A 55,951-nucleotide genomic window follows, 5' to 3' on the forward strand; every position below is an offset into this window, starting at 1 on the left:
CTCACCTTCAATAAATCGCTTCATGATCGCCCCCGCTACGATCTCGACGATCAGAAGATTAGACAATTGCAGGTGTTTTCACACAGCCTGGGTCGATAACAGGCTGATTCAAGAGACCACGTTGCTATCACACTTGCGACGGTCATCTTGTAAATACGGCAGTGGCTTCCTGAATTTTTTTCGAAGCTTTCACCGCCTGTAGGAAGCGCGTATCAGCTTTTTCAACAACCCTTGAGCGCGCATGTTTAAACGCCCTCAAGGTTACGTCCTGAAAGCTACAAAACCTTGCGCCGTTGCCTACGGCTGCACCAGAATCCGCCGGCTTGTGCGCTTTTGGGCTGCTCGGTAACTTGATTCCCGTCACTGCCCTTCAGTGATCGGGTTTAGCAGCCCGGGGTTACAAGCAAGCTGCACGAGCTCTTGTCAGTCAGGCATTCCCACGCCTGCACTTGATGGTGGTTGTGCGCAGGGCGCCTTCGGGCGCGCCGGCTTTGCTAGCTTCCCCGGTCTGCTAACCTGCGTACAGCTGCCTCCCTCTCGTTTAGCAGCAAGAAGGTTGGCGCTCAATTTGAGAAGCGAGCTTATGTTCAAAATTACACCTAACCCACCAGACACCGATCCAGTGTCCCCCTACGAACCCGATTCAAAAAAACTCAACGAAGCAGCCGAACGCGCCCTCGATTTCCACTTCCCATCAAGCGCGGATATCAAAGCCGCCCCGCGTACCTCCAGCAAACTGTTTTCCGTAGACCCGGAGGCCACAGCCGAAACCCTGGCGGTTTTTTTGGTCGAGACGTTGGCGTCGGTCGACGTGATGGTCCATCAGTTGGTGGATCATCTGGAGGGGGAGTCGCGCTATGCCTTGCTGGGCATTTCAAACAGCATCATGGTGGCGGAGATTACGGCGAACCGGGTGTTGGATAGGGTTGAGCCGTCTAAGTAGTTGCTGACCTGTGGTGAGGGGGATTGCTTGCACTGGGTGGCGAGGCGGCCTTAACAGATGGGCCTGCTGCGCAGGCCAGCGGGAGCAAGCTCCCTCGCCACAGGTTGTTTGTTCTATTTGTGTTTGTAAAAACGGGACGCTTGGCGTCCCGTTTTTTAGGGGGGTGGTATCAGCCTCCGGCGCGTTTATTTAACGCCTCTGCCGCTGCAGCGATTCCAGCCTGGCGCCTGCGCGAGCCAGCAGTCAAGCAGCGGCAAGCCCGCCATCAATCAGGTAGATCGCAAAGGAGAACGTCACGATCGACAGCACGGTGCTGACCAGAATGGAGGTCGCGGCTTCGCTTTGATAGGCGCCGGTCTGGTTCGCAAACATCGCCGGGATCGTCGCCGATGGAAGGGCGCAAAGCAGGATCATCTGTTGTGCGTACAGGCCATGAGTGCCGAGCAGTACCGTGGCGCCGAACATTAACACCGGGTGAATGAGCAGCTTGAGCCCAAGGTTGCCCCAGACTTCACCGGACATTTTCAGTTTCTCCGACGACATGATCAGTCCCAGGCACAGCAGGGATACACCGGGCGTGGCCTTGCCGAGAAGGGTGAAAGACTCCGCCGCAAGCGCAGGCAACTCGACCTGCAGCACGGACAGTAGAATCCCCAGGGCCGGCGCCCACATCAGCGGACGACGTACCGCCCCTGAAAGGCTCGACAAAAACGCCTGGCCGCCACTGGCCTTTCCATCGGCGATGGTGAGCAACATGGTCGTCAGCGGGATCATCACCAGGCTCGCGACCAGGTTGAGTACCAGCACCGAGTAGATGCTGCCCGCGCCGAACATTGCACCCAGGATAGGGATGCCCATGAAGGCGGCGTCTGGATAACCGTTCACGAAGCCCTTGAGCGTTGCCACCTTGAGATCGCGAGTGCTGAACCAGCCGATTGCCAGCGCTATCGTGTACATGCCCATGATGCCGATGAACGTCGCCACGATGAACTTGAAGTCGAAGAGCTGTTCACGGGGCGTGCTTGCCATCCCGACAAAAAGCAGCGCCGGGAATATCCAGCCCAGCACCAGGCGGCTGATCAGCAGGCTGTCCGAATGGGTCAGCCGTCCGCGCTTGCCGGCGATATAGCCCAGCGCGATCACAAAGGCGACGGGCAAGATGGGTCCTACGATCCTGTCTAACATGTCATCAATCCTCGTATTTATTTTTATCAAGAATGTCGTCATGGCTGATCGAGGCCGACACGTCGGCGTCGATCAACGTTGCAATGAGCCAGCGGCTTATGGGGTCAAGGTTTGAAGCGGTAATCCCGGATGACGTCCTGGTCAGGCTCGATGCCGAGTCCCGGCCCTTGCGGTACGTCGATGCGTCCGTTACGCGGGATGATGGCGTCGCCATAGAGTTGCGCTTCGAGGTCGAAGTAACGCCATTCGACCAGTGACTTGGCGCCGCCCAGGGCTGCGCTTCCATGCACCGCCGCCAGCAGGCCGGGGCCGTCATAAAAGGCGTGGACCATCACGGTGACGCCATGGGCGTTGGCCAGTGCATAGACTTTTTGCAGTTCGGTGATGCCGCCCATTTTGGCGGGGCTTGGCTGCACGAAATCCACCGCGCCGGCCTCAAGCAGGTGCTGGAAGTCCATGAGCGTCGAGGCATTTTCGCCAGCCGCAACCGGGATGCCGCCGTGCGCGCGCACCCTTGCCAACCCCGAGTAGTCTTCCGGCGGCCACACCGGTTCTTCGAGCCAGCGCAGGTTCAGCGGGCGAAGTTTTTCGGTCATGTCCAGCGCTTCGCGCACCGTCCACGGAGCGTTGACGTCGAGGGTGATTTCCACGCCGGGGCCAGCGGCTTCGCACGCAGCGCGGATGACGTCGATATCCACTTCGTGCAGCTTGAGGTGGCGGAAACCGCTGTTGACTGCGCGCTGCACATTGACGCGGATGAGTTCGGGGTCTGCATACCGGATCAGGCTTGCGTACGCCGCAAGAGACGTGGCCTCACTGCCGCCCAGCAACTGGTAAATCGGTTTTTCGGCGGCTTTGCCCGCGATATCCCACAGCGCGATGTCAATCGCCGAGAGGCCATAGATGAACGCGCCGCTGCGACCGAAAACGTGAAACTTCCTCTGCAGATCGCCCTGTAATTTCTCCCGTCGAGTGACATCGCTGCCAATCAGTTCAGGCGCAAGGATGGTGTCGATCACCACTTTTACCGCCGGGATTGCGGTGAAGCCGAAGGTTTCGCCCCAGCCAACGATCCCGTCGTCGGTGGTGATCTTGACCAAGAGAGAGTCGACCATTTGCAGGTCTTTCGGCCCCCAGACCCCGCCGGCCGACGGGCCGCCCGTGGTGAAGGGAATACGAAGCGGAATGGTTTCAATGCTGGCAATTTTCATAGGATTGCGCCTCAAGCGGGTTGCGAAGCTGACACGGCAATTTTTTATTCGTCCGTATCAGGTTGAGGGCAACGTACATCACATCCTGTTGTCCTTCAACAGAACAACTGCGGCATTTCAGCAGGATTTAACCTATTTATTAGATAAGTCATTGTTTTAATTGGATTAAGTGTTTGATGTGTTTTGCGAATTTCAGTTTCAACTGTCAGGAACAAGTCTTCTGATGTAGATTAAGTAGACAAGTGAGGGGAGAAAAAAGAATGAGTGAAATGAATGTGCAACCCGTAACCCGCCGACCTCATCTGGCCGAGCACATCGCCCGCTCGCTGAGCGATGAGATTGCTTCCGGGCGGCTGCGACCGGGAGACCGTTTGCCCACTGAACAGTTTCTCTCGCAGAACTTCGGCGTCAGCCGCAACGTGGTGCGCGAGGGCATCGCCACGCTGCGGGCGCAGGGGCTGATTCAGTCTCGCCAGGGCGTAGGCGTCTTCGTCTCCGCCGCCTCCCAAGCGTCAGAGCCTTTGGCACCGCAGGCGAGTGCGCCGATGCTGGACGGTGACAACACCATCCGAAACATGTTTGAAGTGCGGGCCGTCCTGGAAAGCCAGGCCGCCGCGCTCACCGCCTCGCACATGACCCCGGCCAAGTTGAAAGTCATTCAGGCCGCGGTCTTGCGCATGCAATACGAAGGCGAACCGACCCTGGAAACAGTCAACGCCGACCTCGATTTTCACAGGGCCGTTGCGGCAGCGTCGGGCAACGACTATCTCGAGACGATGATTCGCACAGTGCTCGAGCCAATGCGCGCACTGATCACCATGAACTTCGCGCGGCGCGGCCCGGTGTTCAGCAACATTCCTCACGCGGCGCGCGGGGAGCATGAAGAACTCGTGCAGGCTTTTATCGATCGAAATGCGACGGCCGCACGCCAGATCATGGGGGAACATATCGTCAACGCAGCCTCGCGATTCGGCTACGAGATCACATTTTTCTGATGGTTTGAGCCGAGCGGATCTTGTTTCGTTGTTCTACAACCTAGGCAGGTTGTTCCTTTGGCCTTCCGAGCATCTCGAACACGTCTGTTCCACCAGGAGAGAAGGCGAGGGAATAGGGATGACTTGTCTCTTGGTCAGGCACTCGGCACTCCCGTATCAGACGCAAACATCGGCAAGCGCTGCAACATCCAGTTCAGTAGCTCTTGAGCAGGGGCGGCCAACGGTCGGCCGGATTTCACCAACAGTTTTGCTTCAACCCCAAGAAACAACGGATGGTCGATCGATACCGCCGCCAGGCTGCCGTTGGCGATTTCCCGATAGGCCGCGAATTCGCCGAGCAACGAAGCAAAACCGCCGTCCTCCACCATGCGCTTGAGCGCCGCGAGGGAGTTGCTGACGAGTACCGGGCGGATCTCGATTTTCTCGGCATACTCGAGCATCTTGATCGCATGACCGATACCGAACGTCGTGGGTGTCAGGACCAGTTGGCAGGCGAGGATATCCTCGACGGTTGCCGCCGCGCCCCGCGATGCCAACGGATGATCCGGGCGAACCAGCAGCATCACCGGTTGCGAAAACGTCGCGCGGTAGTCGATGTGCGGATGCGGCGGCGGATTGTACGCAAGGCCGATGTGCGCACGGTTTTCGGCGACTTCGTTGAGAACATCGTCGACGGGCAGAATGTCCAGCCGCACATCAAGCTTGGGGTACTGCTTGCAGAACGGCGCGAGCACGTTGTCGACCAACGCATCGACATAGCCCTCGCTGATGACGACGCGCACATGGCCTTGCTGCAGGCCCTTGATCGCTTGCAACTGATCTTCGAGTTTCTCCTGGTGCGATCGATAGCCGCGCCAGAACTCCAGCAAGTGCGCCGCGGCCTCGGTGGGCTGAACACCGCGTGCCTGGCGCTCGAATAGTTTGGCGCCGATTTCCTCTTCCAGCAGCTTGATCTGGCGCGTGATCACTGAGGGCGACGTATTGATGTTGTCGGCCGCGCCACGAATCGATCCGTGAGTCAGCACCTCATGAAAATACCGAAGCCGTTGTTGATTGATTTCGCGCATGCCGGGAACTCCCTCCAGAGATGTTGCGTTGCTTGTAGAGCAACACTACACGAACTTAGTTGCTCTTGCTGGTCATGAGGTGCCGGTGCAACATTCTCTGACACGAACTCGGACCAACAAGAATAACGGGAGATTCGCATGTCAATTCTTCAGGCGCCGGCACGAAGTGATGCCATTTCAGCCCTTTACCGCAAGCTCAACTGGCGGCTGCTGCCGCTGCTGTTCATCTGTTACGTATTTGCGTATCTGGACCGGATCAACGTCGGCTTTGCCAAACTGCAGATGCAAAATGACCTTGGGCTTTCCGATGCGGCCTATGGCGCGGGCGCCGGTATTTTCTTTCTGGGGTACGTATTGTTCGAGTTGCCGAGCAACCTGATGCTGCCGAAGGTCGGCGCGAGGAAAACCTTCAGCCGTATTCTGGTGTGTTGGGGCATCACCTCGGCCTGCATGTTGTTCGTGCGCAACGTGCCGATGTTTTACGCCATGCGCTTTCTGCTGGGTGTGTTCGAAGCCGGTTTTGCACCGGGCATGATTTATTACCTGTCCTGCTGGTACGGTCCCAAGCGTATGGCGCGGGCCATTGCGATCGTGTTTATCGCCGGCCCCATTGGCGGCATTGTGGGCGGCCCACTGTCTGCGTGGTTGATCACCACGTTCGAAGGCGTTGGTGGTCTGGCCGGCTGGCAGTGGATGTTTTTGATTGAAGGCTTGCCGTGCGTTTTCCTCGGTGTGCTTACTTTTTTCATCCTTTCCAATCGACCCGCTGAGGCGCGCTGGCTGAGCCAGGAAGAAAAGGCCTTGCTGGCCAGTGAGCTGGGTGAATCGACCGGGCGCGTCCATTCGTTCCGTGCAGTGTTGCGCGACCCGAAAATCTACATTCTCGCCAGCGCCTATTTCTGCATCATCTTCTCGATCTACGCCATGAGTTTCTGGCTGCCGGCAATCCTCAAGGCCCAGGGCGTCAACGACACCATGCAACTGGGTTGGTACGCCGCGATTCCCTATGTCGCCGCCGCTTGCGGCATGTACTGGATAGGGCGCCGGTCGGACCGTGTCGGTGAAAGACGCTATCACTGCGCAGTGCCGGCGGGGATCGGCGCGATCCTGCTGCTTATGTACCCTTTTGCCGACGGCAACCTGATGGCCGCGCTGGCACTGCTGACCGTGGCAACCGCCATGATGTTCATGGCCTACACCGTGTTGTGGGCGATGCCCTCCGAACACATCAAGGGCGAGGCGGCGGCAGGGGGCATTGCCTTGATTAATACCATCGGTCTTTCCGGCGGCTTCTGGGGGCCGGCCATAATCGGCTGGGCAAAAACCGCAACCGGCAGCGCGAATCTTGGCATCGTTATCGTGGGTTGCGTATTTCTGTGCGCAGCATTGGTGATCCTGTCGACCAAGCCGAAAACGCGTGACGGCGCGATTCCGGAATACAGTGCGGGTTGATCTGTTGCCACCCGCGTCCTTTGTCATGTTCCGCAAGGAACCCTTTAAAAGAGAGAACTCAAATGCTTTTACACCTGTCGACCTGGGCCGAGATCGGCCAATTTCTTCAACGCAGCCGCACCATCGTGATCCCGATCGGTTCGAACGAACAACACGGTCCTACCGGTCTTCTGGGGACCGACTGGATGTGCCCGGAAATCATTGCCGGTGAAGCGCAAAAAAACGCAGACATCCTGATTGCACCGACCTTCAATATTGGCATGGCCCAGCACCATCTTGGGTTCCCTGGAACCATCTCGCTGCGTCCGTCGACCTTCATTGCGGCGATTGGCGATTGGGTGCGCTCGCTGGCCGCTCACGGGTTTGAAAAAATCCTCTTCCTCAATGGCCACGGTGGCAACGTTGCATCGATTGAGGCGGCGTTCTCTGAGCTCTACGCCGAAGCCAGCTTCGCTCGACGCCCAGCAGGGTTCGCGCTGAAGTTGTGCAATTGGTGGGACCTTGAGGGGGTAGGGGAGCTTGCGCGCGAGCAGTTTCCTACGGGGCACGGCGTTCATGCCACGCCGTCCGAGATTGCGGTCACACAATGGGCCTACCCGGATTCGATCAAATCGGCTGAATACTCGCCGCAGATCGCCCCTTGGGGCCCGATCCGCGAAGCGATGGACTTTCGCGCACGCCATCCCGATGGCCGCATGGGCTCGGACCCGGCGCTGGCGACGCCAGACAAAGGTCGTGAACTGGTCATGCTGGCAGCACAGAGCCTGGTGCGGGAGCTGGATGCTTTCAGCCGCGAATCAATGCCCGGCTGAACAATCACATCAAGTCTTTTCAATTGGCCAACGCCCGGTATTTCCAGGCGTTGGCACGTCCTGTTTAGGAAATCACTACGATCGTTGATACAGAGGGTTATCCATGCCCCGGAGTTTTCACCGAGAAAATTTCAACCACAGGCCTGGCACTTCAGCGACAGCAAGCCCCAACTATTGATTACCTAGTGTAATAAGTGAAATTCAATTCAGGGGCTCTATCACTCTCTGCTCTAGTAATAAGATGGCGCCAACAAACCATTGCTACTGGAGAATCGCGTGAAAAAAACCATTATTGCCGCCCTGCTAACCGCTGCCGCTAACTATGCCAACGCCGGTACGGTATTGGTTGTACTGTCGGATCAGGCTCAACTGGACCTGAAAGACGGCAAGGTCATGCAAACAGGCTTCTTCCTGAACGAATTAATGCAACCGGTGCAGACCTTCATCGAGGCGGGTCAAACCGTCGTATTTGCCACCCCTAGCGGCAAGGCGCCAACCGCAGACCAGAAATCCAATGATGTGAGCTTCTGGGGCGGCGATGAAAAGGCCCGTCAGGAAAGTCTTGCGCTGCTGGACACGCTGAAGCTGACCTCGAAGAGCGGCTCGCCGGCAATCAGCTTCGCGCAGGTTCAGAAAATCGGCTACGACAAGTTCGATGCCGTATTCGTGCCTGGCGGTCATATCCCGATGCAGGATCTGCTGAAGGACAAGCAACTGGGCCAACTGCTGACCAACTTCCACGAAAAAGGCAAGATCACCGGCTTCACCTGCCATGGCACCATAGCCATGTTGTCGGCGATCCCGGATGCGCACGGTTTTGTCTCCGCACTGGAATCGGGCAAACAGCCGGCAGCGCCAGCCAATTGGATTTACAAGGGCTACAAAGTCACCGCCTTCACCGACGCGGAAGAGGAGCAGGCCAAAGGTTTCCTCGGCGGCGGCCATATGAAACTGTTCCCGCAGGATGGCCTGACGGCAGCCGGTGCTAACTTCTTTGAAGCCAAGCCATGGAGCGAGAACGTGATCGAAGATCGCGAAGTCATTTCCGGCCAGAACCCACAGTCGGCCAAGGCAGTCGCCGTGGCCATGCTGGCGAAACTGAAGTAATCCTGGGCGGCCGTTCCGGGCAAACCGGGCCTTAGGTGCTGGGGTCGATCTGCATTGGCTCCAGCGCCACCGTCTATCCCGACACGCTGCACGCTAATGTGTCGGAAGACGACACCCGCACATTTCGTCCAAGCCCAAGGGCCGCTCGTAATGCCTCGTTTAGAGATGTACTGCCCGATAGTTGTTGTTCCCGTCTTCCAATGCCCGGCTTCAAATTCTTGTGCCAACGACGTTATCGCTTGGTAGAGGGCCTCGTACAAAGTACCGGATTGGTCCGAACTGAAGTCAAGATGTGATCGATAATCTGCTAAGTCGCATCTCACCTGGCTACTTATATGCGTTCGACCTGACCCATTATGTGCATTGCACCTGACTAACCAGATACCAAAGTTGTAAGCGGCGGGAATCGACCCGGTGAGGCTGGCGACAAACAGCAATCGGCTGTGGCAGGCTGATTCAAGAGACCACGTTGCAGACACATTTGCGATGCTCACCCTCGTAATCACGGCGGTCGCTTCCTGAGTTTTTTTCGATGCTTTCACCGCCTGTAGGAAGTGCGTATCAGCTTTTCAACAACTCTTGAAAACGTATGTTTAAGTACCCTTAAGGTTACGTCCTGAAAGCTGCAAAACCTTGCGCCCTTGCCTTCGACTGCACCAGAGTTCGCCGGCTTGTACGCTTTTGGGCTGCTCGGTAACTGATTCCCGTCACTGCCCGTCACTGCCCTTCAGTGATCGGGTTTAGCAGCCCGTCGTGACGAAGCGTATCTGCATCCAGACAGGCAGGTCATTTCATGCCTGCACTTTATGGTAGCTGTGCGCAGGGAGCCCTCGGGCACGCCGGATTTCGTCTCCGCGTTTTCGACGGCCCCAGCACGTCATGGGTTGATTTAAAACTGGAGACGGCCAATGGAGCTAGTCGCCCACTCTGGCCCAGAACTCTTCAGCAGATGGACTGAGTGGCGCTGTTGGGCGGGTCAGGTGAATCTCCAGCGGGATATCCCAGCTTTCATCGAGTGCCCTGACTAAGCGTCCATCCATTATTTCCTGCTCGGTGAGGCTCTTGGGCAACCACGCCACGCCTTTGCTTTCCATGGCCATGGACATCAGCACTGCCGCGAGGTGGCTGCTGAAAAGGGGTTTGAGGTGAAGGTAATCTTCCTTGCCATGCAGCCGGTGAGCAACGATGCGCCCCAGTCCGGACTCATGTGTGTAAGCGAGGTAAGGCAATGCCGCTGGGGAGGTGCCGAAGTGGGCGGAAGCACTGGCCAGTGGAACGAGAACGTCCTCACCAACTTTCTTGCCGATGAACTGGTCAGGGGCCAGCAAGGGTGGAACGTCGGGGTGGCGGTGGCAGAGCAGAAACTGAACCTGGCCATGTATCAGCATCTGCTCACAGACAGCCATGCTGTCTGAGTGCAGTTGCACAGCCTCGATTGGGGCACCGTTTTCCGCGCTACGAAGCCACCTTGGAAAAAAAGTAAACGAGAGGGAGTGAGTTGCGGCGAAGTGCAGGGATTTAGCGGCCATTCCCGCCACTTCTTGAGCTTCGTTGCGCATTCGGTACAAGCGCCTGGCAGCCTCCTGAGCACTCGGCAATATTTGCCTCCCCGCTTCGGTCAGGGTCGCCCCTTGAGGGGTGCGAACGAACAGTTGTACGCCCATCCAATTCTCTAGGGAGCGGACTCTACGACTGAATGCCGGCTGAGTAACGTGCCGCGCTTCAGCCGCGCGAACGAAGCTGCCGTATTCCGCAAGGGCTGAAAAATCTTCGAGCCAGACGAGTTCCAAAGGCCATGCCTCCTGTGCATAGGGTGCGGCATTAATAGCATTGGGCGGGGGGCATCGCAAAGCATAACGTGGGGCCATCAACAACAAGAGGAACCCGTCATGCGTATCGTAGACATCCGTGAAAAAACCGTCTCCATCGCTTCTCCAATCGCCAATGCCTATATCGATTTTTCGAAAATGACCTGCTCGGTTGTCGCTGTCGTCACGGATGTGATTCGCGATGGTAAACCTGTCATCGGCTACGGTTTCAACTCCAATGGTCGCTACGGTCAAGGCGCACTGATGCGCGATCGTTTCCTGGCGCGGATCACTGAAGCTCATCCAGATACTCTCGTCGATCATGAGAACAACAACCTGGATCCGTTCGCCATCTGGAAAGCCCTGATGACCAACGAAAAGCCAGGAGGCCACGGCGAACGTTCAGTTGCAGTCGGCACGATTGACATGGCTGTGTGGGATGCCGTTGCCAAGATCGAAGGCAAGCCGCTGTACCGCCTTCTGGCTGACCGCTATCGCGGTGGTGTCGCCGACGACAAGGTCTGGGTCTACGCAGCAGGTGGTTACTACTACCCTGGCAAAGACCAGACCAAGCTCAAAGCAGAAATGCAGAGCTATCTGGATCGCGGCTATGACGTCGTGAAAATGAAAATCGGTGCTGTACCTCTGGATGAAGACATTCGTCGTATTGAGGCTGTGCTGGAGGTTGTCGGCGATGGCCGCCGCCTGGCAGTCGACGCTAACGGTCGCTTTGACCTTCAAACCGGTATCGCTTACGCCGAGGCGATCAAAAAGTACAACCTGTTCTGGTACGAAGAAATCGGCGATCCGCTGGACTACGCGCTGCAAGCTGAACTTGCCAATCACTACGAGCTGCCAATGGCTACAGGTGAGAACCTCTTCTCGCACCAGGATGCTCGTAACCTGCTGCGCCACGGTGGCATGCGCCCTGATCGCGACTACCTCCAGTTTGACTGTGCACTGTCCTACGGGCTTGTGGAGTACATGCGCACCTTGAAAGTGATGGAAGACATGGGCTGGTCTTCGCGTCGTGTGGTTCCGCACGGTGGCCATCAAATGTCTCTGAACATCGCCGCAGGCCTGCACCTTGGCGGCAACGAATCCTATCCAGACGTGTTCCAGCCTTTTGGCGGGTTCGCTGACGGGATTCGCGTAGAAAACGGCTACGTGGGTCTGCCGGATATTCCGGGTGTCGGCTTCGAAGCCAAGTCCGCCTTGTACGCCGTCATGCGCGAGCTGGGCGAGGGCTGATAGCGCCCGAACCGTGGCTTCTTCGCTGGAGGCCACGGTTATCCGGCGTCTTCCCCTGACGTCACGCCACACGCCCATCACAACAATAAAATGAGGTGCTTCCGTGGAAATCTCCAAGTCCCGCTGGTACAGCCAGCTGTATGTGCAGGTGCTGATCGGTATCGTCATTGGTGCCGCAATCGGTCACTTTGAACCGCAATTCGGAGCCAAGCTGCAACCTTTTGCAGACGGCTTTATCAGGCTCATCAAAATGCTGTTGGCCCCTATTATTTTTGGCACCGTGGTTGTCGGTATCGCCAAGATGGGCAGCATCAAAGAGGTCGGGAGAATTGGCGTTAAATCGCTGCTCTACTTCGAAGTTCTTTCAACCATCGCACTGGTCATCGGCCTTATTGTGGTCAACGTCGTAAAGCCAGGCGTTGGGATGAACATCAATGTCGACACGCTGGATGGCAGTTCAATCGCCAAGTACAGCCAGGCTGCCAGTGAGCAGGGTGGCACCGTCGATTTTTTCATGAACATCATCCCGCATACGTTTGTCGGCGCGTTCTCCAATGGCGTCATGCTCCAGGTCATCCTGCTGTCGGTGCTGATGGGGGTTGCCCTGGTTCAAATGGGTGAAACCAGCAAGCCGCTGATCAATACCATTGATCTGTTCCTGCAAGGCCTGTTCAAGATCGTGGCAATGGTCATGCGTCTGGCTCCAATTGGTGCTGGTGCCGGTATGGCTTTCACAATCGGCAAGTACGGAATCGGTACGTTGTTGTCACTTGGCCAGTTGTTGATAGCACTCTACGCTACCACCCTGATCTTCATCGTGGTCGTGCTGGGCACGGTTGCTCGATGGTCGGGAATGCCCTTGTTTCAGTTTCTCCGTTACTTCAAGGACGAGATTCTGATCACGCTCGGAACCTGCTCGACTGAGGCTGTGCTGCCACGAATGATGGTCAAGCTTGAAAAGCTGGGCTGCAGAAAGTCGGTCGTGGGTATGGTGCTGCCGACTGGCTACACCTTCAATGCGGATGGCACCTGCATTTACCTCACCATGGCGGCGATTTTCATCGCGCAGGCAACCAATACACCGCTGACGTTTATGGATCAGATGATTCTGTTGGGCGTCTTCCTGCTGACCTCGAAAGGCTCGGCTGGCGTGGCGGGGGCCGGGTTCATCACCCTGGCGGCAACGCTCACAACCATCCACTCCATTCCGTTGGTAGGCCTTGTCCTGCTCTTGGGCATCGACCGGTTCCTGAACGAAGCGCGAGCCGTGACCAACCTGATCGGCAACGGTATCGGCACCATCGCCATTGCCAAGTGGGACAACTCGTTTGATGTCGAGGCCTGCGAGCGTGAAATGGCCGCAATGAAAAACGAAAAGGCAGAGCGTAAAGCCTTGTTAGCGCAAAAGTAATCAGCCTCGCTTACCGGCCATTGCGCTTCGAACTGGGTGTAATGACCGGTAGCTAATGCATGTTTCGTACTCGCAAGACGATTCAAGCGATGTACTCAGTGGAAGGTGATGGAGCCGAAAAAATGATTGAGCGATCTCATCATGAACTACGTAAGGCGTTCGGTGATTTGCTTCATGGAACAGTCTGTAAATTTGCCGCATCCGTGTTCGATCCGATCTCCGTTCGAATGGCCTCTGACCTTGGCTTTGAGGTCGCGATTCAGGGGGGATCCATCGCCTCGCTTCAAGTGCTTGGTGCCCCAGACATCTCGTTGCTCACGCTCGATGAATATTCAGAGCAAGTTTCCAGGGTTGGTCGCGCCAGCCAAATCCCGATCATTGGGGATGCTGACCATGGATTCGGAAACGCGCTCAATGTGATGCGAACAGTCACAGAGTTACAAAAGGCGGGTGTTGCTGCGCTGACACTCGAAGATACGCACCTACCCGCCAGGTACGACGAGCAGTCGAGCGTGCTCATCAATATGGAGGAGGCGGCGAGCAAGATCTACGCTGCACGATTTGCCCGGTCAGACGATGCATTGAGCATCATCGCCAGGACGAATGTGGCCCTCACTACTTTGGACGATTCGATTGCTCGGACTACGGCCTATGAGAAGGCTGGGGCAGACGCTGTTTGCCTTGTTGGCGTCAAGGACTTCCAGCACTTGGAAGCACTCACAGCGCATCTTTGCGTCCCGATCATGCTCATCAACTACGGTAATCCCGCACTGAGCGATGTTGAGAAACTGAGTGCGGCTAATGTACGGATTGTGGTCAATGGACATGCCTCCTATTTGTCCGCGATCAAAGCGACTTACGAGGCGTTACGCGAACAAAGCGGCACAGCGGGGCGCGAGCTTTCGGTCTCTGAGTTGCTTTCAAAATACACACACTCGGACAAATACCGCGAATGGGCAACGACCTATTTGAAGTCAGATAACGTCTCCGTTTGAGCTTGAGACGGTCACCTTGTAAACCCGATTCAAAAAACTCGACGAGGAATACCTCGGCTTCCACTTCCCGTCGAACGCCGATATCAAAGCCACCCCGCAGCCGAAAAAAAAGGGGACGGATTTATTTTTCCATCGAACGCCCGGTAGATCCGGGCGTTGGCACATCTGCTTGAAGGCATCCCATCACTGAACGCTTTTCCCGTCGCTGCATTGATTTTTGTCAGAAATGCCAATGCCATCTGGTGTTAGCGTTTTGATGAACAATGGCTACGGCCTTGCCCTGATATGGCTCATTACAACCGTGGTTGACTCAATGGTGCCCCAGAGAACAAAGGAGCGGACATGTCTCGCAACAAGCAGAGTCCTGTCAAAGGTACGTTGAAGGACGCAAAAGGCATGGAGAACGATGAACCGATATTTCGCTCGCGCAAAGAACGACTGGAAGCAGGTGAGCGTTTATCCGAGAGCGTGCCGCACGCACTTCACGCCGTTTGGAAGCCGAAGCGTAAACACCGCGACCCTATTGAAATCCTGGAAGCGTCTAACCGATATCGCCTGCCCAATCTGATACCGGTTCGCTACGGGCGCATGTTACGCAGCCCGTTTACCTTTTTGCGTGGCTCTGCCGGGGTGATGGCTCATGACTTGGCTAATACGCCGAACACAGGCATTCAAGTCCAAGCCTGCGGGGATTGTCATCTTTTGAACTTCGGACTTTTTGCCACTCCTGAACGCAACCTGATTTTTGACATTAACGATTTCGACGAAACGCTTCCAGCCCCCTGGGAATGGGATGTAAAACGCCTCGCAATCAGTTTCGTCGTGGCTGCCCGTGACAACCGGCTCAGCGACAAAGACGCCCAGGCGATAGCGGTCCAGTGTGTTCGTGCTTACCGCGAGCGCCTGCGCAAACTGTCGAAGATGAGCCCGCTGGACGTCTGGTATGACCGCCTGGACGCTCAAACGATCATCGACATGGCCCCCAACGCCAAAATCAAAAAGAACCGAGTTCAGCTGATTGCCAAGGCCAAAGCACGCATCGGCGAATACCTTTATCCGACAATCAGCAGCGTAGTAGCGGGACGTCGACGCCTGCTCGATCAGCCACCGATACTGTTTCATATCTATGAAAAGGACTTTGCACAACGTGTGCAGGTGGCGCTGCAAGACTATCGATTATCGCTACCGCTTGAACGGCGTGTGCTGTTCGATCGTTACCGTCTCGAAGACTTTGTCGTCAAGGCTGTCGGGATCGGAAGCGTCGGCACCTATTGTTTTGTCGGCCTGTTCTTTTCTGCTGAAAATTACCCGTTGCTCCTTCAATTCAAGGAAGCCTGTCCTTCGGTGTTGGCTCCTTTTGCGGGCAAGAGTGACTTTGAGAATCAAGGTGAGCGCGTGGTCACCGGGCAACGCCTGATGCAGTCCTCCAGCGATATTTTCCTGGGCTGGACGCAGGGGGAAAGTGGCCGGCATTTCTTCGTCCGGCAGTTACGAGACATGAAAATGGCGGCCCCTGTCGAGGGCGCGACGGTCGATCAGATGAAGCTGTATGCCGAGTTGTGCGGTCTCACACTGGCCCGTGCCCACGCCAAATCCGGGGATGCTGCGCTCATCAGCGGCTATTTGGGCAAGTCGGACACCTTCGATCTGGCTATTGGCGAATTTGCCCAGAGCTACGCCAAGCAAAACGCGAAAGACCATGCCTCGTTGGTGGCCGCTGAAAAATCAGGGCGCATCAAAGTGTTGATAGAAGAAGACTTATGAAACCGATCCAGTGCGCAGTCATTACCTCGCGTGCTGAACCCGATTGCCCAGTGCAACAGAACAATACGTTGTGAGGCAAGGTCATGGATCACGATCTTTCAACGGCGAAGACCAGGCTATTGCCGGGCCGTACTCGTCAAGTAGCGCTCTTCTTCGTTGCCTGCTGCGTGACCGGGTGCACAACGATGGGACCGAACTCGATTCAGCGTGACCGTACAGATTACAGTGCAGTTATTGCCTCGACCTGGAAAGAACAGACACTGCTCAATATCGTCAAGTTACGCTACGCAGATGCGCCCGTGTTCCTCGAGGTTTCCTCGGTCATTGCCTCCAGCGCGATGCAGAGCCAGGTCACCCTCGCAGCGAGTTGGTATTCTGGACTTCCCAGCGATGGAAACAGCCAGGCCATAGGGGCTTCCGGCGTGTACACGGATCGACCGACGATCAGCTACACCCCGCTTTCCGGGGAGAGATTCTCTCGTTATTTATTGCAGCCCCTATCGCCGGCTGCCGTGTTTTCCCTGATTCAGGCCGGCTATCCTATCGATCGCGTCCTGCAATTGACCACCAGCGCCGTTAATGGTGTCTATAACCGATCCACATCCCCCTCGCGTTTTCGAGCAGCAGATCCGCGTTTCTACGAGTTGCTGGAGGCCTTCAGACGGATCCAGCGCTCTGAGTCGCTGGGGATGCGCATCAATCAACGAAGCAACGATGAAAGCATGCTCGTCCTGATCTCGCGGGACGTCTCCGACGACATCGAGAAAGATCGCCGAAAGGTGCGCGAACTCCTTCACTTGAGCCCCGATGCCAGCGAGCTGAATCTAAAGTTCGGCATGGTGCAGCAGGATGATACCGAGGTCGTGCTACTCACTCGTTCCATGTCGGAAATCTTCGTGGAGCTGGCCGCTACCATCGAGGTTCCACCTGCCCATGTGCAAGAAGGCCGTGCAAACCCGGCGCCTGCCGCGCCTGAACATCCAAGCCCATGGGACGAACCATTAGTGCGCATTCACTCAAGCAGGGAGCGGCCAATCGATGCCTATGCAGCCGTTCGCTATCGCGACTATTGGTTCTGGATCGATGACCGTGACATGAAATCCAAATCGGAGTTCTTGTTTATTCTTGTACTGTTTTCGCTGGCCGAAACGGGCGTGGCGCCACAGACGCCTGTGATCACCGTGCCCGCAAACTGAGCGACTGGGGGGGTAGCCTCAAGCCGCTTTTCCATAACGATGGTGCGCTCAGCCTCATGGAACTCGTCGCGGATGTTCTGATAACCCAACGCAGCGTAAAACTCCTCTGCTGTAATCGACGACGGTACCCGCACAGCGCCAACACACTTCGGGATTGCTGCCTGGGAACAGGCTCAGCCGGTAGTGGCTTTGTGGGCGTTGTCGAAGCTATCAGTGCCTGTAGGAAGTGAATGTCGGTTCATTAAACAACTCCTGATCTATCTGTTTTCATAAAACGGGACGCTTGGCGTCCCGTTTTATGGTGGAGGTATCAGTCTCCGAAACGTTTGTTCAGCGCCTCTTCCGCCGCAGCGATTTCGGCCTGACGCCTGATGATCACGTCGCCCACCGGCGGCCCCTGGAAGCGGCGGGCTTCAAAACCGAACCAGACAATCGCCGTCAGCACCAGAAAGCCGATGGTGATGTACAGCGCCCAATCGTTCGGTGGCTGGATGCCGATGACGAAGATGATCACCATCGAGAGGATCGAGAGGAGGGCGAACACGGTGAACCAGAAGCGTCCCATGTTCCACGGTCCCATGGTTGGCCACCTCGAGGTCCCGTAGGTGAACAGGCCGAGCACGATAGGGATGATGAAGGAGAAGAACAGGAAGATCACCGTGCAAGACACGACGATGGTGTAGACCGGTGTTTCACCGATCGAGATCACCGACGAGCCCCAGACGAACAACACCGCGAGGGTGGCGCCGGTCCAGATTGCCGCCACCGGGCTGCGCAGGGTTGGCGAGACCGATGACAATGCTCTGGAGAAGGGCAGGCCTCCGTCGCGGGAGAAGGCGAAGATCATGCGCGAGACCGAGGTCACGGTCGCCAGTCCGCAGAGGAATTGCGAGATGAAAATGGCCACGTACAGCGCCGTTTTTACCGTCGGGTTCACTTGCGTGTCCATCGCCCAGAAAAACACGGTCCAGCCATGCTTCGCCGCTTCGTCCATGCTCGGCAGCATCAGCACGAACGAGCTGAGCATCACCCAGCCGAACAGCATCGACCAGACCACCGACATGACCATGCCCCGTGGCACGGACAGGGCGGCATTGCGGGTTTCTTCGGAGGTGTGCGCGGAGGCGTCATAACCGGTGATGGTGTAGATCGGCAAGAGCAGGCCGAGCATGAAGATCCAGCCGTTCGAGACCTGCGGCCAGACGTTGCCGCCTGCTTCGCCGGAGTAGTTGCTGAAGGTCCATAACCGGGCAAACTCATAACTGGGCGCCGAGATCAGGCAGACGATGGTCAGCGCCAGTGCAGTGGTGAAGATCAGATAGCCCGAGAAATCGGTGAGCTTCGCGGTCAGGCCAATCCCCAGGTGGTTAAACAAGGCCTGCAACCCCGTGAGGATCGCCAGGAAAATCATCCGTGTCGTGATGGTGTCTTCCATCCCCAATGCGGGTCCGAATGCGCCAAAAAAGAAGTAGTAAGTGCCGACGTTGATCGCGCCGAGCACGGTCACCAGCCCCAACAAGTTGAACCAGGCCGTCAGCCACCCGGTAAAGCGGTTCCCGAGAATCGAGCCCCAGTGATAGAGGCCGCCAGCGGTTGGGTAGGCTGATGAGATCTGCGCCATGGCCATGGCGAAGACCCCGGAGATCAGGCAACCGACCGGCCAGCCGATGCCGATGGACGCACCACCCGCGCCCGAGGTGCCCTGGGCGAGTGAGTTGATGCCGCCCGAGAGGATGCAGATGATCGAAAAGGAAATGGCAAAGTTGGAGAAAACGCCCATTCGTCGCGAGAGTTGCTGGGCATAGCCCATGCTGTGCAGCACCTTGACGTCATCGTCGTGCGACGCGTTGGTGCCGGCTTGGCTTGCTGGCTTCATGTTGTGTGCCCCTTCAGGTTTTGATATGCATCCATCCGTGTCCCGGATGGGATGGCTTTCAACCCCTTGTCGTACTGCTCCTTTTTCAACCGGTACGCCCTGTCCATGCCCGATGTCTGGACAGACAACTGCTCTAGATACGGCCGTGATAAGCCGCGTCGAAAATGCTTGCCGCGCCAGCCCGGGTCAATGGCAGCGGGTTGCCGCCGGCAGAGGGGTCGACAATGGCCATGTCCGCGATCAGGTCGGCCTGTTGGTCATCCACGCCCAACTCGACCAGCGTGTGCGGCACGCCGATGTCTTTGCGCAGTTTGAGGATGAAGGCCAGAAAGCTGTCGAAGCCGGGCGAGGGCAGACGCAGATAAGCCGCCAGGCGCGTGATGCGTTCTTCGATGGCGGGGCGATTGAATTGCAGTACGTAGGGCATGAAGGTGGCGTTGGTCATGCCGTGATGGGTGTCGTACAGCGCGCCGACCGGATGCGAGAGGGCGTGCATGCCGCCCAGGCCTTTCTGGAATGCGGTGGCGCCCATCGCGGCGGCGGCGAGCATTTGCGCGCGCGCATCGAGATCGGACGGGGTGTGGACGGCCCGCACCAGCGCGTTGGCCACCAAGCGGATGCCTTCCACTGCGATGCCATCGGCCAGCGGGTGAAAACCAGGCGCGCAGTAGGCTTCCAGGCAGTGCGCCAAGGCGTCCATGCCGGTGCCGGCGGTGACTTTGGCCGGCATGCCGACGGTCAGGGCCGGGTCGCTGATGACCACGCGCGGCATCATTTTCGGGTGGAAGATGATGCGTTTGGTGTGGGTGCGTTCATCGATAATCACCGCTGCGCGGCCTACTTCCGAACCGGTGCCCGCCGTCGTCGGCACCGCGATAACCGGAGCGATTTGGCTCTCGTTGGCGCGTGTCCAGTAGTCGCCGATGTCTTCGAAATCCCAGACCGGCCGAGTCTGGCCGCTCATGAAAGCGATGAGCTTGCCCATGTCCAGGCCGCTGCCGCCGCCAAAAGCCACCACGCCATCGTGTTTGCCGGCGCGCCAGGCATCGAGTCCGCCTGCGAGGTTGGCTTCGACAGGATTGGGCTTGAGGTCGCAAAACAGCGCGACGCCGAGGCCGGCGGCACGCAAGGAATCCAAAGCCGCCGTGGTGATCGGCGCGCGCCCCAGGCCGCTGTCGGTGACCAGCAACGGTCGCTGGATACCCTGGCTGCGACAGACCTCGGCCAGCTCGCCGATGCGACCGACACCGAAGCGGATGCTCGTGGGGTAGTTCCAGTTTCCGGTCAGGCTCATGGCTCAGATCTCATGGCGCAAATGGAAGGATTTTGCTCGGGTCAGATGCTCGTAGCCCAGGCGCGATAGCGTCACGCCGCGACCGCTGTTCTTGACACCGGTCCAGGCCAGGGCCGGGTCCAGGTAATCGCAGCGGTTCATGAACACGGTGCCGGTGTCGATCGCGTTGCCCAAGCGTTCGGCGGCGGCGAGGTCCTGAGTCCAGACGGAAGCGCTGAGCCCGAACTCGCTGTCGTTCATCAAGGCAATGGCCTGGTCATTGCTGGTCACCGGCATGATGCCGACCACTGGACCAAAACTTTCTTCGCGCATCACCGACATGTGATGGCTGACATCGACCAGCACCTGGGGCGCGAGGTAGGCGCTGCCGGGTGCGTCGAGGGGAAAGGCCTTCGGATCGATCAGCGCTGTTGCGCCCTTGGCCAGCGCATCGGCGATCTGCCCGCGCACAAATTCAGCCGCGCCCGGATTGACCAGCGGACCGAGTGTGGTGGCTTCGTCCAATGGATTGCCCAGTACGTATTGATTCGTCAGCGCGACGAATCGCTCGACAAACGCCGGGTAGATTTTTTCATCGACATAGATGCGCTCGACGGCGCAGCAGCTTTGCCCGGAGTTGAAGAAGCTGCCGTCCACCAGGTTTTCCACCGCGTGGTCGAGGTTGGCGTCTGCGCGGACGTAGGCCGGGTCCTTGCCGCCGAGTTCCAGGCCCAGGCCGAGGAAGTGGCCTGACGCTGCGCTTTCCATCGTTCTGCCACCGCCGACCGAGCCGGTGAAGTTCACCTGCTGCACGCGGCCAGAGGCAATGATTGCGGCGGTCTGGTCATGATTGAGCAGCAGGTTGTGGAACAGGCCTTCGGGCAGATTGGCGCGGCGAAACGCTTCGGCGAACCGTTCGCCCACCAGCAGCGTTTGTGAGGCGTGTTTGAGGATGACGCTGTTGCCGGCCATCAGTGCCGGAATGATCGTATTCACTGCCGTCAGATAGGGGTAATTCCAAGGAGCGACGACCAGCACCGTACCCATCGGCTCGCGCTTGATGCAGCGGCGGAAACCGGCGACAGGCGTGGGTTCAATGGCTGCCAACGCTTCGGGTGCAATGGCGATCATATGCCGGGCGCGCTCTTCGAAACCGCGCAGTTCGCCCGCGCCAAAGCGCACGGGGCGGCCCATTTGCCAGGCCAGTTCCGGGACGATTTCGTCCTTCATGGCCAGCATTGCGTCCACGGCGGCATCGCAAAAATCGGCGCGCTCGTTCAGCGGTCGGTGCTTCCATTGCGCCTGGGCCGCTGCGGCAGCCGCCAGCGCCTGCTCGATCTGCGCAGCATCGGCGCAGCGACGTTCGGCATAGACCCGGCCATCGACCGGTGAGATGAGTTGAATCGTTGCAGTCATGATGGCGGTCTCAATAGCGCTCGAAACCGCGCTGCAATTCCCAATCGGTGATGCGCCGGTCGTACTCTTTCTGCTCCCACTCGGCGGTGTGCACGTAGTGGTCGATCACTTCATCACCGAATGCCTCGCGCAACATGGTGGAGCCCTGAAGGGCGGCGCAGGCTTCGCGCAGTGTCTTCGACACTTCAGGCAAGTGTTCGTCAACGTAGGCATCGCCTTCAAAGGGCGGCGTGAGGTTGAGCTTCTCGTCGATACCGGCCAGCCCCGCAGCGATCAACGCGGCAAAGGCCAGATAAGGGTTGAGGTCGGCGCCGCCGATGCGGCATTCGATGCGGATGGATTTGCTGCTTTCTGCACACAGACGAAAGCCTGCGGTGCGATTGTCGCGGCTCCAGACCGCACGGGTCGGCGCAAAGGTGCCGGCCTGAAAGCGCTTGTAGGAGTTGATGTACGGCGCGAGAAAGCAGGTGATGTCGTTGGCGTATTTCAGCTGGCCGGCCACCCAGGCACGCATCAACTTCGACATGCCAAACTCGGCCTTGGCGTCGAAGAACAGCGGCTTCTTGGCGTTTTTGTCCCACAGCGAATTGTGAATGTGGCTGCTGGAACCGGCGGCGTCATACCGCCACTTGGCCATGAACGTGATCGCCTTGCCTTGCAGCTGCGCGATCTCTTTGCAGGCGTGCTTGATGATGACGTGGTGGTCCGCCATCGTCAGCGCATCGGCGTAACGAATGTTGATCTCTTCCTGGCCCGGGCCCCATTCACCCTTGGAGTTTTCCACGGGAATGCCGGACGCTTGCAGATGCTTGCGAATCGCCCGCAGCACCGGCTCCTCGCGGGTGGTCTGGAGGATGTTGTAATCCTCGATGTAGTGGCCGGCGGTTTTTGGCTTGTGGTAGTTGCGCTCGTGGATGGCCTCGTAGCTTTCGTCGAACAGATAGAACTCGAGTTCCGAGGCGAACATGCCGGTGTAGCCGCGTTCGCGCAGTCGCTCGATCTGCTTTTTCAGAATCGCCCGCGGGCTGTGCGGCAGGTCCCGCCGATGGTGGTGATCGAGGACATCACACAGTACCAGCGCCGTGCATTCCAGCCAGGGCACCCGTCGCAATGTCGACATGTCGGGTTTGAGGACGAAGTCGCCGTAGCCTTTGCTCCAACTGGCGGCGGCGTACCCCGGCACGGGTTCCATGTCGATGTCGTCGGCCAGCAGGTAATTGCAGCAGTGGGTTTCTTCGTGGCCGCTGTCGATGAAAAACTCGACCTGGAATCGCTTGCCGACCAGTCGGCCTTGCATGTCGACCATGCAAACCAGAACAGTATCAATCTCGCCGGAGGCGGCAGCACGTTTGAGTTGATCAAAACTGAGGAGGGGCTCGGTCATCACGTAGTCCTGCGTGAATAGGTTGGGCCTGTCTGAAATAGCTGTTGCAGACGCTCTCCAGAACAACCCCAAACCTGCAGACGCGAGCATCGTGTGCAATAAGCTGCTCTAAGCTTAGCTTACGGTTGCTGAACGCAAGTTTTGTTGATCGACGCAGGGTAGAGGGCATTGCCGTGCATGCCCTCGGTGCAGGCTAATTCACTGCCGACCAGAGTTGGCGGTACGCGGCCACCAGTTGGTCCAGGGTGAAGGCGAGATTTCGCCCGCTCGGGTTGGGCAGGACCCAGACCTGGGCATTACCAAAGGTGTGTGCCTGAAGCCCCCAGGCAATGGTTCGCTGGCCGGATAGCGCGCTGTACGCCGACTTGCCGAGAAACGCGACGTAGCGTGGCGCATAGCGAGCGATCTTCTGTTCAAAACTCGCGGCGGCGGCGGTGAATTCGTGCAGGGATAACTGATCCGCCCGCGCCGTGGGCCGATCCACCACGGCCGTCAATCCGCAGTGATAATTCAAGATCGTTCGGTCGTTTTCCGGGCGCACCTCCTCCGGCGTGAAGCCTGCCAGATGGAGCGTGCGCCAGAAACGATTGTTTCGTCCGGCAAAGTGGTGCCCTTGAGCGGCGGCCGTCATGCCCGGGTTGATGCCGCAGAAAATCACCGCCAGATGTTCCGCCAGGATGTCTTCAAGTCCTTCACGCACCGCACATGACCCCGACCGCATTGCGTGCCAGTTCCGTCAATTCCTCTCGGGATTTGCCTGCCCGCGCGCGTATCGAAATACTGTGCAGCAAGGAAGACGCGAGGACGGCGAGGGCGGCGGCGTCGACGTCGGCTTTCAGTTCGCCGGAATCAATGGCCGTGCGCAGGCGTGTTTCCAGATCGGCATCGAGCCTGCTGAGCCGGTCGGAAAGCACTTCACGAATTTCCGCATCCTCGACCGCTTCGGTGGTCGCCGTGCCAATCGCAAAACAGCCGCGCGGTTGGCCGTCACCCGAGAAGTAGATCGATAGCTGCCCCTCGTAAAAACGCATCAAGGCATCGCGCAGGGGCAGGGTGGTGTCCGTCAGCGCTTCATGCATCGCCGCCGCAGCAAATTCCCAATATTGCTCAAGCGCTTTTATGTAGAGCGCGTGTTTGTCGCCGAATGCGGCATAGAGGCTGGGGCGATTCATGCCCGCTGCCGTGGCGATGCTGTCCAGCGAAGCGCCGGAATAGCCGGTGCTCCAGAACACACCAAGCGCTTGCTGCAGCGCAGTCTGCGGGTCGTACGCGCGAGGGCGGCCGCGACCTTTTCCTTCGGTAATCTTTTTTTGTGCCATGTCGTATAAAAACCTTGATGGAGGGTAGGCGTGGGGATATTCTTACACCATCGCACAAAATTAAGGAACCAGAAATTCCTTGGTTTACGGTTTGTTGAAGCGGAACTCGAACTGAGTGTTGCGGCGACGAAACAGGTGCGGCGGAGCGATCCTCCAGTCCGTGCTCGGGCTTGATTCCTCACAGCAACTATTGACGTCGGGGCCGCCGCATTGTTTGCCGGCCCGATGTCCCGGTGAAAGGTGTATTCGATCATGACTAAACAGTTCGACATCCCGGCTTCGCAGAGCTTCGAGCACCCCGCGCCGAACCTTGGCGATACGCCTATCAAGAAACCCTTCAAACAGAAACTGCGGCCGTTGCTGATCATCGGGCTGCCGCTGATTGTCGCCGCGGTTGGCTATGCCCACCATCAAGCGGGCGCGGCAATTGTTTCGACCGATAACGCCTACGCCCGAGTGGCCAAGGCATCGATCAATGCGCGGATTTCCGGGCAAGTGGTCGAGATCGCCGTCGAGGACAATCAGCGCGTACACAAAGGCCAGGTGCTGTTCCGCATCGATCCGAAACCGTTGCAGATTGCCGTCAACCGTGCAGAAGCACAGATCAGCGTGGCGCGCCTGCGGATCGATGGACTCAAGGCCAACTACCGGCAGCAGCAGGCTGAGCTGCAATCGGCGAAAGAGTCCGCCGATTTCGATCAACGTGAATTTGCCCGGAAAAAGGCGCTGGTCGCGACCGAGTTTGTCTCGCGCGCCATTTACGAGCGCGCCGACACGGACCTTAAAGTCGCCCGCCAACGGGTCACGTCAATCGAGCAACAGATCGCCAGCACCGTCGTGGCCTTGAACGGCAATCCAGACATCGACGTTAATGCCCACCCGACGGTTCGCGAAGCCAAGGCGCAGCTCGACGAAGCGCAGCTCTACCTGTCGTACGCGACGGTGTATGCGCCGGACGACGGCATCGTGGCCAAGGTCGACGATTTGCAGGTTGGCAACTTCGTCAACAACGGCGCGCCAGCCTTTGCCCTGCTGTCCGATCGCGAGATCTGGGTCGAGGCCAACTTCCGTGAAACCGACGTCACCCACATGCGTCCCGGCCAGACCGCGACCGTCAGTATCGATACCTATCCGGATCACGTTTTCAAAGCTCACGTGACCAGCATGAGCCCGGGTGCCGGATCGGACTTCGCCCTGCTGCCGCCGGAAAATGCCACCGGCAACTGGGTCAAGGTTGTGCAGCGCGTACCGGTGCGGCTCGAGCTCGATGAGGTCGATCCTGCGTTGCCGCTGTTCTCGGGCACCAGTGCCACGGTCAAGGTCGATACCGGCTACCGCACGCCCTGGTGGCATCCGCTCAAGGCGCTGTTGACCGCAGGTAACTTCTGATGAACGCCAACCTTGCCGGACCCCAAGGTGCGGGAACGATAAGGTTCGCCGCGCTGCTCGCGACTTACATGCAGTCGGCGAACCTGCCGCTTCCGAATGCCGTACTCAGGTTGATTCAGGGCAGCCTGTCGATGACCGACGACCAGGCCGGGTGGATTTTCACCTCGTACCTGGCGGCGAGCGCCATCACCATGCCGGTTGCGCAATGGCTCGCCGGGCGATTCGGCCTGAAACTGGTTTATCAAACCGCGCTGGCCTTTTTCGTCCTTGGCTTGCTGCTCTCCACCCAGGCAACCACGCCACTGGAGTTCATCGGCGCGCGCATTATCCAAGGCCTGGCGAGTGGCGTGCTGGCACCGTTGTCGATGGCGATTTCGCTGGAGACATTGCCCCTGGAGAAGCGCGCAAAATTTGGCGCGACCTGGACCGCCATCGTGCTGTTCGGCATCGTCAGCGGCCCGAGCCTCGGCGGCTGGATCGGCGAGCATTTCGACTGGCGCCCGATCTTCTACATCAGCCTTCCATTGTCGGCATTCATCTTCCTGGTGATGGCGCTGTTGCTGAACGAGAAGAAAGCCGAGAAGCGCCCGACGTTCGATTTCTTCGGCTTCGGCAGCTTCACGCTGGGGTTGATCAGCCTGCAAATGCTGCTCGATCGCGGTGAACGCCTGGACTGGTTTGCTTCGACCGAGATCTGGCTGGAGGCGATCGGCTTTGCGCTGGGGCTGTACCTGTTCGCCGTGCATGTGTTGACCGCGAAGGTGCATTTCCTCAACAAGCGCTTGTTCAGCGACCGCAACTTCGTGCTGTCGACGATCATCTTTTTCGCCGTCGGTTTCGTGCTGCTGTCGACCATGGCGCTGACCTCGCCAATGCTCGACGAGATTCTCGGCTACCCGCCGGACACCACCGGTTCCCTGACCATTCCGCGTGGCATCGGGCTGGTCGGCGCGTTCCTGCTGATGAACCGTGTGCCTGAGCGCTTCGACCGTCGGCTGTTCGTCGCTGCAGGCGTTGCCGTGGTGATTTATGCCAACTGGCTGATGCTCGGTTACTCGCCGTTGATGGACTGGTCGCCGGTGGCGGTGGCCGGTGCGATCCAGGGCATTGGCATCGGCATCTTGATGCCGTCGTTGACCAAGGTTGCGTTCAGCACGCTCGACCCGACGTTACGCCCCGAAGGCACCGGTCTGTTCAATCTGTCCCGTGTGTACGGCAGCACTTTGGGCGTGGCGATTGTGCAGCTGTATTTCTTCAACAACACGCAAGCGATGCACGTGGCGCTGGTGAGGAACCTGACGCCGTACCGCGTCGGGCCGATGTCCCTGCAAGCCCTGGCGGAGCTCAACCACATGGTCACCCACCAGGCAGCGTTTATCGCGGTGGTCGATCAATTCAAGATTTTGATGGTGGCGATGCTGGTGGTGAGCCCACTGGTTGTCTTTCTTCGCAAGCCCGTTCCGACCAACTAGTTTTCGTGGAGTTTGCCCAATGAAATCCAATGCGCACTTCCTCAACAGACAGCTGTTCAAAACCACCTTCGGTGCGGTATCGGCGCTGGTATTCCTGACCGCTTGCACCGTCGGCCCTGACTACCAAATGCCGCCGCCGAGCCTGTCGCAACACTACGACCAGCAGGCCGAGCAACGCCTCGGTCAGGGCGGCAACACGCCCGGTGAACAGCATATCGACCTGGGTAAAAAGGTCCGCGGTGACTGGTGGACAGCTTTCCAGTCGCACAAGCTCAACAGCGTGGTGCGTCGCGCCATCGAGGGCAATCTTGAACTCGTGGCAGCGGACGCAACAATCCGGCAAGCCGCGTCTTCGGTAGCTGCCGCGGAAGGTGCGTTGTATCCGCAAGTCGATTTTGGCGCGACGGCAGGCCGCCAGCGGGTACACAACGCCAAGGAGCCTGCCACCTCCAACTTCTATGCAATCGGGCCGCGGGTTGGCTTTGACCTTGACGTGTTCGGCGGCAACAAGCGCGTGATCGAACAGCAAGAAGCGTTTACCGCGCTGCAGAAGCATCGTTATGAAGCGGCGTACCTGACCCTGACCGGCGACGTTGCCAGCCAGGCATTGTTGGTGGCTTCCGCCAACGCACAGATCGCGGCCGTCGAGAAGCTGCTGGCCAATGACGCCAAGAACCTCGACCTCGTGCGCATGGCCCACACCAACGGCACCACCACGCAGATCGACGTTTCGTTGGCCGAAACCCGGCTCGCCCAGGACCGCACGCTGCTGCCGCCCCTCGCTCAGCAGCGCGATGCGGCACGCCACGCGTTGTCGATTCTGACGGGCAAAGGCCCGGGTGACTGGAGCGCGCCGGACTTTGATTTTGCCGAGTTCGTATTGCCGGCGAACGTGCCCGTCAGCGTGCCCTCGGAAATGGCCCACGGCCGGCCGGACGTTCTGCAAGCCGAGGCCGAATTGCACATGGCCAGCGCGGCCGTCGGCATCGCCACCGCCAATCTTTACCCGCGCGTCACGTTGTCCGCGTCGTTGGCCCAGGCCGCCTCAGGCAATGGCGGCGCTGCACTCTGGGGTTTCGCGGCGGGGATCGCGGGGCCGCTGTTCGATGGCGGAACGCTCAAGGCGGAACGCCAGGCGGCGGTCGACGGCTACAAGGCGACGCTCGCCGGCTACCAGCAGACCGTCATTCAGTCGTTTGGTCAGGTCGCGGACGCGCTGCAAGCCATCAACCATGACGCCGAGCAGAACCTGGCGCAGGAGGACGCGTTACGCGCCGCCGAAACCAGTTTTCGCTTGAACCAGCAAGCGTATGCGCAAGGCGAGAACAGCATCCTCCAGGTGCTGGAAGCCGAACGTGCGTATGAGCAGGCGTTGCTGGGGCAAATCAGGGTGAAGACCGCGCAATACCTCGACACGGTGCAGTTGTATATCGCGCTGGGCGGGAATTCCGTCGGTGCGTTTGAGCAACGCGTTGCCAGCCGCGACGCACCGAAACCTTCGTATCAATAGCCCGGGACTTTGGAGAAAAGAGATGTACGAATCATTTTACGATGGACTTCGCGACACAAAATTCCTGCTCAACCACGGTTCCGGCAAGATGCCGGCGGTGGGGTTCGGCACCCTGTTTCGCGATCTCAGCGTCACCACTCAAGCGGTCAAGGACGCGCTGGAAGCCGGCTTTCGTCATTTTGATTGCGCCGAGCGTTATCGAAATGAAGAGCAGGTCGGCGTTGCGTTCAAGCAAGTGCTGGACGCCGGAAAGATCCGCCGCGAAGACCTGTTCGTCACCACCAAACTGTGGAACACCAACCACCGTCCCGAGCGCGTCAAACCGGCATTCGAGGCCAGTTGCCGTCGGCTTCAGGTGGACTACATCGACTGCTACCTGATTCACACGCCTTTTGCCTTTCAACCCGGCGACAACCAGGACCCGAGGGATGCACAGGGGCAGGTCATCTACGACGATGGCGTTACGCTGATCGAGACCTGGCGCGCACTGGAAAGTCTTGTCGATGAAGGCCGCTGCAAGGCCATCGGCTTGTCGGATATCACGCTTGAAAAGCTCCAGGAAATTGTCGCCGTGGCGCGGATCAAACCCGCTGTCGTGCAGGTTGAATCCCACCCCTATCTGCCGGAATGGGAGCTGTTGGCATTTTGCAAGCAACACGGAATTATCGTCCTGGCATTTGCGCCGCTGGGCCACGGCATGGAGCCCAATGTATTGGAAGAACCGGTGATTACCCAGATCGCCCAACGTGTGCAGAAAACCCCGGCGCAAGTGGCGCTGGCCTGGTCGGTGCAGCGGGGCGTGGCGTTCCTGACCACGTCGGCGACACCGAGTCACATCCGGGAAAACTTCGATATTTCGACCTTGCCGCAACGGGCCATGGTTGAAATTCAGGAGGGCATCACGACCCGGATTCGATTCAACTCGGTGGTCGAAACCGGCGTCCCAGGATTTATTCCGCGCAAGAAGTAACCCATGATGAAGAGGCGGCCTTGCAAGGCCGCCTCTTTTTTCCATCCCCCGAGGTGAAAACGATGGACGTGTTCCAGACCCTGCGGTTTTTCGTGGCGGTGGCCCAGAGCGGCAGCTTTACGGCGGCGGCGCAGGTATTGGACACCAACACCACCAACGTCTCCAAAGCGATCTCCAGTCTGGAAGCCAGGCTGCAAACCCGACTGATCAACCGCACGACCCGCCGTCTGGCGCTGACCGAAGCCGGCCTGCGTTACCTGGAACGCTGTGAGAGGATTCTTGACGAGGTGCGGGAGGCCGACGAGGAAGCCGTCACCGCGAACACCCAGCCTTCGGGGCGGCTGAAAATCCATGCGATGTCCGCCGTTGGCAATCATTACGTGATTGACGCCATTGCCAGATACAGAGAGCTGCACCCTACGGTCATGTTTGATTTGACCCTGACTAATCGACTGCCGGATTTGCTGGAGGAGGGCTACGACATGTCGATCGTGCTGGCCCGGGACTTGCCCGATTCAGGCTTCGTGGCGCAGCGGCTCGGCGTCACGTACAGCATTCTCTGCGCGTCGCCGGCGTACTTGAAAAAACGCGGACATCCGGATTCCCCGGCCGCGCTCGCTGCACATGACTGTCTGAAAATCGTGAACACCGTCATGCCGGTTGAAAACTGGGTATTGGACGGACCCGAAGGCGTGGAAACCGTCAACGTGGCGTTATCACCGTTTCATATCAACACCGCCGATGGCATGACCGTCGCAATCACCAATGGGATGGGGATTGGTATCCAGCCCATTGCATCGGCGGTCAATGGCTTGCGGGCCGGCACGTTGGTGCGTGTATTGCCCGGCCATCACCTTGAAGCGCTGAATCTGTATGCGATCTATCCGTCACGAAAGTTCGTCGATGCAAAAATAAAGACCTGGGTAGCGTTTCTCAAGCACTCCATTCCGGTCGTGTTGGCCGCGGATGAAAACATCGTCGGCTCAGCGAAAAAAAGTTGATTCACACAGGCTGCAGGCATGGAGTGTCGACCCTCCATCATCCTGGCAGCGTTCAACCATTTGAACATCCGGTGCCCATCACCTGGTACTGAAGGACATGGCGTTGACCGTTCGAATCTTCATAGGTCATTTGCGCCGGGACGGGGCCGCACTCGTTCGCAATGTCGGTCACGGCAATGACTTTCTTGATGTCCAGTTGGGTGCTGTAGGTGTAGCGTTCAACCGGCGTCTTACCGGCTTCGGCCGTTGACTGGCTGTCGTTTGCAAAGGACTGTGCGGCGATACCGCCCAGCGCCAGGAAAAGCGCCACTTTCAGGATTTTCATTTTATTCACCGTCTCGTCTGGGTTGCTCCGGTGTCGCCATTGGCTTACCGGGTACAGACGATGCTAGGGCGTTACCCCTCCCTCAAACAGCGGCCCGCTGGACAAACACTGTTGCTGGATTACGCATGAATGGCCGGCGTCGAAAAGCCTGAGACGCATGCTGGCACGTCGCGCTGGCGGTGTTGCCTGACAGCGTACGGAGGCCTGAATCAACGACTTACAAAGTGAATGCGCCGGTCACCGGCAGGTCTTGAAGCGTCTCCTATACTGATCCGCGTTGATCGGTTCAACACAGATCCCGAATGCCGTTGGAACAGCGACTGGCGTTGCGACGGCCTCCCTACGAACTCACAGTCAGGAGAACGATATGACCATCCGCATTGGCGACGAAGCACCGGACTTTACCGTCGAAAGCACCGAGGGCACGCTGCATTTCCATGAGTGGATCGGCGACAAGTGGGCGATCCTGTTCTCGCATCCCAAGGACTTCACCCCGGTGTGCACCACTGAGCTCGGTTACATGGCAGGGCTCAAGCCAGAGTTCGATAAACGCAACACCAAGATCGTCGGGCTCAGCGTTGACCCTGTCAGCAATCATGCGAGCTGGGCCAAGGACATCGAAGAAACCCAGGGGCATGCGGTCAACTACCCCATGATCGGCGACGAAAACCTGGTGGTGGCCAAGCTCTACGACATGATCCATCCGAATGCCAGCGGCGGCGCACGCACCGCCGTGGACAACGCCACGGTGCGTTCCGTGTTCATCATCGGGCCGGACAAGAAGGTCAAGGCGATGCTCATCTACCCGATGAGTGCCGGGCGCAACTTTGATGAGGTATTGCGTCTGCTCGATGCACTGCAACTGAACGCCAAGCACACCGTTGCCACGCCGGTGAACTGGCGTCCGGGTGAGGATGTGATCATTCCGACTTCCGTCTCTGACGAGGACGCGAAGAAGAAATACCCGGATGGTTTCAAAACGGTGAAACCTTATTTGCGCACGGTGGCGCAACCCAAGTAACCCCTAGGGAGACCCCAAGCATGGCCGTCCAAGTCTTGCGCGTCGAGGCAACGCACATCGACAAAATCGCCCCCCTCTTCGACGCTTATCGAGGCTTCTACGGCCAGCCCTCGAACCTGCCGCAATCCCGGGAGTTCATCGCCGAACGCATAGACCGGGAGGAATCCGTGATCTTTTTCGCATCGGACCTTTGCGGTGATGCGCTGGGGTTCGTCCAACTGTACCCGACGTTTTCCTCCATCGACGCCCACCGCACCTGGTTGCTCAGCGACCTGTTCACCAAACCCGAATCCAGGGGGCAGGGCGTGGGCAGGTTGCTGATGAACGCTGCCCGAGCCTTTGCGCTGTCGACTGGCGCCAAGGGCATGGTGCTGGAAACGGCCACGGATAATGTGGGGGCGCAACGGTTGTATGAATCGTTGGGTTACGTGCGCGACACGGGGTATTACACCTACTGCCTTGATTTGAAGCAGGGCTGACCAAGTCAGCCGCTACAGGGCTCCGTGATTAGCCGGCCGGAACCTGTTATCCAGCACTCGATTCACCTCTTCCATCAACGCCGAGGCAACTTCCATCGCTCGCGCAATTGCTCATATTCCCCTTCAGGCATCTGTACCAACACCGGAGACTCACGGGGATTCAGCCACGCGAACAACCGCGAAATATCCCCCTGATCCATTGCCGTACACCCCATCGTAGGCGAGGCAGGTCCCCGCCAGATATGGAAAAAGATGCACGAACCTGCACCCGGTGACGCTGGCGTGTTGTGCTCGATAAAGATCCCTTTGCGATACCCAGCCTCTTCGCGCATCTGCTCGGAACTGTTCCAGTCCTTGGCTATCGCCGCGCCGTCGACCAATTCGTTGTAACGTTCGGATTTTCTGTCATCCACGCACTCTGTGGTCGAGGTCAGCGCAAGATAAGGCAGCTTTGTCTCGGCCGTCGCGTCATAACCAAACGCAGTCCCGAGTCTGAAGATCCCGGCAGGTGCTTTCCCATCACCTTCACGTTTGACCGGCCCTTCACCAGCCTCAACGTTGCCCAACCCTTTACCCCACGCCATCCCGTTCTTGCCGACCACCACCGCAAAGCCGTCGCCGACTTTTCGAAAGCTGGCCCCGTCTCGTTCATAGCGCTGGGCGATGCCCTGAATGTCGTCCCAGTTTTTTGTGGTGACCACAATCAATTGGTGACTGCTGTCCAGTACCTCGCTGGTACTCAGCGGTGTGATGGGAAAATCCATCACGTTCTTCGGCGCTCCGTCTCCACCGAAAGTGAAGTGCCACCATTCTTTCGAGTAACCGGCGAAACCCTCTTTCTCCATGGCGCTGCTGAGCCGCTGACGGTTTTCCTTCGCCGTCGCATTGATCGTCGGGTTGGCGGTGTGCGCACGCTCATCGAAGCAATCGTACCCGGTGCCCATGTCGAGTGCGCCGTCGCGCCAGCGCTGGGCATAAGGCGCGGTGCAATCGACTTGCGCGGCCTTGGGTATCCAGGCGTCGGCGGGCAGAGCCTTGGGGCCGATGAGCGTCAGGTCCACGGTTGAGCCTCTGGAGTGATTCGACACCCGCGCCACATACCCCAGCCGCCAGAAGTCCTGCTTGTCGACGCGCGGATAGAACTCGGCTTTGCGCGGGTTCCCCGGCTCAGTCGCGAAGCGGCCCATATCGGCCACCGCACGGCTGGGTCGATAGCAGTCGAACACCTTCAAGCCGTAGCCTTGCTTTTGAAGTGCCTGTTGCACCCGGGCGAGGGCCTGGGCGGTGTCCAGCGACAGCAGGCACTCGGCGGCATCGTATCCGTCGAGCGAGTGTCCAGTGAAGTTGTGGGCGCTGGCGTAGCGGATATCTTGCTCGATGGTGGGGTCAATCGTGCGCAGATAAACCATGTTGTCGGGTCTGGGCCCGGCATTGGCGATGCCTGGCAGGATGGCGCTCAGCAACAGCAGTGACTGCAGCCACGTGCGGGCGGGCTGGCGGGGGCATTGAACCGGTAAGGGTAGCGAGGAGGGCATACGAACCTTCAGGTTTAAGCGCATGAAGTGGTTGTCGAGTCCGGAGGACGCTTCAAACGATCTTAAACCATGACCACCAGTGTCTGGCTGATTCATATCTGGGTGCAGGCATTACGATGGAAAACGCAAAGGCGCCCGCGATGCTGTCGCGGACGCCACGTTCAGGCGGGTCTTCAGGCCACCGGAATCATCGGGTCGGCCGCTGCCAGAGCGGTGGCACGATCAGCGGCTGGCGGGTAGATCCACTGAGTGTTGATCTGCGTCTTGAGCTCCTTGGCCTCATCCTTGACCAGTTTGAGCTGGCGATCCCAGCCTTCGGTGAACACTGCACCCCAGGCACCCAGGTCGAGGCAGGTCACGTACTTCGGTTGACGGTAAGGGGTCGGCGCAACACCCAGCAGATCCGCGGCGACGTTGTTCCCGGCATGACGGCCCAAGGCGATCGCGTGCTGGCACGACATGGCGGCGAAGTTGCCAAGGTCGTCGGTCGCGGCATAGGCGACGTCGCCGGCAGCATAGACATGCGTCTGGCCCAATACCTTCAGGTTCTCATCGACGTGCAAGCGCCCTTGTGGGTCGCGATCGCTGGTCAGGTGTTCGGTCAGCGGGCTGGCGCGGAACCCGACGGTCCAGATCACCGTCTGGGCTTCGATGTGGCGGCCATCGGCGAGGGTCACGCCGTTGGCGTCCACTGCCGCGACACTGGCGTTGACCACCCATTCGACGCCCAGGTGTTCGGACGCTTCGATGATGGAGGGACGAATGCCATCACCCATCGTCGCGCCGATCTGCGGCGCACGGTCGACAATGATCACGCGCACATCCTGATCGTCGCCGAGCACAGCCCGCAGGCGTGCCGGCATTTCGGTGCCGGTCTCGATGCCGGTAAAACCGCCACCGGCGACCACCACGGTGTTACGCGCAACGCTGGCAGGGCGGTCTTTCAGGGATTTGAGGTGGTCTTCAAGGCGCACGGCGGCTTCGATCTGATCCACGTCGAAGGCGTGCTCGGCAAGACCTGGCACCTTCGGCCGGACCAGCTGGCTGCCTGCGGCCAATATCAGACGGTCGTAGCTCAACGTGCCCTCGTGGCCCGCCTCATCGCGGTAGCCGACGGTTTTGGTCTGCTCGTCGATACGCTCGGCCATGCCTTTGACGAAACGCACACCCACCGAATCGAACAGCGCGTCGAGGGGGGCGAACATCTTGTGCACGTCGGTTTCGTAGAAGCGCGGACGTATACGCAATTCCGCCTGAGGCGCCAGCAGAGTGATGTCCACGTCCTTACGGTCGTGCATGTCCAGCAGACGGGCGGCGCTCAATGCACTCCAGACACCACCGAACCCCGCACCGATAACCAGAATTTGCTGTTTCATGATGTGTTCCTGAAAAGAAGTGGTCAATAGTCTTGAAGTTGTTCTTCAAGTTGGCGGGACGGCAGTCGTCCGCTGTGAGTGCATGGTATTGGCGGAACTTTTCCGGCGCACTGCTACGTCGGTTCAGAAAAGTCATACCTCAGTGGCAGGGATCTATACAAAGGTATTAACAGGGGCGCGGAGCAACACATTCAGGAATGTTCTCAGTGGTGTGAAGGTCTGCGAAGTGGCGCTAGTCTGTAAGGTGGTGACACTGGACGACAGCCTGACCGCAGTGCGGCCTATAAAAAAACCAACGTGTGTTCACCCTCAGATGAACAAAAGCATGCAGTTATCCTGGGACGACGGTGAGCGTATTTTCTGTCGGGAGCTACGCGCGAACGCCGGCAGCGACAGCCCTGTGCTCATCGCGCGGCCTGCGGCGGAACAACCTCTCCCGGCCTGCCTTGGCCGACTCGCACATGAGTTTGGCCTGAAGGACGAACTCGATCGCACGTGGGCGGTGCAGCCGCTTGAGATGTTGCGTGCCACGGTGCAATTCACGCTGCCCGGCCCCCGGATTAATACTTAGGTTTAGGGGAGGTATATTCATAGGTCGTTCAGACTAATCGTATGTACAAATGAAACTCCGCAACCCTGTTGATAGAGTCAATGCAAGGGTTACGGAGGAAGTTGTCATGAGTGCTTTTACCGCCAAGTTCGTCGAACGCTGTTTATCGCTTCGCTCAACTGCACGTGTTTGCCTGACCATCATGACAACGGAGATGTCCAGTCAGTTAAGCGCCCTGTTGCCCGGCAATCACCCCTTCGCCGAAACCTACCTGTCGTCCGGCGTTGTGTTGAAACTGATCGACGTCCAGGAGGCCGCGGACAGGGTGCCTGTCGGTGCGCATCTGGTGGGGCCACGCACGTTCTATATGCATCACGGCATACATCTAGGCGGTGGAAAAGTGGCTCACTATTCCGGGTTCAGCAGTTCATTCAAACCCGGCCCCGTCGAAGTCATCGATCTTGAACGTTTCGCCCACGGCAAACCGGTCTGGATGTATCAGGAGCCAGGCGACTTTCCCTGCCATGAAATCGCCAACCGGGCGCGCTCCAGGATCGGCGAGAATCAATACCGGATTTTCTCCAATAACTGCGAGCACTTTTGCAGTTGGTGCACCCGCGGCAAAAGTTACAGCGCCCAGGTCAATGCCTGGTTGCACAGCCCACGTTCTTTGTTCTCTTTTATTTCGGCGCTGGAGCACAACTTTATTGCCTAGTGCGGTTAGGCCCGAGCGCGACCCTACAAAAACGTCGCGCCTCGGAAATCGGCCTCAGGTGCTGCTACACTTTTTTGCTACCCATTCTCATTGAGGACCGCCCATGAGCGGCAATTCTTCCTCCAGTAAGCAAGGCAATCAAGGTTCGATGGTGTACGTGGTGGATGACGATGCGTCCATTCGCGACGCCTTGGCTAATCTGTTGCGCTCTGCCGGGATCCAGGTCCAGACATTCGCTTCCACGGCCGAGTATCTTCAGCATCCGAAGACCGGGGGCGCCAGTTGCCTGGTCCTTGATGTACGACTGCAAGGGAGCAGTGGCCTGGACTTCCAGCGTCAGTTGGTGGAATCAAACGCGAACATCCCCATTATTTTTATCACCGGTCATGGCGACATCGAGATGTCGGTCAAGGCGATGAAAGCGGGGGCCGTGGACTTTCTGGCCAAGCCGTTCCGTGAACAGGACCTGCTGGACGCGGTGTCAGGCGCACTTCAGGCCGATATCCGGCGCCGGGAAGTCGAGCAACAGCGATCAGACCTGCACAGCAACTACCAATCGCTGACGGCCCGGGAAAAAGAGGTGATGGCCCTTGCCGCCAAAGGCCTGATGAACAAGCAGATTGCCGGGCAGATGAACCTGAGCGAGATCACCGTGAAAATCCACCGCGCCCATGCCATGAAAAAAATGCACGCCAAGTCATTTGCGGACCTGGTGCGCATGGTCGAGTCCTTGGGGATTGGCCACGATCAATGACTCAAGAGGCCCGCTGGCCCGATCCATTTCGTGCTTCTGAGTCAATTCCTGCCTGTCGTAGACGCTCAAGCTGCAATAGCTGAAAAAGAGGCATTTTGCTGGCCCCGAAGCGTCACGGTTGTCGCCAAAATCCACTTCATTTTCAGGTGGTTAGGCGGAATGCAATTGCGAAGTGTATTTGTCACGATGATCTCGTTTGCCCTGGCCAGCGTTGCAGCCTCTGCCCAAGCCAAGGAACTGGCGTCCAATGACCGGTATATGTGCAGCTGGGGGGCGGGCACGGCGGCGAGGGCCCAGGAACTCAAGCTGGCCGGGGTCTCCCTGTATGCCGCCCGGCAGAAGCTACAGGCCTACAAATTCAGCAAGGCGTGGATGCGCATGATGGCGATGGGCATCACCGAACAGACTTACGACAGCAAGTCGCGGTTCAAGCCAGCGGATGTCCGGCAGAATTTTTATGAAGAGTGCGTGCGCTACAAACTGGCGCGCAAGTAAAACTGAGGTGTAGGACTTACCGCAATTCCCTGTGGGAGCGAGCCTGCTCGCGATAGCGGTGTGTCAATCAACATTGATATCAGCTGATCCACCGCATTCGCGAGCAGGCTCGCTCCCACAGGGTTATGCGGTGATGATTTGGTTTGCCGCTCAGTTCAGACACTGCGCGCCGGCCTTGGCCACTTGTGCATCCTGCTCGGCCTTGACGCCGGACACGCCGACCGCGCCGATCACCTGGCCATCGACGATGATTGGTACGCCACCTTCCAGGGACGTCAGCAACGGCGCGGACAAAAACGCGTAGCGTCCACCGTTGACCATCTCTTCATAGCCTTTCGATTCCCGTCGGCCAAGGGCTGAGGTGCGGGCCTTTTCGGTCGCGATGTAGGCGCCGATCGGGGCGCAACCGTCGAGGCGCTCCAGGGCCAAAGGATGGCCTCCGTCGTCGACAATCACGATGGTCACGGCCCATTGATTATTCTGTGCTTCGTTGCGTGCGGCGCTGAGAATCCGGCTGACTTCGGTCTGGCTGAGGACGGCTTTGCTTTTCATGGGGATACTCCGGGGTTCGATGAGGGCAACGCGGCTTCGACCAGTTCGATCCAGTGGCGCACAGGGGTTCGGCCCGCGCCGTCAAGGTGGGACTGACAGCCGATATTGGCCGTGACAATGACTTCGGGATGACCGCTTTCCAGCGCATTGAGCTTGTTGTCGCGCAGTTGCCGGGACAGCTCCGGTTGGGTCAGCGAATAGGTGCCCGCCGAGCCGCAACACAGGTGACCGTCGGGAACGAACGTGAGGTTGAAACCCAGGCGCGTCAGCAGCGCCTCAACCGCACCGCCGAGTTTCTGTGCGTGCTGCAAGGTGCAGGGGCAATGGAAGGCCAGGCGCTGGTCGCTGTGGATGCCGAGCTGGTCCAGCGGCTCCTCGCGCAACACTTCAACCAGATCCTTGGCCAGTGCGCTGACCTTTCTGGCCTTCTCGGCATACGCCGGATCGGTGCTGAGCAGGTGGCCGTAGTCTTTGATGAAGGCACCGCAACCGCTGGCGGTTTGAACGATGGCCTCGGCGCCTTGTTCAATGCTCGGCCACCACGCGTCGATATTGCGGCGCGCGCGATCAAGGCCGGCCGCCTGGGCGTCCAGGTGATAATCGACCGCGCCGCAGCAACCGGCCTCGCGCGCCGGTGTCACGCTGATCCCCAGTCGATCCAGGACACGCGCGGTGGCCGCGTTGGTGTTCGGCGACAGACTCGGCTGCACGCACCCTTCCAGCATCAGCACCTGTCGGGTGTGGCGGGCGGTCGGACGTTGTTTGGCCGGATACACACGGCGCGGCAGCTTGGCTCGCAGCGTGTTTGGCAGCAGCGCACGGAACACCTGGCCGCTGCTGAGCAGCGCTTTGAACAACCCCGGGTTGGGTACGACGCTGCGCAAGCCTTCGCGCAACAAGCGTTGGTCGAGTGAACGCGGCACAGCCGCATCGACCACCGCGCGGCCGATGTCGAGCAAGTTGTGATAGTCGACGCCCGAGGGGCAGGTGGTTTCGCAGTTACGGCAAGACAGGCAGCGATCCAGATGCTGTTGGGTCTTCTGGGTGACCTCGTTGCCTTCCAGCACCTGTTTGATCAGGTAGATGCGCCCGCGCGGCCCGTCCAGTTCATCGCCGAGCAGTTGATAGGTCGGGCAGGTGGCGTTGCAGAAACCGCAGTGCACACACGTGCGCAGGATGCTTTCGGCTTCTTCGGCGCGGGGCAGTTGGCGGGCCTGTTCGCTCAAGGTGGTCTGCATGGGTCAAAGCTCCGCGTACAGGCGACCGGGGTTGAAGATGCCCCGTGGATCGAGTTGGTCCTTCAAGTTGCGGTGATAGCGCATCAGCGCGTCCGGCAACGGTTGGAAGGGGCTGTCGATCAGGCCGTGGTTGTAGCAGGTCACATGCCCGCCGACTTCAGCGACGACCTTGCGGATGAACGCCGCTTCGGCATCGGATTTGAGCCAGCGCTGGGCGCCGCCCCAGTCGATCATTTGCAGGCCGGGCAGGGACAGTCGAGGCGTGTTGTGCGGGACCGACAGGCGCCACAGCGGCTGGTCTTCATCAAAGAAGCTCAGTCGATGTTCGTTGAGATCCGCCCAATACGAAGCCTCCAGCACTTCGCCACCCAAGCGGTCATGCGCCGCTGCCACCGAGCCTTCGCCACCTTCAAGCCGCAAGTGCAGGCGCTGACCGTCGTGGCACGCGGCGCTGATCGGCAGCGGTTGCTGTCCCCATTCGGCGAGGCGCAGCAAGGCACGATCGCTGTCCATTTCCAGGCTGATGCTTAACGCTTGCCGAGGTTTCGGCAGCACTTTCAGCGAGACTTCAGTGATCACACCCAGTGCGCCATAACTGCCGGCCATCAAGCGCGACAAATCGTAGCCGGCGACGTTTTTCATGACTTCGCCGCCGAAGCGCAAATGCTTGCCGTGGCCGGTGATGACCCGTGTCCCGAGCACAAAGTCCCTGACCGAGCCTGACCACGGGCGCCGCGGCCCGGACAGTCCACTGGCAATCATCCCGCCCACGGTGGCGCCGTCTCCGAAGGAGGGTGGTTCGCACGGCAGCATCTGCTGCGCCGCATCCAGCACATCGGCCAGTTCTGCCAACGGCGTGCCGCAGCGTGCGGTGATCACCAATTCGGTCGGGTCGTAGCTGACGATGCCTCGGTGGCTGCGGGTGTCGAGCACTTCGCCCGCCGCGATACGGCCCAGAAACGCTTTGCTGTTGGCGCCCTGGATCCGCAGGGGCGTGGCGTTTTGCAGGGCCTGATTAACCTGGTCCAGTAGCGCGCCGCTGTCATCGATGTCGTGTTCGCTGCGCATCAGAATCGCTCCAGATCAGGGAAGGGCATCTGACCCAGGTGAACGTGCATCGCGCCGAATTCGGCGCAGCGATGCAGCGTCGGAATGTTCTTGCCAGGGTTGAGCAGGCCGCCCGGATCGAACGCGGCTTTGACGGCATGAAACAGGGTCAGCTCGTCGCTGTTGAACTGCGCGCACATCTGATTGATTTTCTCGCGGCCGACCCCGTGTTCACCGGTGATGCTGCCGCCGACTTTCACGCACAATTCGAGGATCTTGCCGCCCAGGGCTTCGGCGCGGTCGAGTTCGCCGGGTTGGTTGGCGTCGAACAGAATCAGCGGGTGCATGTTGCCGTCACCGGCATGGAAAACGTTGGCCACCCGCAGGTCGTATTCAGCCGACAGCGCGGCAATCGCCTGCAGCACGCCGGGCAGCTCGCGGCGCGGGATCGTCCCGTCCATGCAGTAATAATCCGGCGAGAGGCGGCCCACTGCCGGGAACGCATTCTTGCGCCCGGCCCAGAAGCGCACGCGTTCCGCCTCATCCCTGGCCTGGCGGACTTCGGTGGCGCCGGCCTGTTCCAGCACCTGGCGCACACGGTCGCAGTCATCGTGGACGTCGGCTTCGACGCCATCGAGCTCGCACAGCAGAATGGCTTCGGCGTCGACCGGATAACCGGCGTGAATAAAATCTTCTGCGGCGCGAATGGCCAGGTTGTCCATCATTTCCAGACCGCCCGGAATGATGCCGGCGGCAATAATGTCGCCGACTGCACGACCCGCCTTTTCGACGGAATCGAACGCCGCCAGCAGCACCTTGGCCGTCTGCGGTTTCGGCAGCAGTTTGACCGTGACTTCGGTGATCACCCCCAGCATGCCTTCGGAACCGGTAAACAACGCCAGCAGGTCAAACCCGGGCGAGTCGAGCGCTTCGGAACCCAGGCTCAGGTGTTCGCCATCGACGGTGAGGATGTCGACTTTGAGCAGGTTGTGCACGGTCAGGCCGTATTTCAGGCAATGCACGCCACCGGCGTTTTCGGCCACGTTGCCGCCGATTGAACAGGCGATCTGCGAGGAGGGGTCCGGCGCGTAATACAGGCCGAACGGTGCGGCGGCCTGGGAAATCGCTAGGTTGCGCACGCCCGGTTGAACTCGCGCCGTGCGTGCGGCGGGGTCGATGTGCAGGATGTTGTTGAAACGCGCCATCACCAGCAGTACGCCTTTTTCGAGCGGTAGAGCACCGCCGGACAAACCGGTGCCGGCGCCGCGAGCAACCACCGGGACGTGAAACTCATGGCAGAGCTTGAGCACACCCTGGACTTCGTCGATATGGCGCGGCAGCACCACCAGCATCGGTGTAGTGCGGTAAGCGGACAGTCCGTCGCATTCATACGGCTTGAGTTCTTCGCGCTGATGCAGGACTTCCAGGTCCGGCAGGCGAGCGCTCAGTGCCTGGAGCAGGGCGGCTCTGTCGACATCAGGCAGAACGCCGTCGACGCGTTCATCGTAGAGGATGTTCATAGGCGGTTCACGACCCTCCGTTTGTTTTTATTAGAGGTCTGTTTGCGATGAAAGCTCACTTGCATCATTGGCCTGACGCGACCTACTGTCCATGTGTTGTTTGAGTGGTCGAACCAGTTTTTCAGGGGTTGTTTCTCCGCTTTTTAGAAAAATAACTGCCTATACATAAACTTAGGGTCGTATTCGAACGTGACGGGTTTTGCCGGTGAGGCTGGTCATACCAGTGGGAGGTTCGATGGAGAGTGCGAAAGTGACCCGTAATCCTCAAGTCGCAGACGTGGTCTGTGAGCGCATAGAACGCCTGATCGTCGACGGGGTCCTCAAAACCGGGCAATTGTTGCCTTCGGAACGGCGCCTGACCGAAAAACTTGGCGTCTCGCGCACGGCGCTGCGCGAGGGCCTGAAGTTGTTGCGCGCCCGGGGGATTATCAAGACGGAGCAGGGCAAGGGATCCTTTGTCGCTGATCTGTCGGGCCACGGCGCCGCATCGCCGCTGATGCATTTGTTCAGCTCACAACCGCGCACACTTTACGATTTGTTCGAGGTGCGCAGCCTGCTTGAGGGGGAGTCCGCTCGCCTGGCCGCCTTGCGCGGGACCGAGGCGGATTTTGTCCTCATCACCCGCAGCTATGAAGCGCTGCTCGATGCCCGCACGCGGTCGATGGAAGCGAGCGAACACGCCCGGCTCGATCATGCCTTTCACCTGGCGATCTGCGAGGCCTCGCACAACCCGGTGCTGGTGCAAACCTTGCGCTCGCTGACGGACTTGCTGCTCAACACCGTGTTTGCCTCGGTCAACAACCTCTACCACCGCGCACCGCAAAAACGCCAGATCGACCGTCAGCACGCCCGGCTCTACAACGCCGTGACCGGCCGCATGCCGGAGCAGGCGCGCAAGGCGGCCATCGCGCACATCCAGAGCATCTGCGAGAACCTCAGGGAAATCGAAAGCGAGGAGCAGCGTCTGGTCCGGGCCACGCTGCGCCTGGAAGGGTGGGCGTGAGGCCTGCCGTTTTTTGAGTGATGGCCTTTTACTATTGCTGGCAACGCTCTAGAATTCGCGGCCGCCCTCTGGTGTGGAGGCGCAATGCCATCATTTAAAGGAGTTGTCATGCAATTTGGGAAAATTCTAGGGTTGGCCTTGGTGCTCGGGCTAAGTGGTTGCGCCAGCTTTACCAAAGACGAAGTCGCTCCGGTCAATTTGCCGTCGATGGCCAGTTATTCGAACAAACCGAATGTCTACGTAGACTTCGATTTCTATCAAGGCGAGCCGAAAAGCGCTTCAGCCGTTGAAATGCCGCAAGCACGCGACATGCTAAAGCCGGAGCTGCAAAAAGTGCTGACCGATTCCGGTCTGTTCGGTCGCGTCACACTGGACGAGTTCCAGAAGCAGCCGGGTGATTACAACCTGCGCTTGAAGGTTTACAACCATCCACCGGGCGGTGGTCAGATGGTCATGGCCTTTATCAGTGGCCTGACGTTTACCGTCATCCCGACACTGGCGACCGACCAATACACCATGAGCCTGGAGACGCTGGATTCCCAAGGGCAGACGCTGACCAACGCGAGCAACCATGACGGAATCAATACCTGGATGGGCATCTGGTTTGTGCCGTTGATGGCCAACACCCCGAAAGAGGCAATCAGCGATACCTTCAGCCGCCAGGTCAATGCTCTGCTCAAGCAAGTCGTCGAGAGCAAAAGCCTGAAATACTCGGCACTCGATGCACAGGTGCCGCGGGCCTGACAAAAAACAAGAGCCGCACAAGCGGCTCTTTTTTTGCCCTTACTTGAGGGCTTGAATGAACTGCGGGTCGCTGTACAACGTCTTCAGCAAATCACGAACCATCGGGTTGTAGGCATTGGCCGCATTGGGGATCGCAATGGCGCCGAAAAAGCTGCTGTCCCACTGGCGGCTGACATCCTTGGTCGCGTCGTAAACCACCTCGTTGCCCTTGAGCAATGTAAAGCGCGCAGCAAGCTGGCCCGTGCCAGTGCCCATGCCTGCGGTCAGTTCATTCTTGACGACCAGCACATCCAGATGTCGCTGAGCTTGCGGGTTCAGCAGGCCCGCCCGACCCAGTTCTTCGGTAATCGCATCCTGTATATGTTGCGTGATACTGCCGCTCGGCGAGCTGATCGGGTTGGCCCGGACTGTCAGTGAGCCCTGACCGGCATCCGCCTTGACCAGAGCATTGCTGATCGATTGCAGGGGTGGGGTTTGCTTGAGCTGTTGGACGTTTTCAAAGCTCGGCTCATAACGGGTCATGGTCACGCCACAACCTTGCAGCAGCAGGGCGAACAGAGGGACCAACAATAGAAGTTTTTTCACGGCGTTTCCTTACGTGAGTGTTACCGGGGGCAGGATTATCGACTGATGGCAGATGGCTAGCAACTCGCTTTTAAACGTCGCTCAGAGAAGCGTTGCGCACATGGCAAGTTGTTTCCCTTAAGTTGATTGGGCTGTCGATTACCCCTGGAAACGGCACGACTGTCGTAAAAACGACCTGTTTACGCTGAACGCGAACCCTGTTCACTTTTCTGTTGAACGAGTGTTCAGCTTCGACTATGTTCGTTCCACCTCCCCGGCTGGTTGCGCGGGCTTGCGTTTCTTCTTTTCGAACGAGGCACTGGCATGCGGTTTTCACCCTTTGTTGAGCGGATTTCTGGCGACGGTGTAGCGGCCTGGGATATTCACAATGCGGCATTTGAAGCCCAGCGCCGCGGTGAGGATGTGATTATTCTCAGCGTCGGCGACCCGGATTTCCCCACCCCCGACTTCATCACCGATGCCGCGATTCATGCGCTGCGCGAGGGTGACACCCATTACACCGAGATCGCCGGTCGCCAGGCTTTGCGGGAAGCCATCGCCGCTCGGTACAGCGTGCTGTTTGACCGTGAGGTGACGGCGCCAAACGTCATCATTTCGGCGGGGGCACAGAACGCGCTGTTCATCACCTCGATGTGCCTGCTCAATACCGGCGACGAAGTGATTGCCCTGGACCCGATGTACGTGACCTATGAGGCAACGCTCAAGGCGTCCGGCGCCACGCTGGTGCGCGTGCCGTGCTCGGCGGATTCAGGTTTCCGGCTCGATGCCGCCGAACTGGCCAAGGCCATCACCCCGCGCACCCGGGCGCTGTTCTTCTCCAATCCGAATAATCCGACCGGTGTGGTGCTCAACCGTGAAGAGCTGCAAGCCATCGCCGACCTCGCCATCCAGTACGACCTGTGGGTCGTGGTGGACGAGGTCTATGAAAGCCTGACCTTCGAACGCGAGCACCTCAGCCTGGCCGCGTTGCCGGGCATGGCCGAGCGCTGTGTGGTGATCGGCAGCCTGTCGAAATCCCACGCGATGACCGGCTGGCGTACCGGTTGGATCGTTGCCGATGAAGCCCTCGTGGCTCACGCCGAAACCCTGGTGTTGAGCATGCTTTACGGTTTGCCGGGCTTTGTCATGGAGGCTGCGCTCAAGGCAGTTCAAGCCCATGAAGAGGTGACCCACGGCATGCGCGACATCTATCGCCGTCGTCGCGATCTGGTGGTGACCAGCCTGTCGGATTGCCCGGGAATTTCCGTGCTCACTCCAGATGCCGGCATGTTCGTGCTGGTGGACGTGCGTGACACCGGCCTGACCTCTCTGGAGTTCGCCTGGCGGCTGTTGCGCGAGGCGCGTGTCTCGGTGCTGGATGCGGCGGCGTTCGGCGAGCCGGCCCAGGGCTTTGTGCGGCTCTCGTTCACTCTGGGTGAAGAACGACTGGCCCAGGCCTGCCAGCGCATTCGCGACTTTGTGCGGGTGTTGAAAGGCGAAGCGCCGCGGCCGGTGATCAGCCGTGTGACCTGCGAAGCGGCGGTTGAACCGGTCAAGCCCAAAACCATGATCGAAGTCGATGGTCTGCACAAACGCTTTGGCAATATCGAGGTCCTCAAAGGCGTTTCCCTTACTGCTCGCGAAGGCGATGTGATCTCACTGATCGGTGCCAGCGGCTCGGGCAAAAGCACCTTGCTGCGCTGCATCAATATGCTCGAAGTGCCGGACCAGGGGCGCATTCTGGTGGACGGCGAAAGCATTCACCTGAACTTCGATCGTCCCGGCACGCCGCTGGTGAAGGACGCCAGGCAACTGGTGCGTATCCGTTCGAGCCTGGGCATGGTGTTCCAGAACTTCAACCTCTGGCCCCATCGCACGGTGCTGGAAAACCTCATCGAGGCGCCGACCCAGGTCCTGCGTGAAAGCCGTGCGGAGGCCACTGAACGGGCCGAAGCCTTGCTCGAACGCGTGGGGCTGGCGGCCAAGCGCAACGAGTACCCGGCGTTTCTCTCCGGGGGACAGCAGCAGCGGGTGGCCATCGCCCGGGCCCTGGCCATGCGGCCCAAGGTCATGCTGTTCGATGAACCCACCTCGGCACTCGACCCGGAACTGGTCGGCGAAGTGCTGCGGGTGATCCGCTCCCTCGCGGAAGAAGGCCGGACCATGATCCTGGTGACCCATGAAATGGCTTTCGCCCGCGATGTCTCTTCCCAAGTCGCCTACCTGCACCAAGGGCTGATCGAGGAAACCGGTTCGCCGGACGACGTGTTTGTACACCCACGCAGCGAGCGTTGCCGACAATTCGTCAACGCTCATCAGACTCGCTGAAAACATCATAAAAAGACGGGGAAAAATCATGGGAAATCGACGTTTGGCAAACTGGATGACGGGCGTAGCCTGCGTATTGCTAGCCGGGATGAGCGCGGCACAAGCACAACCGATCCGTTTCGCGGTCGCGGCTGAACCCTATCCGCCGTACACCGAGAAGCAGGCCAACGGTGAATGGAAAGGCTTTGAAGTCGACCTGATCCACAAGCTGTGCAGCGAAATGAAAGCCGAGTGCGAGATCAAGGAAGTGGCTTGGGATGGGATCATTCCATCGTTGCTGGCGAAGAAGATCGACGTGATTTTCTCGTCGATGTCGGTGACTGAGGAGCGCGAAAAACAGATCGCCTTCAGCAAGGCGTATTACGACTCCGTGATTGCGATTGTCGGGCCGAAAGGCACATCGGTGAAAACGTATCCGGATGACCTTAAGGGCAAAATCATCGGTGTGCAGAACTCGACGGTGAGCGCCAGTTACCTCAAGCAGTACTACGAAAAAATCGCTGACGTGAAGTATTACGACACCCAGGACTCGGCCAACGCCGACCTGATTGCCGGTCGCATCGACCTGATGATGGCGGACGGCACGGCGATGGCCGCCTTCGTGCAGACCCCGGATGCCCGCAACAGCAACCTGGAATACCTGGGTGCCGTGCCGTATGACCCGATTTTCGGCAAAGGCGTGGGCGCTGGTCTGCGTAAGGATGACGCCGAACTCAAGGCCCAACTCGACAAAGCCATCACCTCTTTGCTGGCCAGCAAAGACTATGACGACCTGTCCCAGCATTACTTCGGCACAAGCGTGAAACCCGCGTTCTGACGGCCACGCGCAAAACAACTCCATGGAATGAAATTTTCCTGAGGAAACACCCATCCCCGTAGGAGCGAGGCTTGCCCGCGAAGGGGCCCTTGAAGCCGCCAAAAGCTTCGCGGGCAAGCCTCGCTCCCACAAGAGGGCGGTGGTGCATCAAGGCCATCGATTGGAGACTGAAATGCCAGCCATGTTCGAATTGATCAACTTCAGCGAAACAGGATGGGGCGGTGCGCTGTTGAAGGGTCTTTGGATGACCCTGCAAATCTCGGCCGGGGCTTTTGTGGTCGGGCTGTTCATCGGTCTGGTGGTGGCCTGCCTGAAGCTCGGCGCGCCAAAGCCGATTGCGGCGCTGATGCGTGGTTACACGACCTTATTCCGGGCGATTCCGGAGTTGCTGTTGATCCTGCTGCTGTACTACGTCGGCTCAATGCTCCTCAATTCGCTGATGACGCAGATGGGCTACGGCGTCGTCAATGTCAGCGGTCCGTTGGCCGCCATCGTGGTGCTGGGGCTGGTGCAGGGCGCCTACGCCTCGGAGATTTTCCGCGCGGCGATCCAGGCGATCCCCTTCGGCCAGATTGAAGCGGCGAAGGCCTTCGGGCTGAGCGGTTTCGGTCTGTTCCGACGCGTCACGCTGCCGATCATGGCGCCGTATGCGATGGCCGGCATGGCTAACCTGTGGATCAACCTGATCAAGGACAGCGCCTTGATCAGTGTGGTCGGCACCAACGAGTTGTTGTACACCGCCAAGCAAGGGGCGGGTTCGACGCGTCATTACTTGTTGTTCTACCTCACGGCCGCGGCGTTGTATTACGCGGTGACGTTGGTGTCCAACTACCTGTCTGGACGGCTTGAGCGGCGTATTCGCCGTTGGATGCCTTTGGCTGAGTGAATGAAATGATTCCAGCGTGGATAGTTGAATACGCGGCGCTGTTGGGCCGGGGACTGCAAACGACCATCACCATCCTGTTAATTTCCAGTGTGCTCGGTTTTGCGCTGGCGGTGCTGGTGGCGCTGGCGCGGATCTCGAAAAACAAGGGGATCGCCAAGGCCAGCCAGTTCTACACCAGCGTGTTGCGCGGTACGCCGTTGCTGATCCAGATCTACATCTTCTACTACGGGCTCGGCAGCGTATTTGCGCAGTTCCCGCTGATACGCGGCAGTTTTCTCTGGCCGTATTTGCGCGACGGTTACTGGTACATCGTGTTCGCCCTGGTGTTGTCGGTGGGCGCGTATGTCGGCGAAGTGATTCGCGGCGGGCTGCTGGCGGTGCCAAAAGGCGAGATGGAAGCGGCCTCGGCGTTTGGCATGACACCGCGCCAATCGCTGCTGCGGGTGCGATTGCCTCGGGCGCTGCGGTTGCTGTTGCCGACACTGGCCGGGGAAACCGTGATGTTGCTGAAATCCACGGCGCTGGCCTCGACGATTGCGATTGTCGATCTGCTGGGTGCCGCGAACGTGGTGCGGGCGCAGACCTTGCAGGTTTATGAACCGTTGTTGCTGGTGGCCGGGGTCTACGTCTGCCTGACGTTCCTGATCGAGGCGCTGTTTGCCTTTGCCGAACGGCGCGGGACGCCTGTGCGCAGGTCGCTGTAATGAGCACCTCGCAGGTCGTCGACCGTTCGCTGCAGGGCATCGGCCTGTGCACCTTGGGGTACATGTTTCTGACGTTGCAGGACGCGGTCATCAAGTGGCTGGTGACCGATTATTCGGTGGTCACCATCCTGTTCTGGCGCAGCCTGGTGGTGGTCGTCGCGTGCCTGTTGGCCGGGCGTCTGCGCCTGGTCCAGCGGGCCTGGCGTTCGCCGAGCCGGCGCTTGCTGGTGGTGCGCGGTTTGTTGTCGATCGTGGCCTGGCTGCTGTATTACACGGCCGCGCGGGACCTGTCGCTGGCGGAAATGACCACCCTGTATTTTTCCGCGCCGATCATGGTCACGGTGCTGGCGGCGGTGATTCTCAAGGAGCGGGCCAGCGGCTGGCAGTGGTTTTCCCTGATCCTGGGGTTTGTCGGGGTGATCATCGCTTGTCGTCCAAGCAACATCGCCGATCCGTGGCCCATCGTGCTGACGCTGCTGGCGGCGATGTGCTGGGCGTTCACTTACATCCAGTTGCGTCAGGTGGATGACCAGACGTCAGTGCTGGAGCAGATGCTGATCACCAACGTGGTGTTCGTGCTGTGCATGACCGTCGCGTTGCCCTGGACGTTCACCCCGGCACCGACGCCGGCGTGGCTGGGCATGCTGGTTGCCGGTCTGGTGGGTGGTATCGGTCAGTTCCTGCTGTTTGCCAGTTTTCAACGGGCCACTGCCACCTTGCTCGCGCCGTTCGAGTACACCGGGTTGATCTGGGCGTTCCTGCTGTCGAGTCTGATCTGGGGCACATTGATGGATGTGTCGCTGATGATCGGTGCCGGCCTGATTGCGGTCAGCGGCACCCTGGCGATGATCTTCGGGCGCCACCCCTCACAGGATGTCGTCGGTGCTGAATGCTCCGTGACGCAGCCCCTTTATCCAGCAGCGACAGATGTGGAGGCCGTTGGCGGGGCTGAAGGTTTCGGGGTTGAGACACCACTCGATCCAGAGTCCGTCGAGCATCGCCGATAAACCGATGGCGGCCAGGCGTGTGTCGTGGATCACGAAACCTTCGCTGGCGGCCATGTCATCGAGCAACTGGCGCAGCAGATCGAGGTAGGCGCGGTAGCTTTTTTCGTGGGACTGGCTGACGTGTTCGGAGTGCCGAATCAGGCTCCAGAACACCACCCAGACGCCAAGCAATTGCGGGTCCATGACCCTTGGCGAAAAAGAACCGACGAGAAACGCGTCCATTTTTTGCGCCGGGGTGGCGGCCTGCTGGATTTCCTGGCGCAGGGCGGTGGTCAGTTCGCTGGCGATCTTCTGGTACGTGTCGGCAATCAACGCATCGATGCTGCCGAAATGGTGATTGAGCAGGCCGACGGACACCCCGGCTTCGGTGGCTATACGGCGCACGGAAATGCCCGCATGGCCGTCGCGGACCAGGCAACGCAACGTGGCGGCCACCAGCATCTCGCGACGCTCATCGGGCTCCGCGCGACGGTTTTTTGGAGAGGGGGTTGTCACACGGGAATCCTTGGGTGCAGTGCCAGGTTGGCGAGCTTAGTTGAACATGCGTTCAATCTCCAGTGTCGGCCGCAGTGATGCACCGGTTTTTAACGTTCATGACGGGGGAGGACAAGCAGATGGCGCAGGATATTTCGTTCAGTGTTCGCAACAACAACGGCGATCCGGTGCAGGTCGGCGCGTGGCGTTTCGGGGGCGACGGCAGCGGGCCGAAGGTGCATTTGCAGGCGGGGGTGCACGCCGACGAAATCGCCGGGATGCTGGTGTTGCATCTGTTGATGCAACGGCTTCTAGTCGTCGAGGCCGAGGGCCGGCTCAAGGGCAGTGTGACGGTGGTGCCGCAGGCCAATCCCCTGGGTATCGGGCAGTTTCGCCAGGGGCGGATTCTCGGTCGCTTTCACGATGCGACCGGGCATAACTTCAACCGCGCGTTCGACCAGTCAGCCGCGATGGAGCAACCTTCGACCAACGTCCAGGAGTGGCAGAAAAGCCTGGTGCAACTGGCGTCCACGGCGCAGGTGATGCTCGACCTGCACACCGATGACGAAGCCTTGCCCTACCTCTACGTGCACCGCAGTTTCTGGCCCCGTGCCCGCGAATTGGCGGCGGCGATGAAGATGGACGTGGCGATCATCTGGGATGACGGCGGCGACGGCTCCTTCGAAGAAACCATCATCGCCCCGTGGCTGCGTGATGGCGTCACCGCGCAACGCATGGCCGCGACCCTGGAGCTACGTGGGCAGGGCGATGTCAGCGATCGGTTGGCCGAGCAGGACGCCGCGGGACTGTACGCCTGGCTGTGCAGTTGCGGGGTCATCGACGAGGCGTTGTCACCCGGTGACTGGCCCGTCGAAGTGATGGAAATGGGCCAGATGGAAACCATCCTCGCGCCGCAACCCGGGGTGTTGATCTTTGAAAAGGAACTCGGTGACTTCGTCGAGGAAGGGCAGCGCTTTGCGCGGATTCTGCGACGGCCCGGTGATCCGTCTTCCGAAGTGGTGCTGGTGGCCGAGCAGGCGGGGCGGATGGTCACACGCTATCGGGACCGGCTCGTGTCGCAGGGCATGGTGGTGGCGAAACTCACCGGGAGCCGGATTTCGCGCAACTGGAGTGGCGGGTTGCTGGACCCGAACTAGGCGCAGAGCATTCGTTCAGCCTGTTGGCCACCTCCGCTGAAGATAAGCGGGGTGGCCTTCACGCTAGTTCCCATCCGCCACTTTGCGTTCTATCTCATCTATCTTTCGTTGGAGCGCCTCGGCTTCATCCTCTTCGGGATGCGTTTCTGAATCGAGCTCTTCGGCGTCCTTGTCTTTCCGATCCCGTTCGATGTCACTGTCATCGCTGTTCATCGCGTGTACCTCCGTTGATCTACACATTGGATGCAGGGGCGCAGAGGGAGTTCGAGATTTTTTTGCCGGGGTTCAAGCGCACATGCAATCCCGGCTTCGGCCTGTAAACTGTCCGCGTTCAAGGCATCGACCGCCTCGTTATTCCTTCAAGAAAGAGATCCTCCATGGCAAACCAAGACATCACGTTCACCCCTGATCCCGACGCGGATTCCATCTCCTCCGACGTCGCCGGTTTCGGCGGCATGCTGGTCTCCACCCAAATCCCCACCCGCGCCGACGGCAGCCTGGAACTGGGCGATATCACCCTGCAGAGCGAGTGCACGCTGCAGGCGCTGAAGGTCGCGCTGGAGCGTGCCGGCAGTTCCATGGACCGGATGCTGCACCTGACCATCTACCTCACCGACATGGCCGACCGCGCCGCGTTCAACGAGGTTTATAAACGCTTTTTCGCCAAACCGTGGCCGGTTCGTGCCGCCGTTGGTGTGGCCGCCTTGGCGGTCGAAGGCATGCGCGTGGAAGTCACCGCGATGGCCGCCAAAGCCTGACGGTGCGGGTCAGGTGTGATGAAAATCCACCTGACCCGGTTTCAAAAACAACGACCTTGCATGCCTCCTCGCGATACCCCTTATCCCTCTACGAATTTAGTTTCGCCTCCCACAGAAAAGCAGATCATCACTCCGTTGGAACTCCCCATCACCCCCCTTCGTCATCTGCAGTGAGGGAGGCTGCACTCACTGCGAACTCCCGGAACGCTTGATTACAGACAGAAGGCGAGGGATGACATGAATACTTCAGACAGCACCACCGGGAGTCAGCCAGACAAGCCCGATTCCCCAGGGCCGGAGCCAGGCTTTGAGCACTTGAAGGAGGACGTGACGGAGGCACTTGAGGGTGCACGACAACAGGCGGACGCTCAGTTCGGGCAATACCGCGACACCGCCGCCGATCAGATCGAGGCTTTGGCCAAGGGCGCGAAATCGGTTGTCTCCGAACTCGAAAGCAAGGACACCCTCGGCATGTCCGACTACCTGGCCGACATGGCGGAATCCATGAGTGGCCTGGCCGGAAACTTGCGCGGCAAAAGTGCCGAACAGCTGCTGCATGACGGGGCCGAGCTGGCCCGCAGCAATCCAGGGCTGTTCATTGCCGGCAGCATCGCACTGGGCTTCGGCCTGTCGCGATTCCTGAAGGCCGGCAGTTCCCCGGCGGCCACCTTCACCGATGCCAACAACCCGGCAGCCGGCCACTCGATGCCTCCGCCAGGCGGTTTTGGTGCGCAACGCCCCTATGAAACCTCAGTCGCGTCTCGCACTGACAACACGCCGGCCTCCCCGAGCGAGCAAGACCACCCTTCGAACTTCGCGACGACCTCCACACCGGGTTCGACAAACGTCAATGGAGCACTGTGATGAACAGAGAAGATCCAGATTTTCCAGGCTCAAGACCGGTACACGCGCCGGACCATGACGCTTCGGTCGTCGGTCTGTTACGTCAGTTATCCCGTGAAGTGCCCGCGCTGTTCACCAAGGAACTGGCGCTGGCCAAAGCCGAACTTCAAGCCAGTCTCACAACACTCAAAGCCGGCATCGCCGGGGTTGCGGGAGGGGCGATTGTCCTGTTGGCGGGGTTCATCATTCTGTTGATGTCCGCAGTCTATGGCCTCAGCACCGTGATGGCGCCGTGGCTGGCGGCGCTGATTGTCGGCGTGGTGGTGATGATCGTCGGGTTCGCCATGCTGCAGTCCGGGAAAAAACAATTCGAGCCGTCCCACTTCAAGCCTGATCGCACGCTGGATGCCTTGAACAAAGACCAGGAAGCGCTGCGGAGGAAAGTCTCATGAACAGTGAATTCGACATCGAAGCGGGAAAAAGCCCTGAAGCCATCGAGCGTGAAATCGATGCTCAGCGGGCGAGTATCGGCAACATCGTCGATGCGCTGGAAAGCAAGTTCACCCCTGGGCAGATGTTCGATCAGGCGCTGACGATGATGCAAAGCAACGGCACGACATTCCTGACTAACCTGGGCACCAGCGTTCGCAACAATCCGGTTCCCGCCGTCCTGACATCCGTCGGTTTGCTGTGGTTGATGATGAGTCAGAATCGCCCGCCGTCACCCCGTCCAGGCTATCGCGTGGGCCCGGATCAGAACAAAGTCGGCGAGTGGACCGACGGTCTGGCTGATGGCATCGACAGTGCCCGTGACCATTTGCACCAGACGGCTGACACGCTCAAGGACGGTTATCAGACCATCAAGGGCAAGGCCGCCCACATGGGCGACAACCTGGGTGCTGCTACCGACACCATCAGTCATGCCGTGCATGATGCCAGTGACCGGTTGGTCCGCAGTTCGCAGGTGCTGGGGACTCAATTCAGTCAGTTGTTGAAGGAGCAACCCCTGATGGTCGCCGCCGCGGGCATCGCGTTAGGCGCCATGCTGGGCGCGGCATTGCCTTCGACAGCGACCGAGCAACGCTACATGGGCAAAACCAGCGCCGGCCTGGCCGATAAGGTAAAGCAACAGGCGAGGGAGGGGTTCGAGGCTGTGCGCGACACCGTGACCAAAACCACCGATCACTCGGACGTAGAAACGAAACCGCAAGGGGAATACCACGCGGCCTCCGATACACCAGCCGATCTGTCACGAGGTTTGGGCACCTCGTAATCCGGCGCTTCATAAAGGGCTGCAAAAAACAGCGGGAGGCCTGACAAAGACCTCCCGTTTTTTTCCGCTTCTCAAGCGCCGTCGAACGATGAAAAACAGGTGAGACAGCGGTGGAGATCTGGCGACCGATAAAAGTTTGAATCGATTGATTGATCGCCGACGACTGGTGACAAAAGCATGCCAAAACCCGCCTCCAATGCCGCCTGTCGCGAGTGGCCAATCTTTTTAAAATTTTCTCAGGCGCGGCACCTTCAGATAACTGTGGGCGGCGCATTTGGTCATTTGCCGGATGGGTATCGACGCCCCTTCAGGCCTGAGGAGATTCGTCATGTTTCTACATAACAAACGACTTCAATACACCGTGCGTGTCGCCCAACCCAATCCGGGGTTGGCGAACCTTTTGCTCGAACAATTCGGCGGCGCCCAAGGCGAACTGGCGGCGGCGTCCCGCTACTTCACCCAGGCTTTGGCCGAGGATGATCCGGGAAGAAAGGATCTGCTAATGGACATTGCCACTGAAGAGCTCAGTCACCTGGAGGTCGTCGGATCGATCATCGTGATGCTCAACAAGGGCGCCAAGGGTCAACTGGCAGAAGGGGTGGACGAAGAAGGCGAGCTGTACCGCGCGATCAATGGAGCGGGCAATGACTCGCACATTACCAGCCTGTTGTACGGCGCCGGGGCACCGCTGACCAATTCGGCCGGAGTGCCGTGGTCGGCCGCGTATGTCGACACCATCGGTGAGCCGACCGCTGACTTCCGCTCCAACATCGCCGCCGAGGCTCGCGCCAAAATCGTCTACGAGCGCTTGATGAACATCACGGATGATCCCGGGGTGAAAGAGGCGCTGGGGTTTCTGATGACCCGCGAGATCGCCCATCAACTCTCCTTTGAGAAAGCCCTGCACGCGATCCAGCCGAACTTTCCGCAGGGCAAGCTTCCCGGCATGCCGGAATTCACCAACGTCTATTTCAACCTG

52 protein-coding genes and 3 pseudogenes (1 of these 55 cut by a window edge) are annotated in these 55,951 nt (G+C 59.1%); 34 read left to right on the forward strand and 21 right to left on the reverse strand.

The annotated features are described in order from the left end of the window. Positions 1–583 precede the first annotated feature (583 nt). Positions 584–943, forward strand: a complete 360-nt coding sequence (locus FBY01_RS29610; RefSeq protein WP_145310810.1) for a DUF6124 family protein — start codon at positions 584–586, stop codon at positions 941–943. A 243-nt stretch (positions 944–1,186) separates the two neighbouring features. Here FBY01_RS29610 and FBY01_RS29615 read toward each other — a convergent pair whose 3' ends face one another. Together FBY01_RS29615 and FBY01_RS29620 are read right to left on the reverse strand one after the other, a co-directional pair. Next, a complete protein-coding gene (locus FBY01_RS29615; protein ID WP_224795470.1) occupies positions 1,187–2,170 on the reverse strand; it encodes an AEC family transporter in 984 nt (327 codons plus the stop codon). 62 nt (positions 2,171–2,232) lie between these two features. Beyond that, on the reverse strand, positions 2,233–3,339 hold the full coding sequence (locus FBY01_RS29620) for a mandelate racemase/muconate lactonizing enzyme family protein (RefSeq protein ID WP_145310808.1): 1,107 nt from the start codon (positions 3,337–3,339) through the stop codon (positions 2,233–2,235). A gap of 260 nt (positions 3,340–3,599) precedes the next feature. Between FBY01_RS29620 and FBY01_RS29625 the strand changes: the two genes are divergently transcribed. Beyond that, positions 3,600–4,334 (forward strand): FadR/GntR family transcriptional regulator, encoded by a 735-nt coding sequence (locus FBY01_RS29625; RefSeq protein ID WP_145310806.1) that lies wholly within the window; start codon positions 3,600–3,602, stop codon positions 4,332–4,334. Positions 4,335–4,468: 134 nt separating this feature from the next. On the opposite strand, the gene FBY01_RS29630 is transcribed toward FBY01_RS29625, so the two are convergent. After that, complete coding sequence (locus FBY01_RS29630) at positions 4,469–5,401, reverse strand: LysR family transcriptional regulator (protein ID WP_083377141.1); 933 nt, start codon at positions 5,399–5,401, stop codon at positions 4,469–4,471. 138 nt (positions 5,402–5,539) lie between these two features. On the opposite strand from FBY01_RS29630, the gene FBY01_RS29635 reads away from it, so the two are divergent. From FBY01_RS29635 to FBY01_RS29645, 3 genes are all read left to right on the forward strand, one after another. Continuing rightward, entirely contained in the window at positions 5,540–6,853 is a 1,314-nt protein-coding gene (locus FBY01_RS29635) for an MFS transporter (RefSeq protein ID WP_145310804.1), read from the forward strand. Between the two features lie 62 nt (positions 6,854–6,915). Next, positions 6,916–7,665: a creatininase family protein gene (locus tag FBY01_RS29640; RefSeq protein ID WP_033038802.1), complete on the forward strand. Its 750-nt coding sequence runs from the start codon at positions 6,916–6,918 to the stop codon at positions 7,663–7,665. Between the two features lie 276 nt (positions 7,666–7,941). Then, positions 7,942–8,772: a type 1 glutamine amidotransferase domain-containing protein gene (locus FBY01_RS29645; protein WP_145310802.1), complete on the forward strand. Its 831-nt coding sequence runs from the start codon at positions 7,942–7,944 to the stop codon at positions 8,770–8,772. 914 nt (positions 8,773–9,686) lie between these two features. Here the strand turns inward: FBY01_RS29645 and FBY01_RS29650 are convergent. Next, the gene (locus FBY01_RS29650; RefSeq protein WP_145310800.1) at positions 9,687–10,562 is read right to left on the reverse strand and encodes a LysR family transcriptional regulator; all 876 of its coding nucleotides are present in this window, start codon (positions 10,560–10,562) and stop codon (positions 9,687–9,689) included. Between the two features lie 99 nt (positions 10,563–10,661). Between FBY01_RS29650 and FBY01_RS29655 the strand changes: the two genes are divergently transcribed. The 5 genes from FBY01_RS29655 to FBY01_RS29675 all read left to right on the forward strand — a co-directional run bounded on the left by FBY01_RS29655 (position 10,662) and on the right by FBY01_RS29675 (position 17,197). Next, positions 10,662–11,831 carry a mandelate racemase/muconate lactonizing enzyme family protein gene (locus FBY01_RS29655; RefSeq protein ID WP_145310798.1) on the forward strand — a complete coding sequence of 390 codons (1,170 nt, stop codon included), beginning with the start codon at positions 10,662–10,664 and terminating at the stop codon, positions 11,829–11,831. 103 nt (positions 11,832–11,934) lie between these two features. Then, positions 11,935–13,242, forward strand: a complete 1,308-nt coding sequence (gene dctA / locus FBY01_RS29660; protein ID WP_145310796.1) for a C4-dicarboxylate transporter DctA — start codon at positions 11,935–11,937, stop codon at positions 13,240–13,242. Between the two features lie 122 nt (positions 13,243–13,364). After that, on the forward strand, positions 13,365–14,237 hold the full coding sequence (locus FBY01_RS29665) for an oxaloacetate decarboxylase (protein WP_145310816.1): 873 nt from the start codon (positions 13,365–13,367) through the stop codon (positions 14,235–14,237). A gap of 588 nt (positions 14,238–14,825) precedes the next feature. Next, a complete protein-coding gene (locus FBY01_RS29670; RefSeq protein WP_306092902.1) occupies positions 14,826–16,001 on the forward strand; it encodes a DUF2252 domain-containing protein in 1,176 nt (391 codons plus the stop codon). 83 nt (positions 16,002–16,084) lie between these two features. Then, on the forward strand, positions 16,085–17,197 hold the full coding sequence (locus FBY01_RS29675; protein ID WP_010459008.1) for a hypothetical protein: 1,113 nt from the start codon (positions 16,085–16,087) through the stop codon (positions 17,195–17,197). Between the two features lie 20 nt (positions 17,198–17,217). Here the strand turns inward: FBY01_RS29675 and FBY01_RS29680 are convergent. From FBY01_RS29680 to FBY01_RS29710, 7 genes and pseudogenes are all read right to left on the reverse strand, one after another. Beyond that, positions 17,218–17,340, reverse strand: a pseudogene (locus FBY01_RS29680) (GNAT family N-acetyltransferase); the annotation flags it as partial. Positions 17,341–17,507: 167 nt separating this feature from the next. Then, the gene (locus FBY01_RS29685) at positions 17,508–19,073 is read right to left on the reverse strand and encodes an amino acid permease (protein ID WP_145310794.1); all 1,566 of its coding nucleotides are present in this window, start codon (positions 19,071–19,073) and stop codon (positions 17,508–17,510) included. 133 nt (positions 19,074–19,206) lie between these two features. Next, the gene (locus FBY01_RS29690; RefSeq protein WP_083377136.1) at positions 19,207–20,367 is read right to left on the reverse strand and encodes an iron-containing alcohol dehydrogenase; all 1,161 of its coding nucleotides are present in this window, start codon (positions 20,365–20,367) and stop codon (positions 19,207–19,209) included. Between the two features lie 3 nt (positions 20,368–20,370). After that, positions 20,371–21,762 (reverse strand): aldehyde dehydrogenase family protein, encoded by a 1,392-nt coding sequence (locus FBY01_RS29695; RefSeq protein ID WP_145310792.1) that lies wholly within the window; start codon positions 21,760–21,762, stop codon positions 20,371–20,373. Between the two features lie 10 nt (positions 21,763–21,772). Then, positions 21,773–23,146 (reverse strand): glutamine synthetase family protein, encoded by a 1,374-nt coding sequence (locus FBY01_RS29700; RefSeq protein WP_010459015.1) that lies wholly within the window; start codon positions 23,144–23,146, stop codon positions 21,773–21,775. A 193-nt stretch (positions 23,147–23,339) separates the two neighbouring features. Beyond that, complete coding sequence (gene mug, locus FBY01_RS29705; RefSeq protein ID WP_010459017.1) at positions 23,340–23,846, reverse strand: G/U mismatch-specific DNA glycosylase; 507 nt, start codon at positions 23,844–23,846, stop codon at positions 23,340–23,342. Beyond that, positions 23,839–24,465: a TetR/AcrR family transcriptional regulator gene (locus tag FBY01_RS29710; protein ID WP_102593335.1), complete on the reverse strand. Its 627-nt coding sequence runs from the start codon at positions 24,463–24,465 to the stop codon at positions 23,839–23,841. Before FBY01_RS29710 ends, mug begins: the two co-directional genes overlap by 8 nt. A gap of 252 nt (positions 24,466–24,717) precedes the next feature. Here FBY01_RS29710 and FBY01_RS29715 point away from each other — a divergent pair, with 252 nt between their 5' ends. From FBY01_RS29715 to FBY01_RS29735, 5 genes are all read left to right on the forward strand, one after another. After that, the gene (locus tag FBY01_RS29715; protein WP_145310790.1) at positions 24,718–25,854 is read left to right on the forward strand and encodes an HlyD family secretion protein; all 1,137 of its coding nucleotides are present in this window, start codon (positions 24,718–24,720) and stop codon (positions 25,852–25,854) included. Further along, positions 25,854–27,326 (forward strand): DHA2 family efflux MFS transporter permease subunit, encoded by a 1,473-nt coding sequence (locus FBY01_RS29720; protein ID WP_010459020.1) that lies wholly within the window; start codon positions 25,854–25,856, stop codon positions 27,324–27,326. Before FBY01_RS29715 ends, FBY01_RS29720 begins: the two co-directional genes overlap by 1 nt. A 19-nt stretch (positions 27,327–27,345) precedes the next feature. After that, positions 27,346–28,836 carry an efflux transporter outer membrane subunit gene (locus FBY01_RS29725; protein ID WP_145310787.1) on the forward strand — a complete coding sequence of 497 codons (1,491 nt, stop codon included), beginning with the start codon at positions 27,346–27,348 and terminating at the stop codon, positions 28,834–28,836. Positions 28,837–28,858: 22 nt separating this feature from the next. Continuing rightward, the gene (locus FBY01_RS29730) at positions 28,859–29,806 is read left to right on the forward strand and encodes an aldo/keto reductase (RefSeq protein WP_145310785.1); all 948 of its coding nucleotides are present in this window, start codon (positions 28,859–28,861) and stop codon (positions 29,804–29,806) included. Between the two features lie 62 nt (positions 29,807–29,868). Beyond that, positions 29,869–30,807: a LysR family transcriptional regulator gene (locus tag FBY01_RS29735; protein WP_145310783.1), complete on the forward strand. Its 939-nt coding sequence runs from the start codon at positions 29,869–29,871 to the stop codon at positions 30,805–30,807. Between the two features lie 52 nt (positions 30,808–30,859). Here FBY01_RS29735 and FBY01_RS29740 read toward each other — a convergent pair whose 3' ends face one another. After that, positions 30,860–31,132: a DUF2790 domain-containing protein gene (locus tag FBY01_RS29740; protein WP_083377129.1), complete on the reverse strand. Its 273-nt coding sequence runs from the start codon at positions 31,130–31,132 to the stop codon at positions 30,860–30,862. 367 nt (positions 31,133–31,499) lie between these two features. On the opposite strand from FBY01_RS29740, the gene FBY01_RS29745 reads away from it, so the two are divergent. Both FBY01_RS29745 and FBY01_RS29750 read left to right on the forward strand, forming a co-directional pair. After that, positions 31,500–32,153, forward strand: a complete 654-nt coding sequence (locus FBY01_RS29745) for a peroxiredoxin (RefSeq protein WP_010459028.1) — start codon at positions 31,500–31,502, stop codon at positions 32,151–32,153. 20 nt (positions 32,154–32,173) lie between these two features. Then, on the forward strand, positions 32,174–32,632 hold the full coding sequence (locus FBY01_RS29750; RefSeq protein ID WP_145310781.1) for an N-acetyltransferase: 459 nt from the start codon (positions 32,174–32,176) through the stop codon (positions 32,630–32,632). A gap of 74 nt (positions 32,633–32,706) precedes the next feature. Here the strand turns inward: FBY01_RS29750 and FBY01_RS29755 are convergent, their stop codons facing one another. Further along, a complete protein-coding gene (locus FBY01_RS29755; protein WP_145310812.1) occupies positions 32,707–34,167 on the reverse strand; it encodes a M15 family metallopeptidase in 1,461 nt (486 codons plus the stop codon). Between the two features lie 173 nt (positions 34,168–34,340). Continuing rightward, a complete protein-coding gene (locus tag FBY01_RS29760) occupies positions 34,341–35,543 on the reverse strand; it encodes an NAD(P)/FAD-dependent oxidoreductase (protein ID WP_010459035.1) in 1,203 nt (400 codons plus the stop codon). A 325-nt stretch (positions 35,544–35,868) separates the two neighbouring features. On the opposite strand from FBY01_RS29760, the pseudogene FBY01_RS32400 reads away from it, so the two are divergent. The 4 genes and pseudogenes from FBY01_RS32400 to FBY01_RS29775 all read left to right on the forward strand — a co-directional run. After that, positions 35,869–36,090, forward strand: a pseudogene (locus tag FBY01_RS32400) (serine/threonine-protein kinase PknK); the annotation flags it as partial. A 130-nt stretch (positions 36,091–36,220) separates the two neighbouring features. Further along, positions 36,221–36,808, forward strand: coding sequence for a lecithin retinol acyltransferase family protein (locus FBY01_RS29765; RefSeq protein ID WP_145310779.1), 588 nt, complete (start codon positions 36,221–36,223; stop codon positions 36,806–36,808). A 103-nt stretch (positions 36,809–36,911) separates the two neighbouring features. Further along, the gene (locus tag FBY01_RS29770) at positions 36,912–37,562 is read left to right on the forward strand and encodes a response regulator transcription factor (RefSeq protein ID WP_145310777.1); all 651 of its coding nucleotides are present in this window, start codon (positions 36,912–36,914) and stop codon (positions 37,560–37,562) included. Positions 37,563–37,721: 159 nt separating this feature from the next. Next, positions 37,722–38,057 carry a hypothetical protein gene (locus FBY01_RS29775; RefSeq protein WP_010459046.1) on the forward strand — a complete coding sequence of 112 codons (336 nt, stop codon included), beginning with the start codon at positions 37,722–37,724 and terminating at the stop codon, positions 38,055–38,057. Positions 38,058–38,207: 150 nt separating this feature from the next. Here the strand turns inward: FBY01_RS29775 and FBY01_RS29780 are convergent, their stop codons facing one another. From FBY01_RS29780 to glcD, 4 genes are read right to left on the reverse strand one after another with little or no spacing between them, the layout of a single operon-like run. Then, on the reverse strand, positions 38,208–38,609 hold the full coding sequence (locus FBY01_RS29780; protein ID WP_010459048.1) for a heme-binding protein: 402 nt from the start codon (positions 38,607–38,609) through the stop codon (positions 38,208–38,210). Then, positions 38,606–39,847: a glycolate oxidase subunit GlcF gene (glcF, locus tag FBY01_RS29785; RefSeq protein WP_145310775.1), complete on the reverse strand. Its 1,242-nt coding sequence runs from the start codon at positions 39,845–39,847 to the stop codon at positions 38,606–38,608. The genes FBY01_RS29780 and glcF overlap by 4 nt, the downstream gene beginning before the upstream one ends. Before the next feature lie 3 nt (positions 39,848–39,850). Continuing rightward, positions 39,851–40,915 carry a glycolate oxidase subunit GlcE gene (gene glcE, locus FBY01_RS29790; RefSeq protein WP_145310773.1) on the reverse strand — a complete coding sequence of 355 codons (1,065 nt, stop codon included), beginning with the start codon at positions 40,913–40,915 and terminating at the stop codon, positions 39,851–39,853. After that, positions 40,915–42,414, reverse strand: coding sequence for a glycolate oxidase subunit GlcD (glcD, locus tag FBY01_RS29795; RefSeq protein WP_010459055.1), 1,500 nt, complete (start codon positions 42,412–42,414; stop codon positions 40,915–40,917). The genes glcE and glcD overlap by 1 nt, the downstream gene beginning before the upstream one ends. Before the next feature lie 235 nt (positions 42,415–42,649). On the opposite strand from glcD, the gene glcC reads away from it, so the two are divergent. Continuing rightward, a complete protein-coding gene (gene glcC / locus FBY01_RS29800; RefSeq protein ID WP_077748786.1) occupies positions 42,650–43,417 on the forward strand; it encodes a transcriptional regulator GlcC in 768 nt (255 codons plus the stop codon). A gap of 108 nt (positions 43,418–43,525) precedes the next feature. After that, positions 43,526–44,161: a hypothetical protein gene (locus tag FBY01_RS29805; protein ID WP_010459059.1), complete on the forward strand. Its 636-nt coding sequence runs from the start codon at positions 43,526–43,528 to the stop codon at positions 44,159–44,161. A gap of 39 nt (positions 44,162–44,200) precedes the next feature. Here FBY01_RS29805 and FBY01_RS29810 read toward each other — a convergent pair whose 3' ends face one another. Further along, positions 44,201–44,746, reverse strand: a complete 546-nt coding sequence (locus tag FBY01_RS29810; RefSeq protein WP_145310771.1) for a hypothetical protein — start codon at positions 44,744–44,746, stop codon at positions 44,201–44,203. A 303-nt stretch (positions 44,747–45,049) separates the two neighbouring features. On the opposite strand from FBY01_RS29810, the gene FBY01_RS32155 reads away from it, so the two are divergent. From FBY01_RS32155 to FBY01_RS29835, 5 genes are all read left to right on the forward strand, one after another. Beyond that, positions 45,050–47,053: an aminotransferase class I/II-fold pyridoxal phosphate-dependent enzyme gene (locus tag FBY01_RS32155; protein WP_145310769.1), complete on the forward strand. Its 2,004-nt coding sequence runs from the start codon at positions 45,050–45,052 to the stop codon at positions 47,051–47,053. Positions 47,054–47,081: 28 nt separating this feature from the next. Further along, entirely contained in the window at positions 47,082–47,870 is a 789-nt protein-coding gene (locus FBY01_RS29820; RefSeq protein WP_145310767.1) for a transporter substrate-binding domain-containing protein, read from the forward strand. A gap of 172 nt (positions 47,871–48,042) precedes the next feature. Next, entirely contained in the window at positions 48,043–48,756 is a 714-nt protein-coding gene (locus tag FBY01_RS29825; RefSeq protein WP_010459070.1) for an ABC transporter permease, read from the forward strand. A gap of 5 nt (positions 48,757–48,761) precedes the next feature. After that, positions 48,762–49,460 (forward strand): ABC transporter permease, encoded by a 699-nt coding sequence (locus tag FBY01_RS29830; RefSeq protein WP_145310765.1) that lies wholly within the window; start codon positions 48,762–48,764, stop codon positions 49,458–49,460. Beyond that, complete coding sequence (locus FBY01_RS29835; protein ID WP_145310762.1) at positions 49,460–50,467, forward strand: DMT family transporter; 1,008 nt, start codon at positions 49,460–49,462, stop codon at positions 50,465–50,467. The genes FBY01_RS29830 and FBY01_RS29835 overlap by 1 nt, the downstream gene beginning before the upstream one ends. On the opposite strand, the pseudogene FBY01_RS32060 reads toward FBY01_RS29835, so the two are convergent. Then, positions 50,423–50,908 (reverse strand): annotated as a pseudogene (locus FBY01_RS32060) (TetR family transcriptional regulator C-terminal domain-containing protein); the annotation flags it as partial. The gene FBY01_RS29835 and the pseudogene FBY01_RS32060 overlap by 45 nt on opposite strands. Before the next feature lie 173 nt (positions 50,909–51,081). Here FBY01_RS32060 and FBY01_RS29845 point away from each other — a divergent pair. Continuing rightward, positions 51,082–52,098: a succinylglutamate desuccinylase/aspartoacylase family protein gene (locus tag FBY01_RS29845; RefSeq protein WP_145310760.1), complete on the forward strand. Its 1,017-nt coding sequence runs from the start codon at positions 51,082–51,084 to the stop codon at positions 52,096–52,098. Between the two features lie 63 nt (positions 52,099–52,161). On the opposite strand, the gene FBY01_RS31625 is transcribed toward FBY01_RS29845, so the two are convergent. After that, positions 52,162–52,311, reverse strand: a complete 150-nt coding sequence (locus FBY01_RS31625) for a hypothetical protein (protein ID WP_162179681.1) — start codon at positions 52,309–52,311, stop codon at positions 52,162–52,164. Between the two features lie 164 nt (positions 52,312–52,475). Between FBY01_RS31625 and FBY01_RS29850 the strand changes: the two genes are divergently transcribed. The 5 genes from FBY01_RS29850 to FBY01_RS29870 form a co-directional block, all read left to right on the forward strand. Then, positions 52,476–52,856: a RidA family protein gene (locus FBY01_RS29850; protein WP_145310759.1), complete on the forward strand. Its 381-nt coding sequence runs from the start codon at positions 52,476–52,478 to the stop codon at positions 52,854–52,856. A 237-nt stretch (positions 52,857–53,093) separates the two neighbouring features. Continuing rightward, complete coding sequence (locus FBY01_RS29855; protein WP_077748794.1) at positions 53,094–53,720, forward strand: hypothetical protein; 627 nt, start codon at positions 53,094–53,096, stop codon at positions 53,718–53,720. Beyond that, on the forward strand, positions 53,720–54,151 hold the full coding sequence (locus tag FBY01_RS29860; RefSeq protein ID WP_083377121.1) for a phage holin family protein: 432 nt from the start codon (positions 53,720–53,722) through the stop codon (positions 54,149–54,151). Before FBY01_RS29855 ends, FBY01_RS29860 begins: the two co-directional genes overlap by 1 nt. Beyond that, complete coding sequence (locus FBY01_RS29865; protein ID WP_145310757.1) at positions 54,148–54,972, forward strand: DUF3618 domain-containing protein; 825 nt, start codon at positions 54,148–54,150, stop codon at positions 54,970–54,972. The genes FBY01_RS29860 and FBY01_RS29865 overlap by 4 nt, the downstream gene beginning before the upstream one ends. Before the next feature lie 328 nt (positions 54,973–55,300). Then, positions 55,301–55,951, forward strand: the 5' portion of a protein-coding gene (locus FBY01_RS29870; protein ID WP_077748797.1) for a manganese catalase family protein. It continues 234 nt past the right edge of the window; the window shows 651 of its 885 coding nt (coding positions 1–651); its start codon is at positions 55,301–55,303; its stop codon lies beyond the right edge, outside the window.

The organism is Pseudomonas sp. SJZ077, assembly GCF_007993905.1.
GTDB lineage: Bacteria > Pseudomonadota > Gammaproteobacteria > Pseudomonadales > Pseudomonadaceae > Aquipseudomonas > Aquipseudomonas mandelii.

Excerpts from the sequence above, each read along its gene's own strand:
- FBY01_RS29665 (WP_145310816.1), top strand. The coding sequence starts at position 13,365 with ATGATTGAGCGATCTCATCATGAACTACGTAAGGCGTTCGGTGATTTG.
- FBY01_RS29740 (WP_083377129.1), bottom strand. The coding sequence starts at position 31,132 with ATGAAAATCCTGAAAGTGGCGCTTTTCCTGGCGCTGGGCGGTATCGCC.
- FBY01_RS29745 (WP_010459028.1), top strand. The coding sequence starts at position 31,500 with ATGACCATCCGCATTGGCGACGAAGCACCGGACTTTACCGTCGAAAGC.
- FBY01_RS29690 (WP_083377136.1), bottom strand. The coding sequence starts at position 20,367 with ATGAGCCTGACCGGAAACTGGAACTACCCCACGAGCATCCGCTTCGGT.
- FBY01_RS32155 (WP_145310769.1), top strand. The coding sequence starts at position 45,050 with ATGCGGTTTTCACCCTTTGTTGAGCGGATTTCTGGCGACGGTGTAGCG.
- FBY01_RS29730 (WP_145310785.1), top strand. The coding sequence starts at position 28,859 with ATGTACGAATCATTTTACGATGGACTTCGCGACACAAAATTCCTGCTC.
- FBY01_RS31625 (WP_162179681.1), bottom strand. The coding sequence starts at position 52,311 with ATGAACAGCGATGACAGTGACATCGAACGGGATCGGAAAGACAAGGAC.
- FBY01_RS29610 (WP_145310810.1), top strand. The coding sequence starts at position 584 with ATGTTCAAAATTACACCTAACCCACCAGACACCGATCCAGTGTCCCCC.
- FBY01_RS29625 (WP_145310806.1), top strand. The coding sequence starts at position 3,600 with ATGAGTGAAATGAATGTGCAACCCGTAACCCGCCGACCTCATCTGGCC.
- glcF (WP_145310775.1), bottom strand. The coding sequence starts at position 39,847 with ATGCAGACCACCTTGAGCGAACAGGCCCGCCAACTGCCCCGCGCCGAA.
- FBY01_RS29755 (WP_145310812.1), bottom strand. The coding sequence starts at position 34,167 with ATGCCCTCCTCGCTACCCTTACCGGTTCAATGCCCCCGCCAGCCCGCC.
- FBY01_RS29635 (WP_145310804.1), top strand. The coding sequence starts at position 5,540 with ATGTCAATTCTTCAGGCGCCGGCACGAAGTGATGCCATTTCAGCCCTT.
- FBY01_RS29865 (WP_145310757.1), top strand. The coding sequence starts at position 54,148 with ATGAACAGTGAATTCGACATCGAAGCGGGAAAAAGCCCTGAAGCCATC.
- FBY01_RS29825 (WP_010459070.1), top strand. The coding sequence starts at position 48,043 with ATGCCAGCCATGTTCGAATTGATCAACTTCAGCGAAACAGGATGGGGC.
- FBY01_RS29685 (WP_145310794.1), bottom strand. The coding sequence starts at position 19,073 with ATGAAGCCAGCAAGCCAAGCCGGCACCAACGCGTCGCACGACGATGAC.
- glcE (WP_145310773.1), bottom strand. The coding sequence starts at position 40,915 with ATGCGCAGCGAACACGACATCGATGACAGCGGCGCGCTACTGGACCAG.
- FBY01_RS29655 (WP_145310798.1), top strand. The coding sequence starts at position 10,662 with ATGCGTATCGTAGACATCCGTGAAAAAACCGTCTCCATCGCTTCTCCA.
- FBY01_RS29725 (WP_145310787.1), top strand. The coding sequence starts at position 27,346 with ATGAAATCCAATGCGCACTTCCTCAACAGACAGCTGTTCAAAACCACC.
- FBY01_RS29715 (WP_145310790.1), top strand. The coding sequence starts at position 24,718 with ATGACTAAACAGTTCGACATCCCGGCTTCGCAGAGCTTCGAGCACCCC.
- FBY01_RS29615 (WP_224795470.1), bottom strand. The coding sequence starts at position 2,170 with ATGACGACATTCTTGATAAAAATAAATACGAGGATTGATGACATGTTA.
- FBY01_RS29670 (WP_306092902.1), top strand. The coding sequence starts at position 14,826 with ATGTTACGCAGCCCGTTTACCTTTTTGCGTGGCTCTGCCGGGGTGATG.
- FBY01_RS29820 (WP_145310767.1), top strand. The coding sequence starts at position 47,082 with ATGGGAAATCGACGTTTGGCAAACTGGATGACGGGCGTAGCCTGCGTA.
- glcC (WP_077748786.1), top strand. The coding sequence starts at position 42,650 with ATGGAGAGTGCGAAAGTGACCCGTAATCCTCAAGTCGCAGACGTGGTC.
- FBY01_RS29695 (WP_145310792.1), bottom strand. The coding sequence starts at position 21,762 with ATGACTGCAACGATTCAACTCATCTCACCGGTCGATGGCCGGGTCTAT.
- FBY01_RS29720 (WP_010459020.1), top strand. The coding sequence starts at position 25,854 with ATGAACGCCAACCTTGCCGGACCCCAAGGTGCGGGAACGATAAGGTTC.
- FBY01_RS29770 (WP_145310777.1), top strand. The coding sequence starts at position 36,912 with ATGAGCGGCAATTCTTCCTCCAGTAAGCAAGGCAATCAAGGTTCGATG.
- FBY01_RS29640 (WP_033038802.1), top strand. The coding sequence starts at position 6,916 with ATGCTTTTACACCTGTCGACCTGGGCCGAGATCGGCCAATTTCTTCAA.
- FBY01_RS29830 (WP_145310765.1), top strand. The coding sequence starts at position 48,762 with ATGATTCCAGCGTGGATAGTTGAATACGCGGCGCTGTTGGGCCGGGGA.
- FBY01_RS29780 (WP_010459048.1), bottom strand. The coding sequence starts at position 38,609 with ATGAAAAGCAAAGCCGTCCTCAGCCAGACCGAAGTCAGCCGGATTCTC.
- FBY01_RS29835 (WP_145310762.1), top strand. The coding sequence starts at position 49,460 with ATGAGCACCTCGCAGGTCGTCGACCGTTCGCTGCAGGGCATCGGCCTG.
- FBY01_RS29630 (WP_083377141.1), bottom strand. The coding sequence starts at position 5,401 with ATGCGCGAAATCAATCAACAACGGCTTCGGTATTTTCATGAGGTGCTG.
- FBY01_RS29855 (WP_077748794.1), top strand. The coding sequence starts at position 53,094 with ATGAATACTTCAGACAGCACCACCGGGAGTCAGCCAGACAAGCCCGAT.
- FBY01_RS29805 (WP_010459059.1), top strand. The coding sequence starts at position 43,526 with ATGCAATTTGGGAAAATTCTAGGGTTGGCCTTGGTGCTCGGGCTAAGT.
- FBY01_RS29775 (WP_010459046.1), top strand. The coding sequence starts at position 37,722 with ATGCAATTGCGAAGTGTATTTGTCACGATGATCTCGTTTGCCCTGGCC.
- FBY01_RS29760 (WP_010459035.1), bottom strand. The coding sequence starts at position 35,543 with ATGAAACAGCAAATTCTGGTTATCGGTGCGGGGTTCGGTGGTGTCTGG.
- FBY01_RS29700 (WP_010459015.1), bottom strand. The coding sequence starts at position 23,146 with ATGACCGAGCCCCTCCTCAGTTTTGATCAACTCAAACGTGCTGCCGCC.
- FBY01_RS29860 (WP_083377121.1), top strand. The coding sequence starts at position 53,720 with ATGAACAGAGAAGATCCAGATTTTCCAGGCTCAAGACCGGTACACGCG.
- FBY01_RS29850 (WP_145310759.1), top strand. The coding sequence starts at position 52,476 with ATGGCAAACCAAGACATCACGTTCACCCCTGATCCCGACGCGGATTCC.
- FBY01_RS29735 (WP_145310783.1), top strand. The coding sequence starts at position 29,869 with ATGGACGTGTTCCAGACCCTGCGGTTTTTCGTGGCGGTGGCCCAGAGC.
- FBY01_RS29620 (WP_145310808.1), bottom strand. The coding sequence starts at position 3,339 with ATGAAAATTGCCAGCATTGAAACCATTCCGCTTCGTATTCCCTTCACC.
- FBY01_RS29675 (WP_010459008.1), top strand. The coding sequence starts at position 16,085 with ATGGATCACGATCTTTCAACGGCGAAGACCAGGCTATTGCCGGGCCGT.
- FBY01_RS29845 (WP_145310760.1), top strand. The coding sequence starts at position 51,082 with ATGGCGCAGGATATTTCGTTCAGTGTTCGCAACAACAACGGCGATCCG.
- FBY01_RS29765 (WP_145310779.1), top strand. The coding sequence starts at position 36,221 with ATGAGTGCTTTTACCGCCAAGTTCGTCGAACGCTGTTTATCGCTTCGC.
- FBY01_RS29750 (WP_145310781.1), top strand. The coding sequence starts at position 32,174 with ATGGCCGTCCAAGTCTTGCGCGTCGAGGCAACGCACATCGACAAAATC.
- glcD (WP_010459055.1), bottom strand. The coding sequence starts at position 42,414 with ATGAACATCCTCTACGATGAACGCGTCGACGGCGTTCTGCCTGATGTC.
- FBY01_RS29710 (WP_102593335.1), bottom strand. The coding sequence starts at position 24,465 with ATGGCACAAAAAAAGATTACCGAAGGAAAAGGTCGCGGCCGCCCTCGC.